The following is a 43,697-nucleotide window of genomic DNA, read 5'->3' as shown; positions in this document are numbered from 1 at the left end:
TAATATTCAAGAGGTTATCGATTTTCTGCTAAGCGATATTGAAATCGATTTTTTGGCTGCAGCCTAGTGATACCAAGGGTTACAGAGGAATCTGGTGACAAACCGTTCTTTTAGTCAGAGAACCCTTTTATATACGAACTAATCTTATCATTACCTAACCCCCTCAAAACCCGTAATTATGATGCTTACTGTAATTATCGTAATTACAGTGATATGTTGTAAAAATGTACGGAGGGGCCATTAACAGAAAAGTATACCAATAATTAGTTATTATATTTCAACATATTACTTATCGACTGGTACATTTTAACGCTAATATTACCAGCCGACTTACCACAAACACCCATCGAAAAGCTCATAAGCCGCTTATTCGTAGAGCCATTCATCAGCCTCTTCAAACATTTCTTCTAATAGTTTGCCGACAGCTTCTTTCTCACCTTTTGATGCACTTAACACGGTCAAATTGTTATTGTTCCCTTTGCGTAACCGAATATGTGCCTCTGGCCATCGAGCATGAATGCGTCGAGTAAACTCATTATCTAGTTTGGAGTAACCATTTTTCGGTAATCCTGTTTTATTCACCATCAATTCAATTTTCATACAACACCTTAAATTTAATACTGTATATAATCACAGTGATTATATATACAGTATCATTTAAAGCAACAGCCTTACATCACATATCAGGAAAGTGATTTATCCTTAGTGTTACAGCGTCACAAATAAAGTTATATCTGATGATCTTCACTGATCAAAAAGATCGCGGATAAAGGTTAATGCTCCCCAATGCTCTTATATTGAGCGTAGCGAAATATCCTAAGCCCAATACCCTTAACGTTGATTTAATCGCTCCTGGTGCGTTCTAGTGCGAATATCACTGGGTTCAACGCCCCTTTCCTTCTTACAAAGCGGCTCTTTCTCTGCGAAGGGTTGAAATATATGGGGAATATCCTGTCGGATGACAAGAAGGTGCTGCCACGCGTTCTTTATAGCGTCAGGTTTGAGGAGGGTAAGTTTTTGTTGAACGAGTAGATGACCTCGATGGGGCCCGTTCAATGATGTAATAAAGTTAAGGGGTCGATAATATTGATAATTGAATGGGAGGTACTTAATAGCAGCTTGCTGCGTGCTTTTATTTTAGTTAACTATTTATTTTTATATTTATCTTAATATTTATCTAACTACGTAGTCTTCTAACTTACGCTGGTTATTGAGGTTTTTTATTGGATTACTTTCTAGGGTATATTTCTTGCACTACCTTTAGTGTGAATAAGTTTGTTATCATATTCATATTGGAAACATCAATGGATAAACAGAGGGAGATCACACTTCTAGTGGATAGACAGCAGGGAGTTCGAAGAATATGAGTCATTCAACAAGGTTCAGGCGTGCAGAATCCTCCGCTCTCGCGGATACGTTAAGATCGCTATAATGGGACTTGTTGAGGGTGTTGGTAAGCAGAGAACACCGTAGAGGTCGTATCAGCATAGTCATTGAGTGTGGAGGCATTAAAGATTTGCTGCACACCTTCCATCAAAAGACGTCGAGCCACCCAAAAGAACCGTAACCCTTTTTTCTTCTGTCGCTCTCTTGTCGCAATGATCATCTGACAGATATTGCTATAACGCACCACTTTCAGATCAGAGAAGAAACGCTCGGTAAATTGCTTGAAGGCCGCCGCACTACGCACTGTACCGCTCTTTTGATCGACACACACATTGATGCGTTCAGAATGAAAGTAACCGGCGTGGCCTAAGTGCTGAATCGCTTTTTTGAAGCTGTTCGGGGAAATAAACTCACCAAATCGAAGCGCATAGTCTTCTTGTAACTGATCGTAGCTAATTGTTCTAATGCCCGCTTCTGTCGGTACACCGACACGGCCACCAATCAGATCAGTATTCGGCAAGATACAAGCAAGCACCTTGGCAATAAGACGTCGTGATTGAACATTGTTGGTTGCATCACACCAAGCGTGTAATGAAGGGAATCGATTGGGGTTATCAATGAACTCTTCACACCCTTTTAAAATACGGGCAAATTCCTGTGGCAGGGTTTCAACCTCACCATTTCTCAGTAATCGTCTCGCACGAAAGCCAATCGCAAAGTTAGTGGGTTTATCCTGGGCTTGCAACTTTTGGTTTTCACACTCAACCACATCATGATGCAATTCGATTAACGCTTGCTTGCGTAACTTACGCTTAGCACGGTATTCGGCGTCATACTCGCCTTTAGTCGGCGTGACGGGTGTAAGTTGTGGGCGTGATATTGAGGATTCAGCAAATGCCATGACACACATCCTCAACATAAGTACACAAAGCAAACGCTAAGGCATTATGGTGATAGAAATGGTGTCTGAGTCTTTGAGGTTGCAAAGTGCAACTAGATGGGTTTTTCATAATATTAATTCCAGAATGTTTTAGGTTTGTCTGGGTTGAGAGGCCAAACATTTAGATCACTATAATCAGAATCGATAAAAAGATCAAACACTTGATCTCCAGATACAAAAAAGCCTGAACCCATTCTGGTAAGTTCAGGCTTTTTGCAAATGCTATATAGTCAGGTTCTCACGCCTAACACATTCTATATTTTAGAAAATACACTACATAGAAAACTATGTAGTAACGTGCTATGTAATGCACTTTCACTCTAAAATACTCAATCTATTATAAATAAAATATAGAAAACAACAACTATACTTTACTTTACTTTTCATATCTCTATACATCAAATTGGAACTAATGATGAAAACCAGAACACCTCTCCAAGTATTTGAATATCAGTGTCTTTGTCTTCATAAATTTCATCTTTAAATTTTACATTATAACTTTGTAATAAAATTTTATTTGGTAACCGTTGCAGTACTTTCACTCTCAACAAATCTCCCTGCTTGATCAAGTACATACGACCATCTCTAATATCATTCACAATACTATTAACAGCAATTATTGAACCATCAAGCAAGACTGGACTCATCGAATCCCCTTTAACCAGTACACAAAATATTGTTTCCCTATTATTTTGATAACGAATAAAACGTTGAGGTATTGGTATTAATTCGCGATCAGTATAATCACAATTAATTTCACCATTACCGGCTGAAGCACATACTTCATTGCATAAAGGAGCCCAAAATACAGCAGAATCAGCTTCACTCTGACTTGCAAACAAATCACCAGTCAATAACCAATCAGCGTTAACTTCTAAAATATCAGCTAATAATGATAATTTATCACTTGCTACAGTATTTTTTCCGGTTTCCCACCTTGATACTGCGGCCTTAGTTACCCCCACTTTTTTCGCCAAAAGTTCTTGAGTTAAACCCCTCAATTTTCGTTTATTTTTAATTCTAAAACCTATATTCCTCATTCCTTTATTTTAGTCTTTTATACATTTATGTTTAGCTTATTACACTTAATATTAGCGCTTATAATCTCAACTGTGTTTATATTTTGATTGATATCGCGTAACTTTGCTTTACTTTCAATTTGGTGTAACTTACTATTTGTCATCATGATCATCCATACAGTACTCCTTTCGCAGTACAAAGGACCTGAGTATGACCCAGAAGAAGTACATTACTGTCAGTGTGTTTATCGATGAGGAATGCAATGCGTTGTTAAACGCATCAGCCAAATCCAATGAGCGCGCTAAACGCAAAGAAGCTGGCGTTCGAATTAAAGATCACCTCCTCCGATTCGGCGGGGCTGGTTGGAAAGAATTAGCCAGTACACACAAGAAAGATTGATTTTTTGTGATTGTTGATTCCATTTTGGAATTAACACTATTCGCTCTTTAACAACTTGAAAGCCAAAGAGTGTTGCTTCAATAAAACACTTGGATGGGTTGCCTCAACTACTCGTGCCGCTTCTACTTCATAACTTGAGAAAGTATAGAACGTGGAGGTTAACGAAAATACGCATTGTGAAATGCTGATAAGACCGTAGTCAATGAGACCAAATATGAAGCCCTGTGTGATCACAAAAAAGTTCATAAATGCCACGGCATCAGCACATCCAAAGACGGAAGCGTCTTGGCGGAATTGGTTTATAACTCCGACTAAACCATTCATGTGTGAACGGAGTCTTTACTATCCAATTTAAATCGAGAGGGACTTGATATGAACCATTTACTAAACAAACGCATCACTTACTTGCCAAACAAGCGCGTCAATAACGCGGTACGACTGGCTGTACGCAAGAAGCATTTGATGAGCGCATTTATCGGGACGGTGTTACAAAACACCATATTATTAACAGAATCCACCCATCAGTTAAAAGTAGGAATGCGGTACTCCATCAATAAAGATGGCGCATTGTGCAAAACAAAATCCAGACAAAGAACATGGCCTTACTATGGTTATCACCGCCATTAAAACGTTGTTAGTCAGTATCTGTATTGACCTTTAAACAAGATCAATACACATGCTCTCTATAGAGAAACACGACCCAATAAGCCCGTCATTGATACGCTTAGTCTTAGCTTACACTTACCTAATTTTAGCGTTATCAATGGCGGCATCCTCATTCATCAAGCAAAGGAACCGGTGAGATGGCAATAAAGAATCTGTCCAACGCAATAACAGCACTTCGAACCCAAGTTCGTGCACGACACGGTGCAGATAAACAGGCCCTGTCGATAGCAACTCAAGCCGTAAAAGAACAAGCCCCGTTTACACAAATGATACAGCAAGCATTGATTGGCAATAAAGACGGTAAAACATTATCCAATGTCACCGCCCAATGGGTTAATCAGCAACACAAACCAAAAGGATAGATTCACAATAAAGGAATTGAAAATAATGTCCGTATTAAATCCGATAATTGTTTCAGCGCTAATATTGGCCAGTTCGTCAACGATCGCGGCTGATAACCCTGTATCAGAGAACATCAACAAAGGGGAATATAAAACGACGTTCCCTGCAAACCCAAACGAAGCAACGTCACCATTCCTCGCCGACTTTAAAGTAAAGGTAACGATTAAAAATGACCTGGGTGGAAGTTGGTACATCCTTGATAAACAAGACGAGGGTACACCACAAGAGAGCTATCTCACTAAACCAACACGTCAACCGGATGGGAGCATTAAAAAACTGATGAAAGGGTGGCGCATATGGACTAAGCGCGTATCACCGCAATCCGTAAAACTCTCGATAAAAATATCAAACTTTGACCGAGTCGATACATTCTTGTTAGAAAAAACGCCAACAAACAAAAAACAGTGTCAGACTTTTTTATTAGGAGAAAAATCAGAGGACAACACGACCGTTTGTATCTCTATTCCAACGTCTACGTCAATGAAACAGGAGCAAGGTTTATGGTAGCAATGACGACAATACGTTTGCTCCCGTTTGTTTTCCCTGCACTTCTAATGAGCATGTCACCCAATGTACTGGCAAGCTCATCCGATATATTTCAATTAACCGTCCAGAACAGCGACATGCAGACATCGGTCAATATCGTTAAAAATACACAAGGCGATATCACAATAAAAGACCGAGGTCATATCATTAACAATCCCCCGTATGCCTTTATGTGGACACAGGACTATAACAACTCAACATTCAGCGTGACAGGGTACGGTGATAAAATGCAATTCAACGTAAAGATTGAAACCCAAACATGCACAGAGACCGCCGTGATTGCATTAGAAAAACAAGCATTCACGCTCTGTCATACCAAGCTGTCAATCACACCAATTTCCACCTCGAATAATGCGCTCGATGGGTAATGTCATTGCTGAGCAACGCGAACCCATGACAGTAAACATGAGCAACCTAGCCTTTAATACACACTTGTGTCGCCCTTGTTCGCAAGGGTGTATTTTACAACTTCCACTCAATAACAAAACGCCATATTGATGATGACATTTTGTTATTTATAGGGAGGTCTGAAATGAATAAAAACGAATTTCTTTTAGCTTACCAATCCGCTCCACTTAAAAAAGAAGCCCGTGATACCGCCTATTGCCAGCGACAATGCCAAGCAAGACGACGCATTGAAAGACTCCGTGATGCACAATCCTTTGGCTTGTCACTGGCGGATATTGAGGGAGGAGAAACCCGTGAAACTCGACGTTGATTTATCCGCACTGCATAGTGCGGTCGCAAGAATGACCCTACCGCAAATTACTGCCTCACGAACAACAACTACGAGTCACCCACAAGCCACGCGTTATCACCTTGTGCATATCATGGAGCCTGAAACATCAAACATTGCAGTCAGTACAGCATCTTCGCGCTGGTCTTCCCCGTTAATTCCCGCGCTGTATTGTGTGTTTCTTGCCGAAGAAAGTGAACGCATTCACTTATCGACACAAGACATTGTGGCTCTATTGGTCCGCTTTTATGGCTTTAAGCGTGTACCGCTCGATGACACCGCCATTGAAATTGAACTCTATACCGCTCGTGACGAACATTGTGCTGTCGCGGCAGACATTTTGCAGCAACCACTGTTGAAAAAAGAGGGGTTGCTACAAGCAATAAGAGACTGTTCTCCCATGGGTTTTACGTCGTTTGACGCCTTGATGGAGAGTGAACAGTAACGCAATAAACAAGGGTATAAATATGACGTATTCATGTCCATGTTGCCGCCAATCGATAGCCCCTCCTCCCCTTAATCATTATGACGCCTTCTTTACGTGCTCCCATTGCATGAGCAAATTAACGCATTGTGAGGATGACATAGTAGTCATGGGGGTGGGGATTATCGCCACGATGGCGACAATATTATTGTTTCTAGGGGTCAATCAATTCGCGGCTCTGACGGTAGCCTTATTGATTTATCATTATGTTCGTCCTTCTTGGATAGAACCTTTCTTCCGTTTACGGAGGGTGTATTGAGCCCTTCTGCACAACAAAACCCCAATCTTAAAAACAAATCCGTCTTCAAACATCAAAAAACCGTCATGGGTATCCCCGATACCGTCTTTGTCGCTGCGTTACTGATTGCGCTGTTTGGTGTTGGGATCATGTTCAAACTAACCGGCTGGATAGTGGGTAGCGTACTGAGTATTGCCTGGCTCGCTCTCATCTTTATCCCGCTCCAATCCATTCATAGCAATGATGCTCAAGCATGGCGCATCTGGCTTCGGATGTGGCGACATCCTGGCAAATTAACCGCAACGTATACCGAACCAAAAAAACTCATCGTGTTACGCGGTAACGACGCATTACCCCTTCACTCATTCACCAAGAAAAGGAAACAACAATGAAAAAACAACAACGGTTAGGACTCGCCAGCCTTAGCCTATTACTGGTTTCAACAGCCAATGCCGTCTCTCTTGACCCGCCATCATCGGGGCCTTTTGCTCGCATTGGGGCGTTCTTCCAAGAGCTCGTCGATTTTCTCGGCGGCACAGGAACCATGTTTGTGGTCTTCTGCTCACTGGCCGTTGGCATTGGCTTATGGGTATCGATACCCAAACAAGGTGGGGCGGCATTGGGGTTTGTTTTTCGTGCCTGTATCGGCGCTATTTGTTTATTTGGACTGGGTACATTAATCACCTGGATAAAAAGCTTTTAACACAAGGAGTACAATAAAATGGCCTATCCCTTCAATGCGACCGTACGCACCTACGGTGTGATGGACAATACTGTATTGACCACTACAGGCAGTGTTTTAGGTGCATTGAAATTATCAGGGATAGAGCCCGCATCCGTCAGTGACAATGACCGACAACGGATCACCGCTCTCTTGCGCAATATGTTCCAGCGCCTCCCTGTTGATGTCAGCGTAACGCAATACTATATCCATATCGACAAGGCAAACATTCACCTAAAACCACAATCAAACCCACGCGTAGAATTGGTATCACGCCGACGGGAAACGTTCTTGAATACTCGTCGTGACCTCAATAGTTCGTCACTGTATTGGGTCATTGATGTACCTGCAGAAAACAATTACAACAGTCTGTTTTCGGTAGACCTACTGAAAAACTTGTTTAATGCTCTCTTTGATAGTGATGCTCGCAACACATTAAAGTCAGCCTTCAACCACCATGACAGTATCGTGCTGGAATACCAGTCACTCAAACAGCAAATCAATAAGCTGTGGCAAACCTTAGACGATATTGATATTCGACTGGGGTTTGTCTCCCTGAACAACACCCGCTGCAGTGTCAATGAACTATGGGGATTGCAACGCGCCCTTGTCAACCTCAATACTGATTATCTCCATGCCAAACAAACGGCCCCTGTCGAACGATGGGATACCCTACTGGCAGACGGTGAAATCAACGTCGTCAATATGGACGGTGTCCCAACATTGAAAATTGAAGGCGCAAAAACCGTCTATGCCCGTATCGCAAGTGTGGTCGGCGTTGGCGGGGAATACATGCCCGAATCCGCCTGGTGCGCCGATACGCTTAACCCCGTTCTTGAATCCGGCAACTATCTCTATTTTACCCGATTCAGACCACTGAGCCGCTTTCAACGAGGGCGATTAGTGGACAGTAAAGAGCAGGATATTTACCGCAGCCAGATGCGGGCCACCGATTACATGACCGGTAATTCTTCGGTCATGGCCATTAAAGAGCGCATCAATAGCGATTCACGTTTGAAAGGGTTAATGGATGAACTGGATGATGTCCGTCATAACGCAGACCGGTACGGTATATCAACCAGTTGTATTGTGGTCTTTGATACCGATGTCACCGCACTGAATCAACGTGTTAAACGCCTCAATACGGTATTAGAAAATGCCGATTTTCATTTAATTTGGGAAAGCGTTGGCCTACTCGACAGCTTCTCAAACCTCCTAGTCGGCAACATTGATGCCACACTGCGTGACAGTGAAGTGAATGTCACCCAAGCCGCAGCGATAAGCTTGCCGTTTCGCTCCAACGAGGGACTGCCACGTTGGCCATTAGGCAACCGTGAAGAAGAAGCGGTCTATATTTTTGAAAGTGATGATGGTGTCCCGTTCCACTACACCCCCTTTGTCGGTGATAAATGCTTGGTCATTGGCGTGGGGCCAACCCGAAGCGGCAAGACCTTTGCTAAAAATTGCATTGCCACTCACTTTGCAAAATTAGGCGGTATGTATTGCGCAATGGACATCGATGCCGGTACAGAGCCTATTGCCCGTTTCTTTGGTGACGATGGGGCTATTTTTTGTCTCAAGGATGCCTCAACAACCCAAGGGTTCAACCCGTTTTCAATGGCCAACGACGAGCATGATGACCGTTTTAAGTCGCACATGAGCGGTTTAATTCGTTTAATGCTGCGTCTCAACGAATCACCGGCGTTACAAACCTTAACCGCCAACGAGCAAATTGAAATTAATGAAGCCATCGTCAAGGTTCTGCGCATCACCAACCCTGCCCTACGAAACTTTTCAGGCTTACTCGGGCACTGCTCCCGTGGTGTCCAACAAAAACTGGCGCAGTTTCGCCGTGGCGGCACATACGGCAACTTGTTTGACAATGATATCGATGCGGTAGGGGTACTGGACAAACCCTATTCGGTCTACAACGTGGAAGGGGTGAAAGACTCTCCAGCCTTACAAGAACTGGTCAATGCCGAAATATTCTTTCGGGCTGTGCGGTTGTTTGAAAATCCCACACACCGTGAACGGCCGAAATTTCTAGAAATTGATGAATGCCAATACGTCTTAGCCCGAAAAGGGGCCGCAGAATTTCTGGTTGCCAAAGCACGTACTTGGTTCAAGTGGGGTGGCGGGATGGGCTTTTGGACCCAATCCCCCAAGCACTATAGCAACTTAAAAGAATGGAGCACGCTCATGGCAGCGGCAACCACTTTTATTTTCATGGCCGACGACAACATGGTGAAAGCGGAATACCTGCACGCGTTCCCCTTCCTGACTGACGATGATTGCCACACCATTGCCGGACTCAAAAAGAAACAGAAAATGTACATTATCCAGTCCGATATTGGGGTGCGTAAAGTGGTGAACCTGCATGTGGAATCAGAGCAATACGTGATTGCAACCTCTAATCCCTATGAGGCCAGTGTCGCCAATCGTATCTACGCCGAAGAAACAGATATCGATGTCGCCGTATCCCGTATCTGTCAAACATTGAACAAGGAGGAAACACGATGAAGCTATATGTTGAGCCCGTCACATTGGGAATAGGGCTGGTCGTATTCAGTTTTATACTCCCCCACTTTTTCCAGGAGGAGCAATGCCGTGTCACCTTCGTTAACGAACACGGCGTGAAATACGACAAAACAATCTCTTGCGAGGATGCAGAATCACTAACCGCTTATGTCCCAGGATTAGGCGTAAAGGCAGGTGAACATGAACAACTGTAAATACCGGCTTAAACGGTCTGTACTCAGCCTTCTACTATCGAGTGCCTTGTGGGGGGGACCATTACACGCATCCGGTATTCTAACCATTGATGTGGCAAACCTGGTACAGCAGCTTACCCAATACATGCAGATGATGAAGGAGTATGACGAAATATTACAGCAAACAGGGTTAAGTCAAGATCAACTCATGAATGCACTCCAACAGTATCAACAAATGATGCAGGAATATGAGCACTTGTTACGCCAGGCGGAACGATTAAAAAGCCGGATGGACAAAAAACAATGGGCGCGGTTCTGGAAAGAGGCCAACCAAGCATATCAACACCGTCCCTTTGAGGGGGTTGATATGCGTGCGGCATCATTTGGACTCATTAAAAAGGGGGTTGACGAAGCAGATAGCCGTTATGGTCATGTTGATGATCAACACACCATGCAACAACAGGCCAACGACGTGATCGGTTATGTCCCCGATACGCTCAACCGCTCCTACCAACGCACAAACATGGGTGTTCAACAACGGGTACTGTTATCGCAATATCAACAAGAAAACGCCGACAGCCGCCGCCGTATTCAGGCAACTGATAGTTCTCGCCTGACATTAGGGGATGAAAGTGAGTTGGCCACGCTGCAGCTACTGGTCGAGCAGAACCAAATTCTGATTAGTCAAATGGCACAACTCAATGAAATGCAAGCCGCCCGTTTTGATAGCCTCAACCAGACGGAAAATGAGCACAACGTCAACCGGTACAAGGCTCAAATGAAAAAGATACAGCACGCCAAAGACACCTTACAACAGGGTGTCACCATTGATGAAAGCCCAATGCGGCCATAGGAGGGTCAAATGCTTCATAAAAAATGGCCGATGGCCATTGCACTGCTCGCCCTTACCGTCAGCCTGACGGCAACTGGCTCTCCCGAGGCTTTACGTAACGTCTTTGAAAACACCGTTACCGATTATGTCCAGACGATTTTAGCCGGTAATAATGATGTCTTCGATTTTTCCATGTTACTGATCATGACGTTAGTCATGATATTGGCCTTTCAAGAAATTGCCATCTTCATGATGGACGGTCTCGATATGGAAAGAATAGCCTCAGCGGTGATCATGGTCTTTGCGACCCTCGGCATATGGATAGTCTACCCCACGTTCGTTGATGTCTTGTGGGAAGCGGGGGAAGGATTAAGCCTCTCATTCCAAGAGATTGCCACAGGCAACCGTGATCCCATGTTCCTGTCTAAATGGATGACACATACGTTATCGAGGTTACTCACCGAGGATATCAGTCTGTGGACAGCCGCTATCGATACCATTTTGCTAACAGTCGGCTGGTCCATCACCTCTCTACTTCTGCAATTTGTGATGTACATGGTGGGGATGTGGGCGGTTTGGGGACTGACGCTGGCAAAAGTCATCGGGGTTATCTTTGTTCCGTTTCTTATCTTGCCGCAAACCCGATCACTCTTTGATGGCTGGTTACGCTTTCTGGTGGGGTTCCTGGTACTGCTGATCATTTTACGCATTACCGGTGTACTTGCCGCGCTTACCATGCAAGCCCAGTTTGAATCCATCGGGCTAGCCTGTAACAACCGTGCTCAATTGTGTATTGGTACGTCCGTGCTCACGGGCAGTGGTAATGATTTCGATAGATCAGACTTTATTGTCACTGGCCTACTCGCGGTCCTGTTTGTCTTTAGCAGCTTTGGGTTTGCCGCCGCCCTCTCTAGCGGTGTCGGCGGCGGCAGTAACGGCATTACCCGTTCAGTTGCAGCCCTCGCTAAAAAAGCCGCTACGCTCCTTCTCTAGATAGGAAAAACCCATGACAATGCCCTTACGGTCAGCAGATACGCTGCCCGAACAACTCCCTGCGCCGTTAAAACCCGTTGAAGGACTCCTGAAAGCCGAGCGTAACCGCTGGTTCATCATGAGTCTGGTATTAGGGGGGGCTGTGCTGCTCGCCATTGCCTTTGCCTGGTATGCCTTCGGCAAAGCCAACAATAATAAGGAAATTCTCTACGTCAAGCTGCAACCCAATGGCCAGTGGGATGTGATTAACTACACCGCCCAAGACAGTCAACTGTATTTTAAAACAACGATTGATTCGTTACTGGCAAAATACATCAACAGGCGTTACGCGGTCACGCCGTCCACCATTGCCAGTGACTGGGGCGAAGCCAATGTCTTTTTAGATGAAAAGCTCTCTAAAGACTTCTTATCCCCCGATGGTTTCAATGCCATCGAGAAGGCCGCAAAAATCAGTCAGCTGCCCCGAAACTTCACCACGGTAAAATGGCGGTTCAATGATCACTATGATTCGGTCGAAGGCATACTCAATGGCCAATCATCACCGGTGATACGGACAAATATCTATTTTACTCGCACTGTCACCAAAGACGGTAAAAAACGCCCTGCTGAAAATCTCATGCTCAGTATTCAATGGCGGCTAAACAGCAAAACATGGCTGGAAGCACAAGATATTGAGTTCATTACACTTAACCCCCTTGGTTTGAAAATCATCAGCCAATCCCTGACCAAAGAGCCCGTACTGGAGAAATAACCATGAAAACCGTACTCCCTGTTTTGCTGCTTGCCATGACGGCCTCAACACAGGCCGCCATTTGTGAGCGTGTTCAATACAAGCCCAACAAAATCATCGAAATACAGTCGGCCCTGACGATGGGGACTCGATTACAGCTCCCCGCCAATTTGATATCCAAACCCTTTACGTCAAACAACCAATTATGGGATGTAGAAGGCGCTATCGGGACGAATCAAATTGTCATCAAGCCAAACTCAGATAACGACAACGGAAAGCAAACCATGATTTTTGCTTACACCGATGATGGTATCGCGTATGACATTACCGCCATACGCACCACCCCGAAAAATAACCAACCGTGTGTGGTGGTCAATGCAGGAGGACAAATGTTCACCCCCGAAGCCAGCGCGCAATTAGCAGGATTTGTTGCACGTTCGTATCAACAAGCAGGTGGACTGGATGCACAGGTCGCCACGCTACGCAAACAACTGGTTACCGCGAACCGCAACAACGATGTTGCCAAACAACGGGCAGTACGTGATGCACTGCGTAAATATCGATATCACATTTACACCCGTTATGACTGGAACGACGGTAAAGCCTTTGTCGGAAACAACACCGTGGCCGATGTCTATGATGATGGTCGTTTTACCTATATTCGGCTAGCCAATCCAAACCGTGGCGTCTTGAGTGTCGAAACACAAATAGGCGGTAAGAATGCGATTGCCCCGTCAAAGTACGATGATGCGTATGGCATGTACCGCATTACGGGAATTTACCCCGCCTTTACCCTGCGGGTCGATGATGTCGAAGTCACAATATCGCGTCGTGACAACGCCACACAAGGAGCATCCTAATGGAAACGGGATTACCTGACGATCCTAAACCTGATAAGCCCGTTGAAAAACCGGTGCAATTTAAACAAAAACTCAAAGGATGGGGATTGGCAACTGGCGGCTTAGTTTTTATTGTTCTAGGGCTCATGACGGTCTATGACATTGCCACGCGCAGTAACACCGTTACACCATCACAAGAAAAAAAATCACAAAAGGCCCCCGTCGTAGAGGCGACACCAAGTAACGTCACCGATTTGGTGAATAACCGCATTGCTGACAAACAAACAAAAGCAACCACCCCCGCCTCAAACTCACCAGACGACAATCCATACTTGCCTCAACACTTGGTTTCGGCACTGGCCAGTGTGGCCAATCCGATTGAAGATGCAGAGAATGACTGGAAGGTAGCTGAACTGAGGCGCAGCTTAACGGCCACACGCAGTCAATGGCGACGCTCAGAGCCATCATCAATGCCAACGGCGCGTACCACACAGGCTAAGGCGCAACCTCTTCCGACAATGGAAGAAAAGCGTCTGAATGTCGCACGGCGCATACAGGAAATACAACGCCTGCAAGCCAAACTGCAACGGGGAGATACGTCAAGCGTCGATATTCCACAAACCGAATCGCCTGTGCTGCAAAACCTCAACCGGCAATTCACACCACCACCCACAAACATTGTTGGGTACACCGACAGCAACCAGTACAACGCCAATGTGGACGGTAAGTTGAAATTACCCGTCGGCACACTGATACCTGCGATTACATCAATGAAAACCATCAGTGACTACGCGGGCACACTCAAAGCCATTGTTAGCCAAGATGTGTACGACCTGAACTATGAATATGTACTGGTTCCCAAAGGCTCAGAGGTCATGATCAAGTCAGTCAATGCCAGCAACATCAATGAACCTATTCAGGCCCGCGTAGGACTGACGGTGCAATGGATTATCCGTCCTGACGGCAAACGCATTGATTTGTCCAAATCAACCGGACTGGATCGCGAAGGGGTCGCGGCTATCAAGGATAAAGTCGATCACCACTTTATGGCCCAATTCCTCGGGGTCGCCGCTTATGCCCTGGTCGCCAGCGAAAGCAGTTATGCCGGCTCTGGCTCTAACAATGACCAAAGCTATCTCGGCAATGTCGGCGAGAACGTCCGACAACAAGCCTCCCCACTCGCACAAAAGTATCTGTCGCTGACGCCAACAAAAACTATTCGAGCAGGCCAAAGCATGAACATCATTTTAGAAGATGAGCTGTTCATCGAGCCGTGGCTTGATATTTATAAGGATTATTTATAATGAAACGACTTTTCATCGGGTGCTTACTGTGTATGAGTTTACCCACCATAGCAGCACCCATCCCCCCCGTAGACCCGTTACTGGTTGCTGTTAGAACCGTCTGGGAGCCCGATGTTCGCACGGTTGAAGATGCGACCCGCTGGCTACTTGAACCGATTGGTTATCACATCCAAAGCGATTTCCCCGCACCAACGGCCACCCGCACCCTTCTGGCCAAATCTATCCCTCCCTCTCTCAAACTGCACCGCACCATGCCCGTCATGGACGTACTGCAACTGCTGATTGGGACAGACAACACCGTGATAGTGGACAGAGCAAACCAACTGATAGCATTTGAGAAAGGACAACAACGCCAATGAACAGGACGACTTACCGCCCTCTAACGCTGCTGATAGGGGGCCTGTTATTAGCAGGATGCAGCCAGACGACCTACCGTGGTCATGGTGAATATTTTGAACTGGCAAACCGCAATATCGTCGAGCGTGACCTCTCTGTGCCACGCCAACAATCGGTTGTGAACCCTGCAGTAAAAAAACCGACGGTAAACAAAACAATCATCGCCAATGTCCAGACACCGTCCAATAACAAGCCACTGTCTTTGGTCGAATCCGCTATCGCAGCACAAACGAAGGTAGCCCCCGAGGTCAAGACGGCATCAATCAAGAAAGCAACGTCTAAAACGATAAAACCCGCCAAAAAACAAGCACGGTCCATCACCCCACTAAAAGTATGGCCACGTGAACGCTATATCGATGCCATGAGCCGCTGGCTACACGATGATGGCTTCAACAATATTGCCTGGGAATTACCTGCTGCAGTGATGACCCAACTCAATCAGAAGCCTGAACAATTGATCACCTTGCCTGGCCAATATCGCCAGGCGGTCAGCAAACTGACTAAAACGCTCAACGTAAAAATGTACCTTCACGTTCGCTACTACCCCGAAAAGCTGGCGGCGTTCGTTCCTTGGGAAGGCGATTCCACCCTCATGATGGCGCGGGGCGAGAACCTTGAAATGGCACTCAAAACACTTTCCACGAACTACAACTGGAAATGGATTGCACGCAACCAGCAGGGACAAAGCTATCGGGCAAAAAATAACTACCCGTTCCCTGCGCCTTATCCTATCGCGACCCCCAAGGGTGATATTAGTCAGGCTCTGGGGAAAATACTGGCGCCTTACCCTGTCATTGCCAACTTGCTGGACAACACCCGCACCGTACTCATTATGGATGAAAAATAATGAAAAATTTGTATACCCTGGCGCTGGTTGCCATTGCCCTGAGTGGTTGTGTATCGCAAAGCTATCTCGATACCACGGAAAAAAACACGGCTATCCATCAACAAATTACACAGGCAACCGCTGCTCCCCTCAACCACAAGGTCACGCACATCACCGCACCGCCCATTTCCATTGTGCCGCTCGACACCCAACCGACCATTCCATGGTTACAAACCCCAACATCAATTGGGGTTGATAACGAACCCCTTTCCAACGTGGTTTCACGCATCATGGCCGATACAACGGTTAACATTGCCTTTGATGGCGACGTTGACCCGAACAAGCGCGTGACCTTGGTTTTCAAAGGATCACGCGGCGGTGCACTGGATGCCCTGGCACAACAAATTGATTACGGTATCAAGACGACTCTCGACAAACTGGAAGTTAAAGCCTTTGAATCAGATACCTTCGCCATCACCCTGCCACCGGGGAATTACACGGGTCAACTCGGCTCTCAAGGCACACAGGCCGAAACATCCGGTGAAGAAGGCGGAACACCCCGCATAGAAGGGCAATACCTCAATGTCACCTATGACAATGTGGATGTCTTTAACGATGTTGGGGACGGTATTGAAGCCATTTTAGGCAAAGAAGGCCAAGACAAGGAACTCATTGGCCGAGTACAGGTCTTGCCGTCACTGTCGATTGTCAATGTGCGCACGTCCCCTTCTCGCATGAAACAAGTGCGACGCTTTGTGGCCAGCTATCAGAAAGAGCTCGCCAAACAAACCGTGCTGGACATTCAGATACTGGAATTCAGCTCGAATTTGGGCGAAGAGCGCAGTATAGACTGGAATATCATCAAAGACGTTGGCCAAGGTAGCCTGCAATTTTTTGTACCTGGCACCACCACGGTGTCGCAAGGCGCTGGCTATGGTCTGGCATTTCAGGGCACGGGGAAGTGGGACGGTACAACCGCTTTTATTCGAGCACTGCGCAAACAAGGGTCGGTGGCAGAAGAAACCCCCATCACCGGCATGTTCTTAAATAACCAGCCAGGCACCATCAATCAAATCACCACCACCCCTCTGCTTGATGTGAAAACAACCGCCAATGACAATGTGATCACCAGTGATTTAAAACGCACATCCGTGTCAACAGGTGTAGACATCATGGTCACACCGAACGTGCAGGATGATTTTGTCTGGCTTCGTATCTCGGGGAGATTATCAAAAATCTCCGATGATCGTACCGAAGAGCACAATGACAACACAGTACGCATGCTCACCACGCAAGGCAGTAACATTAATTTCCTCAACAAATTACGGTATGGCCAAACCTATGTCATTGCGTCGGTTAAACAAAAACGCACCCTGGCAGAAAAAACCCAAAACTTTTGGATGGATTGGTTAGGCGGTCAAGGAACCAGCCATACCACGGTTGAAACACTGGTACTACTGACCCCAAGGAGATCAGAATAATGGTAGGGCTCATCCTACCGCAATGCGCTCACTTCACTGACAAAAAAGCCCTCGTGACACACCAACGCCATGATAACGCGTCTTATGAGCGTATCGTGACAACACCTCAACGCCTCACCCGTTATTACGCTCAAGAGCCCGCCGTTTGTGCTGGCGACTATGTGCTCTCTGTAATCACGCTACGAAGCTTTGTGTATATCGAGCGGCTAGACAACAAGACGGCTTATGCCGTCTTTGTTGACGAACAACACGTTTGTCGGGAGCATTGCGGCTCTATTGATACCGTTTATACCCTGTTTGATTACTTTATCAGCCTGGGACACCCGCTTTTTGTCACCCATAACGATGATTATGTGCGGTTTGGCCACGGTATGCCGATTAACCCTGTCGGTGTCAACACGGTACCAGACAGTTACCACCTGGTTGCCACAAGCGACAAGCACAAGAAAAACCGTTTACCCCAACTGGCTTCTTCCTTATCGCTTTCTTTGCTCTTACTCGCAGGCGGCGTCCTCACCTATAAATATCTGGAGCCGCCAGCACGACAGGCTAACGTCCAACCCATCAGCCCCGTCGAGGTGTGGCACAACGCCTTTATCACCAAGACACCGGCAACGGCGGGTTTAACCGACCTCAGTTATGCCCTCAGTTATTTTTATCTGCTGCCAACCGATTGGATGATTGGGGATGTGTCACTAGAAAACAGCACAGTGACCATCACCGTCAAACCCAAAGACAAACAAGGCTTGTTTGCCACACTGGATACCTGGTTAGGTCGTTATCCTGAAATTGCGCTGTTCTTTGACAAAGACACGCGCACCTTTTCGATGCCCGTCAAGGCACAGAACGTACCGACCTGGGCGCGGCTGGGGAATTATCCCACACAATTGCACGATCTCTTGCTCATGATTGGGGCAACCAGCCTCACCCAAAACCAGCAACCGAATATCGGCAAAGTAAAGCAATGGCAATACACGGCGCATTTCGATGAGGTGCCCTTTGCCTTTATGACCACACTGGCCAACGTACTGAAAAACAAACCCGTCTTTATTGATGGCCTCACGGTTTCTCAGGGCAGTTTTTATACCTACATCTCTTTTGATCTGACCTTGACGCTAGAAGGTATTACCGATGAACAATGAACATGACGCCACCAAGCACACCCCGCCGACAAACAGAAAACGCAACGCAGCACTAATAGGCGGTATCACCGTCATCCTTGTCACTGGTGGGATATGGCTATATTCCTTGATGACCGCCCCCACCCGAATACCACAGCAAACACCGTCCTATACCGCCAGTGAGCCCACGTCATGGGTTGAGGAAACACTCCCACCCCCCGTATTCAACGACGAGCCCCCGATTGTGGACATTACCCCACAAGCGATGGATGAAGAGGCGGCGAGTATTCTGCGTTACTCCAATCAATTGTACGTGCAAGAGGTTAGGAAACTGGCCCTCACCGCCCAACAACAGGCTGACAGTGTCAACGACACCGCAGACAATGACGTAACGCCCCTGCATCCAACGATACAGGTCACCTCGCCACAATCTGCCCCTGAACAATCCATCGCGATGACGATCACCGATCAACTCGCCATCAACAGTATTTTTATTGTCGGCAAGCGACGTGAAGCGATAGTGCGTTTGGGGAATGAGTCCATTCCCGTCAACGTGGGCTCACATTTCAATGGCGTGACGGTGCGAACCATCACAGAGAACAGCATCACGTTTGTGGAAAACAAAACACCCATTAAACGCTACCTGACACAGTCACACCCACAACAAACCGCCGTGAAGGAGGCAGAATGAAACTGGTGATTGATGAGACACTGCGCACCTTCTACCACGAAGATGCCGCCAGTCTCTTTTTTGATAATGGCGAAATATGGACGACAAATTTTAACGCTCCCCGCCTCAAACCACTGATTGACTATATTCGCACCACCGCCGACCTCGAAGAGGGACAGTTCTTTGGCAAAACACCTTTTGTCAAAAAAGTCGAAACCTCGGTCTTGGATGCTTACCGCAGCGATTTACACTCAATCAACAAAGACAATATCGTGGAAGAAGATAACTCCGATGTTAAAGACCGACTGTGGTTCATTATGCAAGAAGCGGTCAATCACGGCAGTTCCGATATTCATATTGAAATCTACCGCCATCAAACCGAACTCTATTGCCGTGTAGACGGCAACCGTATTCCGATTGGTGAGCCCATCCCCGATCCCAATTATGGCCGCACCTTGCTTTCCGTTGTTTTCATGGATGTCGCCATTGATAAAGACGACGACTATGTCGAGGGGATCCCCAATGCAGGGCGTATCGAACACTCGCTAAAAGTAAAAGGGATCATGCGTAACACCATTTGGCGGGCCAGCTCTATGCCAGCGAAGGACAGGGGGGGGAAATTATCTCTGCGCTGGATAAACAAAGATGAAGAAATACCGGATATCAATCAACTTGGTTATACCCAAGGGCACGTTGATCAATTCACCAATTTCATCCGTCGCAGCAAGGGGCTGTTATTGGTCTCAGGGGTCGTCAACAGCGGTAAAACCACCCTGATTGCCTCGCTGATAAAACTCAGTAAAACCCTGTACCCCGGTCGCTCTCATCACACCTTGGAAGATCCACCGGAATTTGATTTGGGGGTGATACAAACCCACGTCCGCCCCAATCAAAAAGTGTCAGATAAAAGTGACGAATACCTGGATTTCCGCTTCTTTGGCAAGGTCATGCTGCGTCAAGACCCTGATGTCGTCTCATATGGTGAACTGCGGGGGCATGATGTGGCCATGCAGGCGTGCCGAATGGGGGACACCGGTCAATTGGTATTAGGGACGCTGCACACCTCTAATGCCGTGGGCATTGCGGGCACCATGATTAAACAATTCAAGGTCGATGCAGCCGTTGTCGCAGCCCCTGACTTGATGTGTTTATGGGTGACACAAACGCTGGTCAGAACCTTATGCCCACACTGCAAAATATCGCACGAAAACGCGGCCGAGTATTATCACAGCATCAGCGACGATGAAGAATATCTACGCGGTCTCTCCACGCTCAAAGAACATATCGAGGATGACACGTTCCTCGCTCCCGTTTATTGGCGTAATCACAGCGGGTGTGAACATTGCAAGAAAGGTGAAAAAGGGCTAACGGCCATTTTGGAAATGATTGTTTTCGATGATGAAGATCGCCGGTTCATTGTCAATAACGATTACCTCGGGTGGGAAGATGCATTGAAACGCAAAGGCTATCAGGAGCTCAAGGACCATGCTTTAACCAAAATCCAACAGGGCATGATTGACATCAACACGGCCACTGACCGTATTCCCACCCTCAAAACCACCGATACGCACACCGTATACCACTCTTTACTGGAGCATCATGATGCGCACCAACACGCCCCCGAAACCGAAAAAAATACGTCGGCTTCGACCCAAAAAGCAGATCCGGTTACTGCGTAACATTTTACCGCTGGCCAAAGCCAACATGACACAGAAAGACATTGCCTTACGCCTACGGGATTATGGGATCAAAACCGATATCGTGATAGGTCAAGCTGCCTTAAAAAGTATTGGGGTCGGGAAAGGGTTTACTAACGGGATCAAACCTTGGCTTGATCCCCTTGCCTGGGAAGCCTTGCTGGCAGGTGAAAAAATAGGCAACTGGCACAAAGGGATCAACGATGCCCTCATCACGTTAAGAATGAGTGACAGCATGGGATCGCAATTGATCCTCGTGATGCTCAAACCCATCGGCATTATCGCCGCCATGTTAGCCGGTTACATGGGTGCTCACCAATTGTTCTTCCCCAAGATTGCCGCCTTGTACCCGATAGACAAATGGCCAGTATTGGCCGTGAATGTCGATCAATTTGGTGGCTGGCTCCTGACTTGGGGGGTTGGACTGTTAACGCTTACCTTCCCTATTTTTACCCTCGTCTTGCTGTCGCTCTCGCGACTGACTGGTCCCTACCGCCAGAGACTCGATACATGGCCTATCTATCGCCAATACCGTTTACTCCAAGGCAGTACCCTACTGCGTTCAATGGGAAATCTGTCACTGGCAGGGTTCAACCTGAAAAGCGCGATACTGAGTAGCAAAAAAAACGCGAATCGCTATCTCGGCTTTCATTTAGACCAAGTTCGTCATCATTTAGGGCAAGGAAAGCGCAACATCGGGGACTTACTTGATACGGGACTCTTTGACCCCGCCGAACAAAGTGCCATCAAGGTACTGGGTGAAAAAGGCGACTATGGGGAAACTCTGCTCAGCAGTGCCGATATTATCCAAGAACGCTTGTTGTTTGAAATCGACATCGTCCGCAACTGGGGCACAAACACACTGATGCTCATCGGCGGTTTACTTTCATTTGGTCTCATCGGCGGCATCGTCATGCTGATGTTCGATTTGGCCACCAATATTCGTTAACACGCAAAAAATCATTTTTATTAATTCAAGGACAATCCTTTCATGAAAAAGAATCGTATGACTTCACCTGTACACATCACACCGTCTACCTCACCATCAATGAAAAACAAACAACGCGGGGCTATGTTGCTCGACAATATGATCGCCATTGGGTTTGTGGCCGTGGTGCTCATCGGTATTGTCGCGGCCATCCCAACGATTAGCTATAAGATGAACCTAGTGGAATTTCAAAAACAGGAAGCCCGTATTGCCAGTGAAACGTTCAACTGGAAGAAACGCCGCTCCAACTATCAGGGCGTCAGCATGACAAAACTGTGTGACCGACAATTGCTGGACGAATCCATTTGTGGGGCGGCAGGTGACGGTAAGGCAGCCAATCCGTTTGGCGGTGACTGGACGGTCACCGGTATTGCGGGACATTATGAAGTCACGGCAACACTCAGTAATCTCGACGGCGAAACCGGACGACTGTTTGATGTTGCGGACAGCCTAGCACCGTCAACCCGCCTCCAGTGCGCATCGTCTGACAGTTGTGGCTCAATCAGGGGAGCAGGGACTAAAACGCTCACAATGGTGCATTAATGCAACGCCAGCGTGGGTTCCTCACGCTGGAATCTGCTCTCACTCTTGGTGCGTACCTGCTTTTTGGTACGCTCTTTCTCGGGACGCTCATCACCACATTGATGCGCTATCAAGAGAGTGTGGCGATTTCGCAACAGGTAAAGACCCTGGCTCAGGCGGCCACTACTGCCTATCGACTCGATACCCTAAAACGACGCTGTCTGTCCTCAAACCGCCAAACCTCCACCACCGATTTGGTCACGCAGCAATTGCTCAGTACCGGCGATTACAGTCGCTATCAGGTGAGTTACCGTTTTACCCATCAACCGTATACCTACCCAAATCAAGTCGTCACTACCGTGACGTTTGTGAGTAAAAACGATAAAAACGCCGTCAGCCGTTACCTCAATGCCAGTAAGGAAACCGACCTCAGCCTGACGTTCACCACCCCAATAAACCGATCACGCATCGGCATTGAATATCTGAACGCCCAAACAGGGTGTTATTTCTAAGGAACTCCCATGCACAAAAGACAACAAGGCTTTTTGTTGCTTGGTCTCTTGATAAGCCTTGGTGTTCTCAGCGCGATTTTTCTCTTAATGGCAGAAGGTCTCGTTGTGCGCCAAATCAGAGCACAGGCAGAGCCGTTCAAAGAACGGATGATATACATCAAAGAGCAAATTGATGGCTACCAGTTAACGAAATACCAAGAAAGCGCCACCAATATCAATGGCTCAACCCTGTTCCCGCGCACGCTGGATGATTTGTCCCCCAATTACATTCCCACCTGCAGCACTGCAGATAACCAGAACGGACTGTGCGCCAAGACTGCGCAAACCCCGTGGGGAACCAACATGACCTACAGGGTCGGCAGAGATATTACTTTTAGACCCATACGTTATTTTGCTGAATTAACCCTGGCTCTGCCTTCTCGCACGGATGACAACACCATCAGGGAATACAACGTGTACTCCGAGATATTGAGTGTATTGCCTGGCATTCGGTTCAGCGCCGATGAGCAGTCATTGATATGGAAAATCCCCCGCCTGGTTGATATCCCCAATTTTGAGACCGTGATAGCGGAAAAGCTCAAGGACTACATCAATAAAGATGGCACCACCAAATTAACCGCAGATTGGGATGTCGGTAATAAGGCGATTCTAAATACATCAATGGTGACATCTAAAGGCGCGAACGGAAAACAAGTCCGTATTGATGGTGGTGTCGTTAAGCGTTACTCAACATTAATCGGGGGCAGTGGAATTTATACACAGGATACCCGTTTTACATGTGCCACGGGGCTATATAAAGACGTTAAAGCCAGCTTCAACGGCATTAAATCGCCTAGTGGTTATGACTACCTAGCAACAGGGGAGATTAAAACCGACACCAAACGAGAGGGGGCAGGATGGCGCACAAAACTCACCTATAAAGCAAAACAAAAATTGCACAGTAACTCAGCAGATAAGGGGAGGTGGTATACCAAATACGACGGGTATGTAGACATCATTTATTTATGTGTACCCGAACTTTAACCCAAGGAGAAATCAATGAAAAAAGTCAAACATGTCATTTATTTTGCCATGTTGATGGCGTTCACGCCATCACATGCACAAATGACAGCAGCACAGGCAATGCAGGAGTCACGGGATTCTATTAGCCCCCCATCGTATTATAACGATGCCAACAATACAGCGTGGAATAATACCCTACCCAGAGAAGCGGTGTCAGGTAGCGCTACTGTTACCACTTATAGCGTTCGTAATGGTACGAAAAAGCTCAAACCGACAAGTAGCCATATCTGCACATCAAGCCGGGCATATGGCTATTATCATCGAGGGCTAAAAGGCATTGACGTAAGTGTTTATCAAAGTGGGGGATATTGGTACTTGAAAGCAGCCAGTCCCAACTCCGATAATATCGGCAATGCAACATGTTGGAATAAATAGCAAGTAAACACCACGTGTAATATAGTACCCTGAATAATAACTTTGACAGGGTGCTTACTTTGACAAAACTCACCAATGAAGAATTCAAAAAAATATATAAAGATAAGGGATGGACTCCGGCCTTACTTGCTGAAAGATGGGGATTTACTAACCCATCACGCATTCATCAAATCGCCAGAGATGAAAACCGAGCCGAACATTATGTTGATGCACTAAGAGGCTTGCCGCATATAATAATAAAGTATAAATAAATACACTTTAACCCATTGACTTGTTGCATAATGAGATCATAATGGAACTATCAATCAAGGAGGTAACATCATGAAAAATATGAAATTAGCCACACTAACACTTGTCCTCTCAACATTCTCTTCTGCAAGCTACGCTATCGTTGACGGCACATCCATCAATTGGGCAGACCATGACAATATTGTGAACAGCAGTTGCACGGGTCTAGTGATTGGCGGCGATTTCATATTAACCGCTGCGCATTGTACCGACATACAGGAGCCTGTTAACTTTTCAGATGGTTCGGTAATTGAGATAACAAAACGTGTTAATCATCCGGACTACGCCGCGCTAGGGTTAGCGGATGTGGCTATTTTTACCCTTACAGATATCCCTAATGTTGAGCATATCGATTTCTTAAACCCCCGTGATTTGGTGACTGACGAAGACGTTAAAACATATGGATTTGGGGGGACGGGCAATGATTTACATTACGCCACTTTACGGGCTGATAGTGCCACAGATTCAGCCAATAACGGCGCGCCTTATCCCAATGTCACATTGCGAAACATTGGTCTGGGTTACTTGATTGGTGGTGATTCTGGCGGGACTGGACTTGATAACAATGGTTTTGTTATCACGCTAAACAATGGAGTTAACGGCAATATCAATATTGCAACAGTATTAAAGGTTGCTAAAGACTTCATTACCAGCACCGTAAACGGCTGGCATTATCCAACGATCGTAAAGACAACCAGCGGAAACACTCAGGTTGTTAAGATCCAATCGCTACACACCAGTCCTACCGACATTCTAAACACCATCAATACAACGGGTGATGCGTCTATTGATACAGCGGGAATAACGTGTGCCTCCCCTAGCGGGGTGGTGTCTAGCCCATCAGCGGTCAACCCATATGATGTTTGCAGCTTACCTCTCACCAGTAATGGTGATGAAGGGAGAATTGTTTTAGGTAACGATGCCGTGATTACCGTCAATAAGAAAGCCGAGGTCAAACCGGATCCTAAGCCTCAACCAGATAATGGTGGTGGCGGCGGTGGTGGCTCTTTGGGTTGGACGGCGCTCTTTGGTTTATTGTTTGCAGGATTTGTTCGTCGCACACGATAAAGGATGGATGTAATGAGTGCATTTAATATCACTTACCACCTCAATGACGAATTACTCCACGAAGAATGTGTTTTTATGCGAACGCTGAATGCAGCGAAAAAATCAGCAACGGCACAATCACCACAACGAAGTGTGAGTATCTGTATCAGTGATATAGCGCATAAACCATTAGCGGAACGACAAAATGGCAAATGGTCTCATCTGACTTGATCATTGATTGAATAACACCAAGGCCGCTTTTATGCGGTCTTTTTATTGGACGACTTATGATAGATTTTTATCTCTACTTAGGAAAAGTAATTATCATCGCCTTTGGATCGATGATTACCCTTTTTTATGCACACAAACATCCACTGTTAACCATCAAAAACAGACCGCCTGAACCACTCAATACCTCTAATAAAATACGCTGGCATCAAGGCTGCCGAGCCGCTTTTTTGATTTCCATCCTGACCCCATTGAACTACTACCTGAGTCTAAATAACACCGAATTTATGACTTACCAGGTATTTTTTATGAGTGGAGCTTTCATTTTTGGGCTCCTCTTACCCCTCAATCGACAAACCCCCAAGGCACCTGATTTAATTCTCAACAAACACCTGCGAGGTCAACATTTCCAAGTTCACCTAAAAGAACACGATGCACCACTGACTCGTCATGTCTATAAACAACTTAGCGTTCTGTTACGTGAGTTACAACAGCAAGAAGCAGAAACACTTACAATGACAAGTCCATTGTTCTACCACCCATCAGGAGCACTTCGTTCATTAACTCGACTAACCACACTAGCAAACGCTTTAGGCATCACGATGACACACAGAAAGGTAGCCTGGTACGAATCTATCTTAAATAAAGCCAGCTTATTGATGACTCGACATACCACTAAACGACATTCAGCCTCATTACACAAACTTGGCAAATACTGGCACACGATTACATTTCATTTTTAGAATGCAACTCCCCAATCCATTAACGTGTTGGAGATACGGTATGAACAACATTTATATTTCTCGCACACCAAGCAGCCTCGATGACGCCGTAGACTCCTCTTGCTTATCTGGCTGCAATATTCATTGTACTTTTTCTATTACACGTATCACTTCACCAAGTTTCATTCGAAGAATGATGATTAAAAATGGGATAACCAAAATCACATTTACCGATGGGAATACATTAAATACACCGAGCCCGCAGCAAACAGACTAAGGACAATATCTATGCGGAAAATATTATGTTTATTAGCCGTACTGGCGTCTACCTGCCAGGCAAAGACAGACGAGGACATACTCTATGAACTTATCACCCCGATGCCGGCTAAAAGCCACCCCATAATATCAACCAACACTGAACCATCCTCCAAATGGCAAACATCAACATGGCAACAAACGAAACAACAAAAAGCGTCCCTACCCTGTCCCGCCTACTGCGAAATTATCAACAGGTACAGCCAGCGTTATGGCATACCTGACAATTTGCTAATGGCTCAAATCCAAGCTGAAAGTAACTTCAACCCAAATGCTATCAGTCACCGAGGGGCAAAAGGATTAATGCAGTTAATGGACGTAAATTCAACACGCTGGAACATCGACCCATTTAACCCTGAGCAAAATATCAAGGCAGGTAGCGCTCATATGGCTCGATTATTAAAGAAATACCAAGATGTACGGATAGCACTGGCCGCTTATAACGCTGGAGAAGGCGCGGTAAAAAAATACGGTGGTATCCCCCCTTATAAAGAAACACAAGAGTATATAGCCCGAATAGAAAAAACACTGAGGGAAATATAATGCAAAAAATCATCACACTCGCCACCTTACTCTTACTGCCTTTCACCTTCTCTTTAACCTCATTTACCGTCCAGGCTGCATCAGAAGATGAATGCGCAATATGGCTGTGCTTACCAACCGGCTTTGGTCAAGGCTGTAGTGGTGCAAAAAAAGCCTTCCACAAACGAAATATCCGCCACCAACCCCCACTGCCACGCTTTGATGAATGTAGCGTTGATAGCAACAGCGACAACAACACGCTTACACAAAAACATGCCAGTACAATGACATCGAAACACGGATATGTTGCTGTCATTGCAGAGCAAAGAACTTGCTCGTGGTGGAAAAATAAAGGCAGTGACCATTCTAATGAATGCGGTAAGTGGGATATCACACCGTCATACCTCATCAAAGACACAACTTGCAGACGATACGGGAGCAATAGCGATAGATGGGAGTCACCAAAAGGATGCACCCGTACCCTTCAATATGCAGAGACTTACATGGATGGTATTAAATACGGTGAAACCTTTTACTGGTAAAAATACGATAAGGCAAGATATGAAGCACTTACTGAACCAACACCACCCTCATAAACTTCTTTCTCGCCAGGTAACAGCAACTCTTCTCAATATGCCCCCCCTCTTGGGGTATTGCGCACATTTCCCCGAAAAGTTCGTTTCAGTTTTAGTGCAAGTTGAGCAACGATGGTCTTGGTAAATAAACTCATTAAACATCAATAATTCTTAACTTTAATTAGTTAACTAAGTTTATTGCCCTTCAACAGAGCAAAAAACGCTCGCACAAAGCATAAATTGATACGTTAATTAAACGGAGGTTTTCCTTACTATCTTAAAAAACACAGCGGGAAGCCATCAAATACAAAATTAGAACCCTTACATGTAGCAATGAACCTTTCGAGGAAATGTGCGCAAAACCCCCTCTTGCAACAATAAATAAATACATCCATACACGGAACATGAAAGGCAATCCTGCCTAATAATTTCTATCTAATATTCAACAAAAGGAATTTATTTTATGGCCAGTCGCGGTGTGAACAAAGTTATCCTCGTCGGTAACTTAGGTAATGATCCTGAAATTCATCATATGCCAAGTGGCGGTGCAGTCGCTAATATTTCAATCGCCACCTCAGAATCATGGCGTGATAAAGCAACCGGTGAACAACGTGAAAAGACAGAATGGCATCGAGTGACGCTATTCGGTAAGTTAGCCGACGTAGCGGCTCAATATCTAAAGAAAGGCTCACAAGTGTACATTGAGGGCCAATTACAAACCCGTAAGTGGCAAAACCAGCAAGGCCAAGACCAATACACCACCGAGGTTGTTGTGCAGGGCTTTAACGGCGTAATGCAAATGCTCGGTAGTCGAACATCAAACGGTCAAGGCATGGCGAGTGGTCAACAACAGCCAACATCGCAGCAACCACAACAGCAATATAACGAACCGCCAATGGATTTCGATGACGATATTCCGCTGTAGATCCTATGTATTTTATAAAATTGTAAGAATAACCATCAGCCGCATCAAGCCTTAATCTTGCTTAACCGACAAGGTCGGCTTGTTGCACCTCAAAATAAGGATACTGATATAATGATCGGTACAATAGCGACTATATTTGGTGACGTACCAATAGAAAAAGCCACCGAATGGGGCTTAGTTGAGCACTACTTTGAACCTATTAAAAACTTATTCCTTAATAGTGACGTTACTGAAATTTTCATCGACCGTTTCGATAACATTAGCATAGAAAAAAACGGACAAATTGAAAACACCCCCGCAAAATTTGAGTCTGAAATTGCCCTGCAGAGCTTTATCGTTCAAATAGCCAGATGCTTAGGCCAACAAGTCGATGAAGACCGCCCCATTCTTGATGCCAGGCTACCAGATTGCTCACGCCTTTGCTGTACATTGCCGACTGTATCTCCCCAGGGAGCAACCATGACGCTGCGAGTCGTACCTAAATCCTTAATTACCGCCGAGCAATTGGTTGAGTTTGGTGCATTAACACAAACCATGTTGGATTTCCTCATCGAGCACATCAGATACGGTAGCAACATCATTGTATCGGGCAATACCGGATCAGGTAAAACAACTATCTTACGCGCCCTGGCAAAATATATTCCCCACGCAGAACGCGTCATTACATGTGAAGATACACAAGAACTTTATCTGGATTGGCTGAAATACAAAGTATCACTAGAGGCCCCAAAAAGACCAAACAGTGATGTTGAAATGAAACACCTCATCGAAGCCGCACTACGGATGCGGCCAGACCGTATTTGGGTAGGTGAAATACGTCGGGCGAGTGCGGCTGATGCATTCTTACAAGCCATCAACACCGGTCATTCTGGCTGTGTGACCACGCTTCATGCAAACAGTTGCCAAGATGCAGTATCACGCCTTCAGTATTTGATTGCCAGTGCGGGCCTGATTAGCTATGAACTCGCTGGAAAACAAATTGTAGGGGCTGTAAACGTCCTCATTCATGCCAGTCGTCACCCTGACTATGGCCGGAAGGTAACAGAAATATCGATCATCGATAATGGTCAGGTAAAACCATTATTTACCTTCAATACCACCACGTTGAAACATGAGGCAATCAGCCATGTCAATGGAAGCATTAGCGGCAACAGTTGAGAAAATAGCTAAGCAAGCGTCCAATCGGTGTGGTTTATCACATGATGTTTACGTTACGCTTTTTTCAGAAATGATTGAATCAGAATTTAAGCAGACAGAAGATGATATTTACAAAAAAATCATTGAAATAGCACGCAAACATGATTACGCCACGCGTGATGAAAGAGACCAATACCAGCAAGAAATGGCCGATGACGGATATTGTTGTCACGGTCTCGATGAAATGACCTGTCCATGCGGGTGCTTTGAATAGCAATAATACCCCATCTATTATCAATAACCGTTAATCCCTCCCCTAATCACAATAAAAGAGATGATCTATCATGAAGAAAAACACACCAAATAAAGTCATGACTGACAATGAAAAAGAACAGTTATTTTTAAGTTCTATTGAATCACTTGCCGCATCATTCAATCAGTTAAAAATAGATAATATAAAGTCGATTATTGATTTAAATGGAAAAACACATTTAATCCAACTGGGTTCAATTATTCACGCTTACGAAGAGGACCCAACTTATACTGAATTAGACCACCCGAGTGTATTTGTTTGTTTTTCCAATGAACGGAATCACCGTTACCATTTATCAGGAAAAGCATTCACAGAGCAGCTTGGCATTCAACTTCCATAATAATCGCTATCATCACAATATATCTCACCGTTAAATTTCAAACCGTCCTATCAAGAAATGCTCATTGTGTGCGATTAGGAATGCTCCGCATTGCGAATCACTCACAATCGAGCGACGTTGATTGGGCAACATACACTGCCGTAATAACATCATGCATCATTAATATTTTTTTCTCGGCTCTCGATACGGCCTGTCGGGTTGTGCTGGTCTTCACCGCCGCTTGTGACAAACTGTACCCATGATGATACCGCAGCATCAATGCCCCTCTTACGGGCTCTGGAAAGTCGCGCAGTGACAACAATGACATAAGAGCCATTAATTGGTTTTCGCGTAAACACTGAACAGATTGATAGTACGATTTACATTTACCCATAAGATTAAGTTACATCTAGCTGTTACTTAATTTTACTATATACCATTACTTGCCAGCCTAAAATCCCCACTACTCACATAACCGTGCTTTAACGGTTTCCCCTTCACAGCACCCTCATAAATTAATCTTCCGTAATGAATTCAATATCACAATCTCCGCACAGAATGTTTAATTCTGGCTTACCCCAAACATGAGAAAGACACTCAACACACGTATATTTCACACGGGTAGATTTGTTTTTATTTTCCGCAATATCGTCTACCGTTAAGCCCGTGCCAATGTCATCTAAATACGCCTGTAACTCTTCATCTGTTTCACCGTCAAAATTCTCTAAGAGTGTTTTCCTATCAGGAAAACTATCTGCCCAAGATAATATAAATTTCGTATCGAGTAATTTTTTACATGCTTTATCAAATTGGCCACCATCAATAATATAATCAGATATACGTTCACCGGTTTTATTCCCTCCCTCTTCTCCTGTTGATGAAGGCATTAATCCAATCCCCTCCATCTTTTGAGCCCATTCTTTATTATGATAACGCCCTCGCCCTGGTTTTCCATAGTGGTACTGCCAAAGGTGCACCATTTCGTGCGCTAAGGTTTGCATCACCTCAACAATAGAACATGTTGAAAAGTACGTTGGGTTCATTGCTATTTCATCCGTTTTTTCACCATTAAAACTGGTGAACCGTTGAGCAGAGAAATAACCAAATGTTTTTTTCTGACGCTGCAATGTAATGAGACAGTCAGGCAATTCATTACCGAATAATTTTTTATTGAAAAAATCAAAGGCGCATTGAAATTCTTTATATGATTCGATGGTTGGTTTCATTGATTATTTCTCTTTTTATTCGTCAATGTTAAATAGCCAATATAACTGCCTTTAAACGGAAACGGCTCTTTTCTTGAACGCTCCCACTCATTATTAAAAAACCGTAACAAGGCAAAGCCTTGTTTTCGTGCCGCACTAAATCCATAAATACGCATTAATGAAAAATGTAATTGCTTAATCGTCATTTCTTTTCTGTGACGTATCGCCAAACAAATATTACCCTTCCACTGGTTATAATATTCTTCGGACATTTTCCACGTCCAACGGGGAATATCACCGCGTCTTGGCTCCTTTAATAAAATATATTCTCCATTTAAAACGGACAGCCGTTCTGACTTTAATCGGGTATCTTTCATATCTTCCATTTCATAGATCAAATTATCTCCTTTCGTTGCGAGTAACCAGAACATCATTGTGTTTGCATCTTGACTAGTCAACCACACCATTAAAACATTAGCGTGGCCCTTTTCTGCTGCATACGATCGTTGTCGCGGTGTACGTGTGACATCATAGCGGTCAGTAAACTTTAAACTCAACTTTCGAAAATCACGTTGTTTACATGTCCCCGACGTGTAGAAAACATACCCTTTTGATACAAGGTGACGAATAGAAATCATCGCACTCTTGGTATCAGAAAACACATGGTCATTATCCATATCATATATATTTCTTGTATTGTACAGTTCAATAATTATACAGGTAAAGAGGTCTAATTTGTAATGAACAATACATAAAGTGAGCTTAATCACAAACAATTAAACGTATTGTACAATCCATTATTTAAGAAAAAATGAATGTTATCGTTATTAGAAATAACCATACGAGAACACGTAGGTTTATCCACATATCCACACGGAAGCGAAGACATTAAAACGATCGTAGTGTTAGTGTGGGTATGTGGGTAAACCGAGATTATATGACCACTATTATTAATGTGTCCCTTTCATTTTCCGACGTCATGGTTTGAATTGTACACTTCAAAAATAACTCACTATATATGGCTAAATATTGGATTGTGCAATCCATAATATAAAAGGAAGAAATGGACTATACCGTTATCAAATAACAATCTAGAAAATACGTAGGCTTATCCATATATCCACACGGAAGCGAAGACATTAAAACGATCGCAGTGTTAGTGTGGGTATGTGGATAAACGAGGTGAAGATATCAATTTTCTAATAACGAGTAATCATTTCGCAAAGTAATAATTGTATTGCACATTCCAATGTTTATTTTTTAATACAAAAATACAAAGCGGCAGAATTTCTCTTAATCTTTTTATATTAGCAAAGGCTAATTGTATAGTTTTCATATAAGGGTTCCGCAAAATGCGGAGCTTTTTCAAAAGAGATTCCAGCGCGAGCTGGAAATATGGGCAAGAATTGCACATACTGGCGAAGCCAACGCTCGCTGCGAGCGTATTTTTCGTCAGAAAAATGAATAGCAGACGATTAATGAGAGCCATAACGGCACTCCTTAAACTCACTGATGGGGGTCACTCCATCAGTAATGAATACTCGATTTATCGAGCTTGAATGAAGCAGTGGTCGCCAACCACTGTGAGCTTATTAGGTCGCCAACCTAGTAAGCAGTGTTGCCGAAGCCGTATGCCCGTAATTGGGCTGGTACGGCTACGACGAGCGCTAGAGGGTGTAACTCCCTCTTTCGACTCAATCCGCCATTAGGCGAGCTTGGGCGACACGGAAACGGGAGCACTGGTGACAGTGTGAACCCTGTTTTTTATGAAGTGGTGAAAATCCACAAGAGGGGCTGCTCGAAAGGGTAGAACCTGTTCCTGACAGGTGGGCTGCTGAGGGCATCGAGAGGTGTCAGGGGTGTGAGGTGAAAACTGGATCATCCGGTACTTTTGGGCGCAAGCTCGAAAGATCGCTGTATAGCTCAAGCCTGTAATTGCAGCGGAAGACGTTGCATTCGGGTAAGTAACAAAAAGCCGTGAGTTAGTGACTCTGGTAGTGAACGTTGAAATATCATTGTGAGTAAGGGAGATGCTTTGGAATCTCGGTCCCCTGAAAACCGGTAACGGTGATTCGTATGAATAGCAGTGATGTGGAGTTCGGCGGCGTTTTGTTCCGATGTAAAAAACTAACGTGGGAATCGCAGTGCTTTGTTGAACTATCCGTTGGCACGGTAGGGAGAAGTAAAGCGAGGGAGATTGGATGAGTAGAGGCGAAAAGAGGTGGGTGATACTATCGAATGCCACGTCTGAATTGGAATCATATTGCTTGGCAGCAATACCAATATGAACTCGAAAGTCTGAGGTAACACATTTCAAGTGCGGTATTTAATACCGCTATTCAAAATAACCTTGCTGATGGGTTGGTCCCCATCAGTGAGCTTAAGGAGTGTAATTATGTTCTATCAACAAATGAATAACGGTCTGTTGACCATAACGAATAACTTTAACCGAGGAATAACACCTTATTGCGAGGGTTATAGGCCTCATAACGAAATTACCAGGCGAGGAGCATCGCCATAACGAAAATTACCGTGTGTGTCTGTCTTTTGACAGCGCACACGGTATCTTCACCAACAATGAGTGAGTGTTATGATGGACAATATTTATAATTGGAGTGTGTTATTAACCAACATTGAAAATAACATCAATCCGTGGATCACATTATTTTCATTTATTGCCTTATCCGTTTCAGGATGGATATCATTAATGGGGATCGTCGATTCAAAAGATGAAAAGAAAGGCATCGATGTATTCTTAGAACATTTTCGTCAACGTGTTTTTATCGCAGTCATTCTTTTGCATTTCCTTGGGTTATTGGGTCTTTCTTTATTGGCTAAAATAGTTTACCCCGAACGTGACGCATTTTTTTACCTCAATATTATTATTGATGAGTATACCACCACATGGGAAATGTTTTGGTTTAACTTCCTCATTCTATTTATACTCAGTGTGACGTTTATCTTTTTTTCACACCGAATCGTTAAGCCTCAATACCAAAGTTTCATTCGACGCTATACCATTAAAAAATCTGTCGAAAAACAAAGTGACATCCGAGATGAAATTTTAGAATTAAATTCAACCGACTTCATCCCGTCTGATTATTATAAAGACGGCGTTTTCTTTTTTGGTTTAAATGAAGATCAAGAGCCTATTTATGTCCCTGACGATGAATTCAAATCAAAACACGCCAAAATATTAGGCCCGAGCCAAACAGGTAAAGGCGTTGGTTTGGGGGTTTTAATCGATCAGGCCATTAGAAAAGGATGGGGGGTATGGTTTAATGATCTTAAACCTGACGACTTCATTTACCAAATAATGCTACAAGCCTGTAATGACACGAACCGCTCGATTAAATACCTCGATTTAAATGGTTCATTTGGAACCTATGAACCTTTTCAGCATGGAACGATCCGACAACGAGAGGAACGTATTAAACGGGCCTGTAAAATTTTAGATGCCGGTGATATGGCCGATCATTATAAATCAGGAAATAGAAGTGTCTTAGATTACGTCATGCCATTATGGGATGGTACATTAACCCATTTAAGCACGCTGCTACATGGCAACGGTATTCCAGACGACAAAAAAGAATGGGTAATGGTCGTAGGCAGTACACTCAGGGATCGAGTGACTGAATTTTTAAAATTAGACGCACTTAAAGCCTCAACAAACCGTACCCAATTTACTATTCCTGAATTAATGGATAACGGAGATGTCGTTTATGTGATGGGGAATACTGCCGATGATTTAGTTCGTTCGGCGAACCTCATCTTATTGGATGAATTCATTAGCTATGGCTTGAGTAAAAAACAGAACCAACAAATTTTCATGGTACTTGATGAAGTCCGTTTTTTAGTCAGTGACAAACTGGCCAATTCATTAGCAACATTGCTATCCAAACATATCAACATGGCGATCAGCTACCAGGCAAGAAATGATCTCGCCAACTCGCCAGACAAAACCCTCAATGTAGGCTCTATATCGAACGGAATCGAAACGAATACCTTATTGACCATGAGCTATAGGGGCCACGACGAAGAAACAGCACAGTGGATTTCAGGGATGACAGGCACACAATTGAAAACTATCACCAAGATGGAAAGTGCCGAGTTGGATCGATTTGGTACTGAATCCTGGACAGGCAACAAAACGTATGGCCAACAAGAAGAATATTTAATTCCCACAAACCGCGTACTGAGTTTCAACAAACGAGTGGGCGCATTCATCAATGCCGGTGAGTTAGCCACCATCATCAAAACCTGCTGGATCCCCGTAAAAGAGTTCATGCCATACCCAACAGAACCAAGTCCTATTTTTGAAATAGACAAACCCGCATTAAATAATGAACCAGTTGAAGACGAAGGCGACGCCCAACAAGAGCAAGAAGATAATCGGCAAGAACACGCTGATAATGACGATAAAGCCGCAGAATTAATGAAATTAATGGAAAATAATTTATAAGGTCGCCATCATGATAAAGAAAACGCACATCATTAATGAAATTATTCTACACAACAAGCGCCTGACGACCATCTGGCAGCATGATTATTTCAAGTCTAAAGCGATTAAACACATCGACGGCCTATTTGTATTCAACAATATTTTTTCTGTGTACGCCTACTCAACCCGAAAAGAAACCTCTGTAACCGTGGCCTTTGCACGCAAGGCCAGTGAGAAGATCAGCAACGAGTTAGCTGAGTTGCGCCTCTTTGTGAGAGCAAAGAGCCAAGAGCTGAATACACTCACTGATGACATTGAACTACTGCCGTTTACACCATCCAATCCTCAGACAGTGGCATTTGACAGGGAAAAGTTAACACCACCTAACGCGGCCCTGGTAAAAGTCTTTGTCGCCATAGACAATTACATCGTGGAATTGAACAAAGCACGTTTTAACGGTGATATCAGCCCCAATGAATGCGAGGCATACCGTAACCATGCATTTAAGCAGCTAAACATTAAGCTGAATGATATACATAAAATCTGTATTAACTTCCACCAAATCCGTAAAGAACAACTTCAATAACAATACGGTCGTTATTTATATCTTCCTAGCAAGGATACAAATAGTCCCTTTGACTTAAGGAGTTACCGAATATGTCTAAGTACTCAATTTATATGGATCAATATATTGAGACCAAAAAGAACCCAAACTGGAAATCCCTAACTAAAAGTGGGATGCCATCAGACCGAAGTGGCATGTTGGCAGAATTTGCAAAAGGGGCTATCCAGAAAAAGGATCTCGTTAGTTATAATATAACGCTTGAAGAACACGGTTTATACCGAAGAAAAAATAAAATTATTTTTTTAGAATCTCCGAACCTTATTGATAGCTTGTTACGATCGTCTTTCAGCTTAGCCAAGGGCGGCAAGGTCACAATGCCTTTCGACTCGTTTACTATCGCCATACCCAAAGGGTACCGCTATAACAACACACTAATCCCGCCAGCATTGGTTACATATGCCAGTGCAGATGAAAGAATCAAGCTCTATGGCCAAGATTGGTTAGCACGTAATAATATTAACGTCACGATTCCAAGTAATGTTGATATACATGAAAAATCCCTCTCTGTAATCTTCAACTCCACGACAATAGGAAAGTATCGATTTCACATCGATGAACAATTAATACCATCTATATTAAAGTCAAAATCAGCAGAAGAAATGTCTGAACGTATTGGCCAAGATATGTGGATGGTTGAGGAAGATGATATAACTCAGCAATTCGTTCTAGCCAAACTTATTGTGTCTATGGGTATTTATGAAAGTGCCGCACACAGTTTAAAAAAGGGCTTACCACGTAACGTCATTATTCCTCCGGTGACAGATAAAACGACCCCCTATACTCCGCTGACTATAACTGACAAATTTAAACGCGATTCAACACTCAAGACTGCTCACGTGTGTAGAGCCCACTTTAATAACCTTGTACACCCCCGATACTATCAAGGTAAATACAAAGATATGGAGCCAGGATCGCGTTGGGCCTCAGTCAAAGCACACCTAAGAGGGATACAAACAGACGAGATTTATACTCAAGAAGACGAAAAGGTAAAAATTCTAGAGTCCTCTGAGAGTTAAAAAAAACCCTAATCAATGATTAGGGTTCTCTAGTTAATCCAGCATTAATCTAAGAATGCCAAGATTTCACTAGCTTCATTATGCTCTAAAGCAAAATCTCTTAGTTGATAATAAAAATCATAAAAACGCTGTGCTTGAGCTTCATCACCGGCACTATACGCAATCGCACCAAAATCAGCCAATACCATAGCACTAATAGCTATACCAGCAGCTTCTGATGAAACCATACCCTCAAAGTAATTCATCGTATTATAGAGCCGTTGAGGACCGTTATCTTGCAGATGCAAGAACTTGCCTCCATTGCTTAACTCTAAAAACACCCAATATCCACCTGCGTAATCTTCAATGTGCTTACTCGCATAGTGATAGATAGCAGCTTCAAAGTGAATGTACTTTTGAGCGATAGATGGTAAAAAATTCAGACGCTTATCATCGTTTACAATTATTTTTGTAATCATAGTGATCACCTTTCAAGTTAGTTGAGTTGACAAGTAAACTTGCCTTCTTATGTGGATGTACTAGCCATCATTAAGAATGGCTAGATACCCACATGCAATGTGCAATACATTACAACCATCAGTATATGGATTAAAAAAAAGCCAGTCTACTAAACTGGCCTTTTTTTAATCAAATTCATTGGGTAACGTCAAAGAAACCTGAGAACCACCTCGATCAAAATGTTCTTCTAATCGCCTTTGCGCTTTGATTTTCTCTATAGTGATTAATGTTGTTTGAGACGGCTGACGAACCACCTTGATCATCTTTTCGGATGATGGCACATATGTATAGTTCGGATCGCGCCTGGCCAAAGATGCGTCATTCGTCATTTCATCGAAAGTTTTGTAAACATCACTTTTGAATTCCATCTATTTCACCCACTCCGTATTCATTACGAGATTTTTAAACACCCAACAATTAGTAATACTTTTAGTATTACAACGATTCGATCATTTTCGCTAACTCTTGTTCGTCAACGTGTCCCGAGTTGTTCAAACGAACCAGGGCGCGAATTAACTTTGCAGGTGTTACTTTTGCCGCTGTGTTAGCATTAGCATTAGTTACAGCCAAGGCAATCTCAGCCTTGTCGTAATCACTAAATCGATAACATGTTGGCGGATCTTGTTTAGTTGAAGACTTTTTTACAGCCGTTATGGTTGTAAGTGGTTTGTCGCTTTTAGGTCGATCTTCACGACGTTTTCTATTTTTTAAGTCCATTCCCTCTCCGAAGTAATACTAATAGTATTACAAGGAAGTATTAAGTAATACTATTAGTATTACTTAATATCTATTTAAACAACTCAGTAATTTCTTTTGCCAGCGATCTATAATCATTTATAGCTGTAGACCCTTTTTTGTACATGCTAAGAGGCATCGACATAAATGAAGCCTGACCAATATCCTCAGACCGTCTAATACTTGTTTTTAAAATCCGTCCTTCGGCTATCTGTAAAAGGTCCTCTTTAATAGCCCCATTGATAACTTTGTTTTGCGCGGCGACTTCGTTTCGGAAAACATAATAGTTTAAACTTTGATCTTGATTAACTTCATTCAAAGCATCTAACAAATCTTCAAGACCGTCTAACGCAAAAACACCACTATTAACAGGCATCAAAAATAAATCAGCAGCAACGATTGCATTAGTTGTTGTTAGAGACAAATTAGGGGGGCAATCTAAAAGGATATAATCAAAATCTTCTTTTAATTTATTAAGGTGATTAGTTAATCGAACTTCCCTAAAACTAAGTGTTAATCCAGCTTCAATAACTCTACTTAATCTAATATCAGTAGGAATGTAACAAAAATTCTCACGATCATACGCAGACCGAATCATAGCTCGAACATCAGCTTTATTATCTTTAGCAAAGAGGTCCATAACATTTGGATCAAAACGAACTTCACCGCCTGAAACGACTTTTGATAAGTTACCTTGGGGGTCAAGGTCAACAACAAGTACTTGTTTCCCTTGCTTAGCTAATACATCAGCTAAGTTTATTGTTGTCGTTGTTTTACCAACGCCACCTTTTTGATTAAGAACAGCTATTGTTTTCATATCGCCCCCTAAAAAGTAATACTAATTGTATTACTTAGAATAGTATAGGCAGCCTCTTCTTTTGTAAAGTCAGTAATACTATAAGTAATACTATGGCCACAAAAATAAACGTAATCATCTGTTTTTATGAGTTTTATTATTTAGTTATTAGAGCATTTTAATTACTTAAGAGTAATTGGATGCAACTCAATATGCGCTTGCTTGGTTTTTTCATTACATTCTTTCAACTCAGCAAAAAACAGTTTTGTACCATTGATAAGTTCAATCAGCGAAGAAACCGATTCATGCTCAATCAACATTGATACCGGTGCAATCTGCTTCCCGTTCGCCTCAAAACAATTTTCTAGATGATCCTGTAAAACATAAATCACACCAGGCTCAGCCTTCACTGACTCATAAAACATCTTCGAATCAAACCCATGCTCATGTAACAGTATATTGAGTAAGTCATACAAACTCTGCGCATCATTTGCTTTCGCCTGGTAATTCAAAGACAGAGTATAGAGTTCATTCAGCTTCGCTTCCAAATCTCCCCCTTTACGCTGACCAGCCAAAACCATTCGCTTAATATCACCCTTGATAACTTTGTATTCTGGTTGCTTGAGTTTCGGTTTGAGGTATTTACAAAGAAGAGTATTACGCTTAGCCAAAGGCACAAAATGGTCATTACTTGCCACTTGGCCATACAGGTGCAGCAAACTATTTTCGATAACATCAGAGAGGAGTTGGTGATAATTTTCTTTAGACAAAACGATGAGTACTCACAACAAATGGAATTCAACCTACAAGGAGAAATGGGGGCGATCTCCTCAAAAATCAATCGACATGAAACTAGCATCATAATGAAATAAGAAAAGTGATCGTTTTGGCGCTTTGGGGTTAAAAATGCGGTTAAACGTAACTTGGGTTTTAGTTAACAACTTAGTCACAATAATTATGGATAGTTTTGGTGAGGTAAAGATGTGTTTTTAGAGGTTAGGATAGGGGATTACAATTGGACAGTGTTCGCCGAGGCGGGTTATGTACATTATGTAAAATGCGGGCGTTTTAGTGAAAATTACGGTGTGGCACTAACTTGAAGATAGTTGCGTTTCAATCGTCGCTTAATCTCAGCTTGATAATAATTATAAGCCTCATGATAAGTTGAAAAAGGGAAAGCTGGATACAGTCTTTAATTTGCCAAGGAAATACCCACAAAAAAGAAACAAAAACTCATAAATATTTCATTTACCCACTCACCAGAGGTGACAAAAGTATATATCCATCGTTATGATATATGCTCTTATACTAGAAGGTTATATCAGGATGAATTGGAGCGGATTTACAATTGGAGGCAAGTTCTATTGCTTAGCTCACCTTCAAAAGAAAACTATCGAAGTAGAGATAGATTCCGCACAAGTTAAATTACATCTTAGTTATAGCGGTCATTGCTTTACTGATGACAAAGAAAATGGCCCAATGATTTTACCCCAAGAAAAAAGGTATTGGTGTCACGATCGCTACGAGCTATCAAGAGACTTACCTTACATGGTAGAAAACAGCTTAATTTCTTCTTATGCTATTCCTCATTACGCAGGGAAGAACAATGAGCAATACCACTATATGGAAGCATATGATTACGCCATCTTCTTTACAGTAAGAAAGCCTTTAAATACAACAAACGAACTGAACCTCCGTATTACCTCTGCATATCCAGTCGAAGAATGGGGTAAAGGTAGTATGCCAAGGGGGAGCTCTAAAAGAGTTAGTTGGATTCTAAGTAAGAGGTTAAAAGGCGAGAAAGTTCTGGGTAGAAAAAAATAAAAGACAGCAAGATCAAAAAAAGCACCTATTAGGTGCTTTCTTCTTTCAAACTAAAAATCTGGCCTAGTTTTTCTATTAGATCATCCCGCTCACAGGCTAGGGGGCTACTCACCCAACATCGATCCCCTAAAAGAGATACCTCTTAAAGTTCCAGTAAGTATCGACAATTTGATATTAAGACAATATTATAATTAATTCTAATAGTTTTTACCTATTAATCAATCGCACAGTTGATTAATATTTTCACATAGATCACTGCATACCAAAGGGAATGAAATCTGATATTGATTGGATCATTCCCATACTCCTGTTTTCGATTTCCGTTAGTTAATTGCTTGATAAAGAGAGGTCATGGCAAGTTTGATGACTTGGTTTCTGACTTGTTTGCCGCTATCTTTAGTGGAATCCACAATGGCATCAATCAAACTTCTTTTCTTCTCAGGATTGAGGGGGTCGGGGACTTTTTTCAATACCTCAATGGCTTTATGAGTAAGTTGAGTTCTACCTAACGTCCACACGTTCCCCCTGAACCCATCTGTTTTTATATAACCTTCGTCTTTAAGCCAGTTAAACAACTCACTGCAAATACTCCATTCCCTAGGGACAGGAACTGACGGGATTCCGCATAACAACTCCACATCATAGTCGATACCAGTAATTTTTTGAGCATCAAGACCAATACGTACAGGCCAAGATTCGTATAACGTAGCGAATATTCTCGCGATAAACTCTTCTGCTAACTCTGGATTACAAATTTCTTCTGTTTGAGACATATTTCTTTTCCGTTTTCGATTTTCGTTAAGTTGTTTGAACTCCGTTGTTATAGAGCAGGCTCTTAGCAACGTTTACGATAAGACCGTTTAGGTCTTAGCCTCGTAGAATGACATACTTCTGCATATTGCCGCCCTTTATCCGTTAATTGCCACATATTCTCATTTTCTTTGGCACGGGCATTCAGACTTAGCCCAGTATTGGGCTGATAAACTAAATAGCCATTGTCAGCTAATGTTCTAAGCGAGACTAAAAAATGATTTGAGGCCATTTCTTTACAAAGAGATAAATCTACTTGTTTACGTAAATAACTGGTGTGAACAGGCGTATGCAAGCCATGCTTTAATTCGATAAAGTGTATCGTCAACATCGCATTTTTTTGAGATCCACTAATTCGTACTTCACTCATATCACCCCCCTTAATCGTACCCATACTATTAACCTTACATTATAAATCACTTCTTATTCGTATGGGTACGATTAAGGCTAATTTATTTTATAACTGGGGTAAGTTTAGAAAATGGAAAATATCTACCCCAATAGCTGTATGAAATGATCTACATGTCCATAAGTGATTTGGCTTTGTCGATGCTATCCGTAATCGTTCGTTTTCGTGCAAGGGGATAATTCAAAATATTGCTTAGCGTGAGATATTTTCCTAGCCCCTTTATAGGGTTCTCTGACTAAAAGAACGGTTTGTCACCAGACTCCTCTGTAACCCTTGGTATCAAAGGGATACAACCAAAATATCGATTTTAAAACCCACCATTGCGCACTAGTTAAGTGGCTGAATTTTAA

Annotated in this window: 55 protein-coding genes; 42 read left to right on the top strand and 13 right to left on the bottom strand. The window is 43.7% G+C overall.

Annotated features, from left to right (window positions below; genetic code table 11):
• Nucleotides 1–366: 366 nt before the first annotated feature.
• The 3 genes from C9J12_RS25840 to C9J12_RS25830 form a co-directional block, all read right to left on the bottom strand.
• A complete protein-coding gene (locus C9J12_RS25840; RefSeq protein WP_107245408.1) occupies nt 367–600 on the bottom strand; it encodes a DinI-like family protein in 234 nt (77 codons plus the stop codon).
• An 826-nt stretch (nt 601–1,426) separates the two neighbouring features.
• Nucleotides 1,427–2,287: a hypothetical protein gene (locus C9J12_RS25835; protein ID WP_227876463.1), complete on the bottom strand. Its 861-nt coding sequence runs from the start codon at nt 2,285–2,287 to the stop codon at nt 1,427–1,429.
• Between the two features lie 437 nt (nt 2,288–2,724).
• Nucleotides 2,725–3,366: an XRE family transcriptional regulator gene (locus C9J12_RS25830; protein WP_107245404.1), complete on the bottom strand. Its 642-nt coding sequence runs from the start codon at nt 3,364–3,366 to the stop codon at nt 2,725–2,727.
• A gap of 190 nt (nt 3,367–3,556) precedes the next feature.
• Here C9J12_RS25830 and C9J12_RS25825 point away from each other — a divergent pair, with 190 nt between their 5' ends.
• The 38 genes from C9J12_RS25825 to C9J12_RS25645 all read left to right on the top strand — a co-directional run bounded on the left by C9J12_RS25825 (nt 3,557) and on the right by C9J12_RS25645 (nt 31,009).
• A complete protein-coding gene (locus tag C9J12_RS25825) occupies nt 3,557–3,745 on the top strand; it encodes a TraY domain-containing protein (RefSeq protein WP_107245401.1) in 189 nt (62 codons plus the stop codon).
• A gap of 372 nt (nt 3,746–4,117) precedes the next feature.
• Nucleotides 4,118–4,372 carry a hypothetical protein gene (locus tag C9J12_RS30530; protein WP_146150115.1) on the top strand — a complete coding sequence of 85 codons (255 nt, stop codon included), beginning with the start codon at nt 4,118–4,120 and terminating at the stop codon, nt 4,370–4,372.
• A 176-nt stretch (nt 4,373–4,548) separates the two neighbouring features.
• Nucleotides 4,549–4,773, top strand: a complete 225-nt coding sequence (locus tag C9J12_RS25815; RefSeq protein WP_107245396.1) for a hypothetical protein — start codon at nt 4,549–4,551, stop codon at nt 4,771–4,773.
• A 25-nt stretch (nt 4,774–4,798) separates the two neighbouring features.
• A complete protein-coding gene (locus C9J12_RS25810) occupies nt 4,799–5,320 on the top strand; it encodes a hypothetical protein (RefSeq protein WP_107245394.1) in 522 nt (173 codons plus the stop codon).
• Entirely contained in the window at nt 5,314–5,727 is a 414-nt protein-coding gene (locus C9J12_RS25805) for a hypothetical protein (RefSeq protein WP_107245392.1), read from the top strand. Before C9J12_RS25810 ends, C9J12_RS25805 begins: the two co-directional genes overlap by 7 nt.
• Nucleotides 5,728–5,891: 164 nt before the next feature.
• On the top strand, nt 5,892–6,077 hold the full coding sequence (locus C9J12_RS25800; protein WP_107245389.1) for a hypothetical protein: 186 nt from the start codon (nt 5,892–5,894) through the stop codon (nt 6,075–6,077).
• Nucleotides 6,061–6,540, top strand: a complete 480-nt coding sequence (locus C9J12_RS25795) for a hypothetical protein (protein WP_107245387.1) — start codon at nt 6,061–6,063, stop codon at nt 6,538–6,540. The genes C9J12_RS25800 and C9J12_RS25795 overlap by 17 nt, the downstream gene beginning before the upstream one ends.
• A gap of 294 nt (nt 6,541–6,834) precedes the next feature.
• Nucleotides 6,835–7,209 (top strand): hypothetical protein, encoded by a 375-nt coding sequence (locus C9J12_RS25790; protein ID WP_107245384.1) that lies wholly within the window; start codon nt 6,835–6,837, stop codon nt 7,207–7,209.
• A complete protein-coding gene (locus tag C9J12_RS25785) occupies nt 7,206–7,520 on the top strand; it encodes a hypothetical protein (RefSeq protein ID WP_107245382.1) in 315 nt (104 codons plus the stop codon). The genes C9J12_RS25790 and C9J12_RS25785 overlap by 4 nt, the downstream gene beginning before the upstream one ends.
• An 18-nt stretch (nt 7,521–7,538) precedes the next feature.
• Entirely contained in the window at nt 7,539–10,058 is a 2,520-nt protein-coding gene (locus C9J12_RS25780; RefSeq protein ID WP_107245380.1) for a VirB4 family type IV secretion system protein, read from the top strand.
• A complete protein-coding gene (locus C9J12_RS25775) occupies nt 10,055–10,270 on the top strand; it encodes a hypothetical protein (RefSeq protein ID WP_107245377.1) in 216 nt (71 codons plus the stop codon). The genes C9J12_RS25780 and C9J12_RS25775 overlap by 4 nt, the downstream gene beginning before the upstream one ends.
• Nucleotides 10,257–11,102, top strand: a complete 846-nt coding sequence (locus C9J12_RS25770; RefSeq protein ID WP_107245374.1) for a hypothetical protein — start codon at nt 10,257–10,259, stop codon at nt 11,100–11,102. Before C9J12_RS25775 ends, C9J12_RS25770 begins: the two co-directional genes overlap by 14 nt.
• A gap of 9 nt (nt 11,103–11,111) precedes the next feature.
• Nucleotides 11,112–12,074, top strand: coding sequence for a type IV secretion system protein (locus tag C9J12_RS25765; protein WP_107245371.1), 963 nt, complete (start codon nt 11,112–11,114; stop codon nt 12,072–12,074).
• Between the two features lie 13 nt (nt 12,075–12,087).
• A complete protein-coding gene (locus tag C9J12_RS25760) occupies nt 12,088–12,825 on the top strand; it encodes a VirB8/TrbF family protein (protein WP_107245369.1) in 738 nt (245 codons plus the stop codon).
• A 119-nt stretch (nt 12,826–12,944) separates the two neighbouring features.
• Nucleotides 12,945–13,664: a hypothetical protein gene (locus C9J12_RS25755; RefSeq protein WP_407675703.1), complete on the top strand. Its 720-nt coding sequence runs from the start codon at nt 12,945–12,947 to the stop codon at nt 13,662–13,664.
• Nucleotides 13,664–14,947, top strand: a complete 1,284-nt coding sequence (locus tag C9J12_RS25750; protein WP_227876462.1) for a TrbI/VirB10 family protein — start codon at nt 13,664–13,666, stop codon at nt 14,945–14,947. The genes C9J12_RS25755 and C9J12_RS25750 overlap by 1 nt, the downstream gene beginning before the upstream one ends.
• Nucleotides 14,947–15,306, top strand: coding sequence for a hypothetical protein (locus tag C9J12_RS25745; RefSeq protein WP_107245364.1), 360 nt, complete (start codon nt 14,947–14,949; stop codon nt 15,304–15,306). The genes C9J12_RS25750 and C9J12_RS25745 overlap by 1 nt, the downstream gene beginning before the upstream one ends.
• Nucleotides 15,303–16,190, top strand: coding sequence for a hypothetical protein (locus C9J12_RS25740; protein ID WP_107245362.1), 888 nt, complete (start codon nt 15,303–15,305; stop codon nt 16,188–16,190). Before C9J12_RS25745 ends, C9J12_RS25740 begins: the two co-directional genes overlap by 4 nt.
• Nucleotides 16,190–17,650, top strand: a complete 1,461-nt coding sequence (locus C9J12_RS25735) for a hypothetical protein (RefSeq protein ID WP_107245359.1) — start codon at nt 16,190–16,192, stop codon at nt 17,648–17,650. The genes C9J12_RS25740 and C9J12_RS25735 overlap by 1 nt, the downstream gene beginning before the upstream one ends.
• Nucleotides 17,650–18,792: a hypothetical protein gene (locus tag C9J12_RS25730; RefSeq protein ID WP_107245356.1), complete on the top strand. Its 1,143-nt coding sequence runs from the start codon at nt 17,650–17,652 to the stop codon at nt 18,790–18,792. Before C9J12_RS25735 ends, C9J12_RS25730 begins: the two co-directional genes overlap by 1 nt.
• Nucleotides 18,782–19,462: a hypothetical protein gene (locus C9J12_RS25725; protein WP_107245353.1), complete on the top strand. Its 681-nt coding sequence runs from the start codon at nt 18,782–18,784 to the stop codon at nt 19,460–19,462. The genes C9J12_RS25730 and C9J12_RS25725 overlap by 11 nt, the downstream gene beginning before the upstream one ends.
• Nucleotides 19,459–21,120: a GspE/PulE family protein gene (locus C9J12_RS25720; RefSeq protein WP_107245350.1), complete on the top strand. Its 1,662-nt coding sequence runs from the start codon at nt 19,459–19,461 to the stop codon at nt 21,118–21,120. Before C9J12_RS25725 ends, C9J12_RS25720 begins: the two co-directional genes overlap by 4 nt.
• On the top strand, nt 21,041–22,087 hold the full coding sequence (locus C9J12_RS25715; protein ID WP_107245347.1) for a type II secretion system F family protein: 1,047 nt from the start codon (nt 21,041–21,043) through the stop codon (nt 22,085–22,087). The genes C9J12_RS25720 and C9J12_RS25715 overlap by 80 nt, the downstream gene beginning before the upstream one ends.
• A 42-nt stretch (nt 22,088–22,129) precedes the next feature.
• Nucleotides 22,130–22,669, top strand: coding sequence for a hypothetical protein (locus C9J12_RS25710; RefSeq protein ID WP_107245345.1), 540 nt, complete (start codon nt 22,130–22,132; stop codon nt 22,667–22,669).
• Nucleotides 22,669–23,160: a hypothetical protein gene (locus C9J12_RS25705; RefSeq protein ID WP_107245342.1), complete on the top strand. Its 492-nt coding sequence runs from the start codon at nt 22,669–22,671 to the stop codon at nt 23,158–23,160. Before C9J12_RS25710 ends, C9J12_RS25705 begins: the two co-directional genes overlap by 1 nt.
• 9 nt (nt 23,161–23,169) lie before the next feature.
• Nucleotides 23,170–24,183, top strand: a complete 1,014-nt coding sequence (locus tag C9J12_RS25700) for a hypothetical protein (protein WP_107245339.1) — start codon at nt 23,170–23,172, stop codon at nt 24,181–24,183.
• Nucleotides 24,184–24,198: 15 nt separating this feature from the next.
• Nucleotides 24,199–24,597, top strand: coding sequence for a hypothetical protein (locus tag C9J12_RS25695; protein ID WP_107245337.1), 399 nt, complete (start codon nt 24,199–24,201; stop codon nt 24,595–24,597).
• A 59-nt stretch (nt 24,598–24,656) separates the two neighbouring features.
• Nucleotides 24,657–24,848: a hypothetical protein gene (locus C9J12_RS25690; RefSeq protein WP_107245334.1), complete on the top strand. Its 192-nt coding sequence runs from the start codon at nt 24,657–24,659 to the stop codon at nt 24,846–24,848.
• A 70-nt stretch (nt 24,849–24,918) separates the two neighbouring features.
• Nucleotides 24,919–25,953: a trypsin-like serine protease gene (locus tag C9J12_RS25685; protein WP_107245415.1), complete on the top strand. Its 1,035-nt coding sequence runs from the start codon at nt 24,919–24,921 to the stop codon at nt 25,951–25,953.
• A 12-nt stretch (nt 25,954–25,965) separates the two neighbouring features.
• Nucleotides 25,966–26,163: a hypothetical protein gene (locus tag C9J12_RS25680; RefSeq protein WP_107245332.1), complete on the top strand. Its 198-nt coding sequence runs from the start codon at nt 25,966–25,968 to the stop codon at nt 26,161–26,163.
• A gap of 56 nt (nt 26,164–26,219) precedes the next feature.
• On the top strand, nt 26,220–26,903 hold the full coding sequence (locus C9J12_RS25675; protein WP_146150114.1) for a hypothetical protein: 684 nt from the start codon (nt 26,220–26,222) through the stop codon (nt 26,901–26,903).
• A 40-nt stretch (nt 26,904–26,943) separates the two neighbouring features.
• Nucleotides 26,944–27,159, top strand: coding sequence for a hypothetical protein (locus C9J12_RS30525; RefSeq protein WP_146150113.1), 216 nt, complete (start codon nt 26,944–26,946; stop codon nt 27,157–27,159).
• Nucleotides 27,160–27,170: 11 nt separating this feature from the next.
• On the top strand, nt 27,171–27,740 hold the full coding sequence (locus C9J12_RS25670; RefSeq protein WP_227876461.1) for a lytic transglycosylase domain-containing protein: 570 nt from the start codon (nt 27,171–27,173) through the stop codon (nt 27,738–27,740).
• Nucleotides 27,740–28,261, top strand: a complete 522-nt coding sequence (locus tag C9J12_RS25665; RefSeq protein ID WP_107245327.1) for a hypothetical protein — start codon at nt 27,740–27,742, stop codon at nt 28,259–28,261. The genes C9J12_RS25670 and C9J12_RS25665 overlap by 1 nt, the downstream gene beginning before the upstream one ends.
• 496 nt (nt 28,262–28,757) lie before the next feature.
• Nucleotides 28,758–29,219: a single-stranded DNA-binding protein gene (ssb, locus tag C9J12_RS25660; RefSeq protein WP_107245324.1), complete on the top strand. Its 462-nt coding sequence runs from the start codon at nt 28,758–28,760 to the stop codon at nt 29,217–29,219.
• 111 nt (nt 29,220–29,330) lie between these two features.
• Entirely contained in the window at nt 29,331–30,377 is a 1,047-nt protein-coding gene (locus tag C9J12_RS25655; protein ID WP_107245320.1) for a CpaF family protein, read from the top strand.
• Nucleotides 30,346–30,630 (top strand): hypothetical protein, encoded by a 285-nt coding sequence (locus C9J12_RS25650; protein ID WP_107245318.1) that lies wholly within the window; start codon nt 30,346–30,348, stop codon nt 30,628–30,630. The genes C9J12_RS25655 and C9J12_RS25650 overlap by 32 nt, the downstream gene beginning before the upstream one ends.
• Nucleotides 30,631–30,700: 70 nt before the next feature.
• Nucleotides 30,701–31,009 carry a hypothetical protein gene (locus C9J12_RS25645; RefSeq protein ID WP_107245316.1) on the top strand — a complete coding sequence of 103 codons (309 nt, stop codon included), beginning with the start codon at nt 30,701–30,703 and terminating at the stop codon, nt 31,007–31,009.
• A gap of 97 nt (nt 31,010–31,106) precedes the next feature.
• Here the strand turns inward: C9J12_RS25645 and C9J12_RS25640 are convergent, their stop codons facing one another.
• The 3 genes from C9J12_RS25640 to C9J12_RS25630 form a co-directional block, all read right to left on the bottom strand.
• Entirely contained in the window at nt 31,107–31,382 is a 276-nt protein-coding gene (locus C9J12_RS25640) for a hypothetical protein (RefSeq protein ID WP_146150112.1), read from the bottom strand.
• 121 nt (nt 31,383–31,503) lie between these two features.
• Nucleotides 31,504–32,214 carry a SprT-like domain-containing protein gene (locus C9J12_RS25635; RefSeq protein WP_107245311.1) on the bottom strand — a complete coding sequence of 237 codons (711 nt, stop codon included), beginning with the start codon at nt 32,212–32,214 and terminating at the stop codon, nt 31,504–31,506.
• Nucleotides 32,211–32,870, bottom strand: coding sequence for a hypothetical protein (locus C9J12_RS25630; protein WP_107245308.1), 660 nt, complete (start codon nt 32,868–32,870; stop codon nt 32,211–32,213). Before C9J12_RS25630 ends, C9J12_RS25635 begins: the two co-directional genes overlap by 4 nt.
• 1,913 nt (nt 32,871–34,783) lie before the next feature.
• Between C9J12_RS25630 and C9J12_RS25620 the strand changes: the two genes are divergently transcribed.
• The 3 genes from C9J12_RS25620 to C9J12_RS25610 all read left to right on the top strand — a co-directional run bounded on the left by C9J12_RS25620 (nt 34,784) and on the right by C9J12_RS25610 (nt 38,275).
• Complete coding sequence (locus C9J12_RS25620) at nt 34,784–36,655, top strand: TraM recognition domain-containing protein (RefSeq protein WP_107245303.1); 1,872 nt, start codon at nt 34,784–34,786, stop codon at nt 36,653–36,655.
• A gap of 10 nt (nt 36,656–36,665) precedes the next feature.
• A complete protein-coding gene (locus C9J12_RS25615; protein WP_107245300.1) occupies nt 36,666–37,220 on the top strand; it encodes a hypothetical protein in 555 nt (184 codons plus the stop codon).
• Nucleotides 37,221–37,291: 71 nt separating this feature from the next.
• Nucleotides 37,292–38,275: a hypothetical protein gene (locus C9J12_RS25610; RefSeq protein ID WP_107245297.1), complete on the top strand. Its 984-nt coding sequence runs from the start codon at nt 37,292–37,294 to the stop codon at nt 38,273–38,275.
• A 44-nt stretch (nt 38,276–38,319) separates the two neighbouring features.
• On the opposite strand, the gene C9J12_RS25605 is transcribed toward C9J12_RS25610, so the two are convergent.
• From C9J12_RS25605 to C9J12_RS25585, 5 genes are all read right to left on the bottom strand, one after another.
• Complete coding sequence (locus C9J12_RS25605; RefSeq protein ID WP_107245294.1) at nt 38,320–38,733, bottom strand: antirestriction protein; 414 nt, start codon at nt 38,731–38,733, stop codon at nt 38,320–38,322.
• A 165-nt stretch (nt 38,734–38,898) separates the two neighbouring features.
• Complete coding sequence (locus tag C9J12_RS25600) at nt 38,899–39,141, bottom strand: hypothetical protein (protein ID WP_107245291.1); 243 nt, start codon at nt 39,139–39,141, stop codon at nt 38,899–38,901.
• 67 nt (nt 39,142–39,208) lie between these two features.
• On the bottom strand, nt 39,209–39,490 hold the full coding sequence (locus C9J12_RS25595) for a hypothetical protein (RefSeq protein ID WP_107245288.1): 282 nt from the start codon (nt 39,488–39,490) through the stop codon (nt 39,209–39,211).
• Nucleotides 39,491–39,560: 70 nt separating this feature from the next.
• A complete protein-coding gene (locus tag C9J12_RS25590; protein ID WP_107245285.1) occupies nt 39,561–40,325 on the bottom strand; it encodes a ParA family protein in 765 nt (254 codons plus the stop codon).
• A gap of 161 nt (nt 40,326–40,486) precedes the next feature.
• The gene (locus C9J12_RS25585) at nt 40,487–41,074 is read right to left on the bottom strand and encodes a DUF2913 family protein (RefSeq protein WP_107245283.1); all 588 of its coding nucleotides are present in this window, start codon (nt 41,072–41,074) and stop codon (nt 40,487–40,489) included.
• 556 nt (nt 41,075–41,630) lie between these two features.
• Here C9J12_RS25585 and C9J12_RS25580 point away from each other — a divergent pair.
• The gene (locus C9J12_RS25580) at nt 41,631–42,128 is read left to right on the top strand and encodes a hypothetical protein (protein WP_107245281.1); all 498 of its coding nucleotides are present in this window, start codon (nt 41,631–41,633) and stop codon (nt 42,126–42,128) included.
• 323 nt (nt 42,129–42,451) lie between these two features.
• On the opposite strand, the gene C9J12_RS25575 is transcribed toward C9J12_RS25580, so the two are convergent.
• A complete protein-coding gene (locus C9J12_RS25575) occupies nt 42,452–42,901 on the bottom strand; it encodes a hypothetical protein (RefSeq protein ID WP_107245280.1) in 450 nt (149 codons plus the stop codon).
• A 62-nt stretch (nt 42,902–42,963) separates the two neighbouring features.
• Complete coding sequence (locus tag C9J12_RS25570) at nt 42,964–43,308, bottom strand: hypothetical protein (RefSeq protein ID WP_227876460.1); 345 nt, start codon at nt 43,306–43,308, stop codon at nt 42,964–42,966.
• Nucleotides 43,309–43,697 lie beyond the last annotated feature (389 nt).

This window comes from Photobacterium frigidiphilum (assembly GCF_003025615.1).
GTDB lineage: Bacteria > Pseudomonadota > Gammaproteobacteria > Enterobacterales > Vibrionaceae > Photobacterium > Photobacterium frigidiphilum.
This window is presented reverse-complemented; position numbering and strand designations above follow the sequence as displayed.

What these genes read in the sequence shown, in the direction of transcription:
- C9J12_RS25840 (WP_107245408.1), bottom strand. Translation starts at nt 600, where the DNA reads ATGAAAATTGAATTGATGGTGAATAAAACAGGATTACCGAAAAATGGT.
- C9J12_RS25835 (WP_227876463.1), bottom strand. Translation starts at nt 2,287, where the DNA reads ATGGCATTTGCTGAATCCTCAATATCACGCCCACAACTTACACCCGTC.
- C9J12_RS25830 (WP_107245404.1), bottom strand. Translation starts at nt 3,366, where the DNA reads ATGAGGAATATAGGTTTTAGAATTAAAAATAAACGAAAATTGAGGGGT.
- C9J12_RS25825 (WP_107245401.1), top strand. Translation starts at nt 3,557, where the DNA reads ATGACCCAGAAGAAGTACATTACTGTCAGTGTGTTTATCGATGAGGAA.
- C9J12_RS30530 (WP_146150115.1), top strand. Translation starts at nt 4,118, where the DNA reads ATGAACCATTTACTAAACAAACGCATCACTTACTTGCCAAACAAGCGC.
- C9J12_RS25815 (WP_107245396.1), top strand. Translation starts at nt 4,549, where the DNA reads ATGGCAATAAAGAATCTGTCCAACGCAATAACAGCACTTCGAACCCAA.
- C9J12_RS25810 (WP_107245394.1), top strand. Translation starts at nt 4,799, where the DNA reads ATGTCCGTATTAAATCCGATAATTGTTTCAGCGCTAATATTGGCCAGT.
- C9J12_RS25805 (WP_107245392.1), top strand. Translation starts at nt 5,314, where the DNA reads ATGGTAGCAATGACGACAATACGTTTGCTCCCGTTTGTTTTCCCTGCA.
- C9J12_RS25800 (WP_107245389.1), top strand. Translation starts at nt 5,892, where the DNA reads ATGAATAAAAACGAATTTCTTTTAGCTTACCAATCCGCTCCACTTAAA.
- C9J12_RS25785 (WP_107245382.1), top strand. Translation starts at nt 7,206, where the DNA reads ATGAAAAAACAACAACGGTTAGGACTCGCCAGCCTTAGCCTATTACTG.
- C9J12_RS25780 (WP_107245380.1), top strand. Translation starts at nt 7,539, where the DNA reads ATGGCCTATCCCTTCAATGCGACCGTACGCACCTACGGTGTGATGGAC.
- C9J12_RS25775 (WP_107245377.1), top strand. Translation starts at nt 10,055, where the DNA reads ATGAAGCTATATGTTGAGCCCGTCACATTGGGAATAGGGCTGGTCGTA.
- C9J12_RS25770 (WP_107245374.1), top strand. Translation starts at nt 10,257, where the DNA reads ATGAACAACTGTAAATACCGGCTTAAACGGTCTGTACTCAGCCTTCTA.
- C9J12_RS25765 (WP_107245371.1), top strand. Translation starts at nt 11,112, where the DNA reads ATGCTTCATAAAAAATGGCCGATGGCCATTGCACTGCTCGCCCTTACC.
- C9J12_RS25760 (WP_107245369.1), top strand. Translation starts at nt 12,088, where the DNA reads ATGACAATGCCCTTACGGTCAGCAGATACGCTGCCCGAACAACTCCCT.
- C9J12_RS25755 (WP_407675703.1), top strand. Translation starts at nt 12,945, where the DNA reads ATGGGGACTCGATTACAGCTCCCCGCCAATTTGATATCCAAACCCTTT.
- C9J12_RS25750 (WP_227876462.1), top strand. Translation starts at nt 13,664, where the DNA reads ATGGAAACGGGATTACCTGACGATCCTAAACCTGATAAGCCCGTTGAA.
- C9J12_RS25745 (WP_107245364.1), top strand. Translation starts at nt 14,947, where the DNA reads ATGAAACGACTTTTCATCGGGTGCTTACTGTGTATGAGTTTACCCACC.
- C9J12_RS25740 (WP_107245362.1), top strand. Translation starts at nt 15,303, where the DNA reads ATGAACAGGACGACTTACCGCCCTCTAACGCTGCTGATAGGGGGCCTG.
- C9J12_RS25735 (WP_107245359.1), top strand. Translation starts at nt 16,190, where the DNA reads ATGAAAAATTTGTATACCCTGGCGCTGGTTGCCATTGCCCTGAGTGGT.
- C9J12_RS25730 (WP_107245356.1), top strand. Translation starts at nt 17,650, where the DNA reads ATGGTAGGGCTCATCCTACCGCAATGCGCTCACTTCACTGACAAAAAA.
- C9J12_RS25725 (WP_107245353.1), top strand. Translation starts at nt 18,782, where the DNA reads ATGAACAATGAACATGACGCCACCAAGCACACCCCGCCGACAAACAGA.
- C9J12_RS25720 (WP_107245350.1), top strand. Translation starts at nt 19,459, where the DNA reads ATGAAACTGGTGATTGATGAGACACTGCGCACCTTCTACCACGAAGAT.
- C9J12_RS25715 (WP_107245347.1), top strand. Translation starts at nt 21,041, where the DNA reads ATGATGCGCACCAACACGCCCCCGAAACCGAAAAAAATACGTCGGCTT.
- C9J12_RS25710 (WP_107245345.1), top strand. Translation starts at nt 22,130, where the DNA reads ATGAAAAAGAATCGTATGACTTCACCTGTACACATCACACCGTCTACC.
- C9J12_RS25705 (WP_107245342.1), top strand. Translation starts at nt 22,669, where the DNA reads ATGCAACGCCAGCGTGGGTTCCTCACGCTGGAATCTGCTCTCACTCTT.
- C9J12_RS25700 (WP_107245339.1), top strand. Translation starts at nt 23,170, where the DNA reads ATGCACAAAAGACAACAAGGCTTTTTGTTGCTTGGTCTCTTGATAAGC.
- C9J12_RS25695 (WP_107245337.1), top strand. Translation starts at nt 24,199, where the DNA reads ATGAAAAAAGTCAAACATGTCATTTATTTTGCCATGTTGATGGCGTTC.
- C9J12_RS25685 (WP_107245415.1), top strand. Translation starts at nt 24,919, where the DNA reads ATGAAAAATATGAAATTAGCCACACTAACACTTGTCCTCTCAACATTC.
- C9J12_RS25680 (WP_107245332.1), top strand. Translation starts at nt 25,966, where the DNA reads ATGAGTGCATTTAATATCACTTACCACCTCAATGACGAATTACTCCAC.
- C9J12_RS25675 (WP_146150114.1), top strand. Translation starts at nt 26,220, where the DNA reads ATGATAGATTTTTATCTCTACTTAGGAAAAGTAATTATCATCGCCTTT.
- C9J12_RS30525 (WP_146150113.1), top strand. Translation starts at nt 26,944, where the DNA reads ATGAACAACATTTATATTTCTCGCACACCAAGCAGCCTCGATGACGCC.
- C9J12_RS25670 (WP_227876461.1), top strand. Translation starts at nt 27,171, where the DNA reads ATGCGGAAAATATTATGTTTATTAGCCGTACTGGCGTCTACCTGCCAG.
- C9J12_RS25665 (WP_107245327.1), top strand. Translation starts at nt 27,740, where the DNA reads ATGCAAAAAATCATCACACTCGCCACCTTACTCTTACTGCCTTTCACC.
- ssb (WP_107245324.1), top strand. Translation starts at nt 28,758, where the DNA reads ATGGCCAGTCGCGGTGTGAACAAAGTTATCCTCGTCGGTAACTTAGGT.
- C9J12_RS25655 (WP_107245320.1), top strand. Translation starts at nt 29,331, where the DNA reads ATGATCGGTACAATAGCGACTATATTTGGTGACGTACCAATAGAAAAA.
- C9J12_RS25650 (WP_107245318.1), top strand. Translation starts at nt 30,346, where the DNA reads ATGTCAATGGAAGCATTAGCGGCAACAGTTGAGAAAATAGCTAAGCAA.
- C9J12_RS25645 (WP_107245316.1), top strand. Translation starts at nt 30,701, where the DNA reads ATGAAGAAAAACACACCAAATAAAGTCATGACTGACAATGAAAAAGAA.
- C9J12_RS25640 (WP_146150112.1), bottom strand. Translation starts at nt 31,382, where the DNA reads ATGGGTAAATGTAAATCGTACTATCAATCTGTTCAGTGTTTACGCGAA.
- C9J12_RS25635 (WP_107245311.1), bottom strand. Translation starts at nt 32,214, where the DNA reads ATGAAACCAACCATCGAATCATATAAAGAATTTCAATGCGCCTTTGAT.
- C9J12_RS25630 (WP_107245308.1), bottom strand. Translation starts at nt 32,870, where the DNA reads ATGGATAATGACCATGTGTTTTCTGATACCAAGAGTGCGATGATTTCT.
- C9J12_RS25620 (WP_107245303.1), top strand. Translation starts at nt 34,784, where the DNA reads ATGATGGACAATATTTATAATTGGAGTGTGTTATTAACCAACATTGAA.
- C9J12_RS25615 (WP_107245300.1), top strand. Translation starts at nt 36,666, where the DNA reads ATGATAAAGAAAACGCACATCATTAATGAAATTATTCTACACAACAAG.
- C9J12_RS25610 (WP_107245297.1), top strand. Translation starts at nt 37,292, where the DNA reads ATGTCTAAGTACTCAATTTATATGGATCAATATATTGAGACCAAAAAG.
- C9J12_RS25605 (WP_107245294.1), bottom strand. Translation starts at nt 38,733, where the DNA reads ATGATTACAAAAATAATTGTAAACGATGATAAGCGTCTGAATTTTTTA.
- C9J12_RS25600 (WP_107245291.1), bottom strand. Translation starts at nt 39,141, where the DNA reads ATGGAATTCAAAAGTGATGTTTACAAAACTTTCGATGAAATGACGAAT.
- C9J12_RS25595 (WP_107245288.1), bottom strand. Translation starts at nt 39,490, where the DNA reads ATGGACTTAAAAAATAGAAAACGTCGTGAAGATCGACCTAAAAGCGAC.
- C9J12_RS25590 (WP_107245285.1), bottom strand. Translation starts at nt 40,325, where the DNA reads ATGAAAACAATAGCTGTTCTTAATCAAAAAGGTGGCGTTGGTAAAACA.
- C9J12_RS25580 (WP_107245281.1), top strand. Translation starts at nt 41,631, where the DNA reads ATGAATTGGAGCGGATTTACAATTGGAGGCAAGTTCTATTGCTTAGCT.
- C9J12_RS25575 (WP_107245280.1), bottom strand. Translation starts at nt 42,901, where the DNA reads ATGTCTCAAACAGAAGAAATTTGTAATCCAGAGTTAGCAGAAGAGTTT.
- C9J12_RS25570 (WP_227876460.1), bottom strand. Translation starts at nt 43,308, where the DNA reads ATGAGTGAAGTACGAATTAGTGGATCTCAAAAAAATGCGATGTTGACG.